Origin of the sequence: Peptoniphilus sp. HCN-40583 (assembly GCF_037892835.1) — a bacterium.
Classification (GTDB): Bacteria; Bacillota; Clostridia; order Tissierellales; family Peptoniphilaceae; genus Aedoeadaptatus; species Aedoeadaptatus rachelemmaiella.
Genome location: NZ_JBBKBU010000023.1, coordinates 1 through 40,669, shown reverse-complemented (window position 1 = coordinate 40,669; position 40,669 = coordinate 1). Strand labels below are relative to the sequence as shown.

Annotated in this window: 41 protein-coding genes and 1 pseudogene; all 42 read left to right on the top strand. The window is 49.8% G+C overall.

Annotated elements, in window-relative coordinates:
• Positions 1–112: 112 nt before the first annotated feature.
• The 42 genes and pseudogenes from mraZ (at position 113) to WKT05_RS07655 (ending at position 40,663) form a co-directional block, all read left to right on the top strand.
• Entirely contained in the window at positions 113–544 is a 432-nt protein-coding gene (gene mraZ, locus WKT05_RS07860) for a division/cell wall cluster transcriptional repressor MraZ (protein WP_340413643.1), read from the top strand.
• Between the two features lie 8 nt (positions 545–552).
• Positions 553–1,485: a 16S rRNA (cytosine(1402)-N(4))-methyltransferase RsmH gene (rsmH, locus tag WKT05_RS07855; protein ID WP_340413642.1), complete on the top strand. Its 933-nt coding sequence runs from the start codon at positions 553–555 to the stop codon at positions 1,483–1,485.
• A gap of 13 nt (positions 1,486–1,498) precedes the next feature.
• Positions 1,499–1,906: a hypothetical protein gene (locus tag WKT05_RS07850; protein ID WP_340413641.1), complete on the top strand. Its 408-nt coding sequence runs from the start codon at positions 1,499–1,501 to the stop codon at positions 1,904–1,906.
• A gap of 100 nt (positions 1,907–2,006) precedes the next feature.
• Positions 2,007–4,220: a penicillin-binding transpeptidase domain-containing protein gene (locus WKT05_RS07845; protein ID WP_340413640.1), complete on the top strand. Its 2,214-nt coding sequence runs from the start codon at positions 2,007–2,009 to the stop codon at positions 4,218–4,220.
• Between the two features lie 14 nt (positions 4,221–4,234).
• Positions 4,235–5,194, top strand: a complete 960-nt coding sequence (mraY, locus tag WKT05_RS07840; RefSeq protein WP_340413639.1) for a phospho-N-acetylmuramoyl-pentapeptide-transferase — start codon at positions 4,235–4,237, stop codon at positions 5,192–5,194.
• A 9-nt stretch (positions 5,195–5,203) separates the two neighbouring features.
• Positions 5,204–6,514, top strand: coding sequence for a UDP-N-acetylmuramoyl-L-alanine--D-glutamate ligase (murD, locus tag WKT05_RS07835; protein WP_340413638.1), 1,311 nt, complete (start codon positions 5,204–5,206; stop codon positions 6,512–6,514).
• Positions 6,515–6,521: 7 nt separating this feature from the next.
• Positions 6,522–7,619 carry an FtsW/RodA/SpoVE family cell cycle protein gene (locus WKT05_RS07830; protein ID WP_340413637.1) on the top strand — a complete coding sequence of 366 codons (1,098 nt, stop codon included), beginning with the start codon at positions 6,522–6,524 and terminating at the stop codon, positions 7,617–7,619.
• Positions 7,616–8,713 carry an undecaprenyldiphospho-muramoylpentapeptide beta-N-acetylglucosaminyltransferase gene (murG, locus tag WKT05_RS07825; RefSeq protein WP_340413636.1) on the top strand — a complete coding sequence of 366 codons (1,098 nt, stop codon included), beginning with the start codon at positions 7,616–7,618 and terminating at the stop codon, positions 8,711–8,713. Before WKT05_RS07830 ends, murG begins: the two co-directional genes overlap by 4 nt.
• A complete protein-coding gene (locus WKT05_RS07820; protein ID WP_340413634.1) occupies positions 8,710–9,645 on the top strand; it encodes a cell division protein FtsQ/DivIB in 936 nt (311 codons plus the stop codon). Before murG ends, WKT05_RS07820 begins: the two co-directional genes overlap by 4 nt.
• 107 nt (positions 9,646–9,752) lie before the next feature.
• A complete protein-coding gene (gene ftsZ / locus WKT05_RS07815) occupies positions 9,753–10,844 on the top strand; it encodes a cell division protein FtsZ (protein ID WP_340413633.1) in 1,092 nt (363 codons plus the stop codon).
• Between the two features lie 54 nt (positions 10,845–10,898).
• Positions 10,899–11,360, top strand: a complete 462-nt coding sequence (nrdR, locus tag WKT05_RS07810; protein WP_340413632.1) for a transcriptional regulator NrdR — start codon at positions 10,899–10,901, stop codon at positions 11,358–11,360.
• A gap of 5 nt (positions 11,361–11,365) precedes the next feature.
• Entirely contained in the window at positions 11,366–12,691 is a 1,326-nt protein-coding gene (locus tag WKT05_RS07805; protein WP_340413631.1) for a replication-associated recombination protein A, read from the top strand.
• A complete protein-coding gene (asnS, locus tag WKT05_RS07800; protein WP_340413645.1) occupies positions 12,672–14,060 on the top strand; it encodes an asparagine--tRNA ligase in 1,389 nt (462 codons plus the stop codon). Before WKT05_RS07805 ends, asnS begins: the two co-directional genes overlap by 20 nt.
• A 13-nt stretch (positions 14,061–14,073) precedes the next feature.
• A complete protein-coding gene (gene leuS, locus WKT05_RS07795) occupies positions 14,074–16,482 on the top strand; it encodes a leucine--tRNA ligase (RefSeq protein WP_340413630.1) in 2,409 nt (802 codons plus the stop codon).
• A 68-nt stretch (positions 16,483–16,550) separates the two neighbouring features.
• Positions 16,551–16,949, top strand: coding sequence for an RrF2 family transcriptional regulator (locus tag WKT05_RS07790; RefSeq protein WP_215507745.1), 399 nt, complete (start codon positions 16,551–16,553; stop codon positions 16,947–16,949).
• A gap of 3 nt (positions 16,950–16,952) precedes the next feature.
• Positions 16,953–18,191: an AI-2E family transporter gene (locus WKT05_RS07785; RefSeq protein WP_340413629.1), complete on the top strand. Its 1,239-nt coding sequence runs from the start codon at positions 16,953–16,955 to the stop codon at positions 18,189–18,191.
• Between the two features lie 148 nt (positions 18,192–18,339).
• Positions 18,340–18,797: pseudogene (tnpA, locus tag WKT05_RS07780) on the top strand (IS200/IS605 family transposase).
• Between the two features lie 204 nt (positions 18,798–19,001).
• The gene (alaS, locus tag WKT05_RS07775) at positions 19,002–21,641 is read left to right on the top strand and encodes an alanine--tRNA ligase (RefSeq protein WP_340413628.1); all 2,640 of its coding nucleotides are present in this window, start codon (positions 19,002–19,004) and stop codon (positions 21,639–21,641) included.
• Positions 21,642–21,689: 48 nt separating this feature from the next.
• A complete protein-coding gene (locus WKT05_RS07770; RefSeq protein ID WP_215507739.1) occupies positions 21,690–21,947 on the top strand; it encodes an IreB family regulatory phosphoprotein in 258 nt (85 codons plus the stop codon).
• A gap of 44 nt (positions 21,948–21,991) precedes the next feature.
• Positions 21,992–22,933 (top strand): aldo/keto reductase, encoded by a 942-nt coding sequence (locus WKT05_RS07765; protein WP_340413627.1) that lies wholly within the window; start codon positions 21,992–21,994, stop codon positions 22,931–22,933.
• Position 22,934: 1 nt separating this feature from the next.
• A complete protein-coding gene (gene ruvX, locus WKT05_RS07760; RefSeq protein WP_340413626.1) occupies positions 22,935–23,351 on the top strand; it encodes a Holliday junction resolvase RuvX in 417 nt (138 codons plus the stop codon).
• A 61-nt stretch (positions 23,352–23,412) separates the two neighbouring features.
• Positions 23,413–23,868 (top strand): Fur family transcriptional regulator, encoded by a 456-nt coding sequence (locus WKT05_RS07755; RefSeq protein WP_215507732.1) that lies wholly within the window; start codon positions 23,413–23,415, stop codon positions 23,866–23,868.
• Positions 23,858–25,528, top strand: coding sequence for a ribonuclease J (locus tag WKT05_RS07750; RefSeq protein ID WP_215507730.1), 1,671 nt, complete (start codon positions 23,858–23,860; stop codon positions 25,526–25,528). Before WKT05_RS07755 ends, WKT05_RS07750 begins: the two co-directional genes overlap by 11 nt.
• A gap of 26 nt (positions 25,529–25,554) precedes the next feature.
• A complete protein-coding gene (locus WKT05_RS07745; protein WP_340413625.1) occupies positions 25,555–26,199 on the top strand; it encodes an O-methyltransferase in 645 nt (214 codons plus the stop codon).
• Complete coding sequence (locus WKT05_RS07740) at positions 26,192–27,415, top strand: peptidase U32 family protein (protein ID WP_340413624.1); 1,224 nt, start codon at positions 26,192–26,194, stop codon at positions 27,413–27,415. The genes WKT05_RS07745 and WKT05_RS07740 overlap by 8 nt, the downstream gene beginning before the upstream one ends.
• Entirely contained in the window at positions 27,412–28,041 is a 630-nt protein-coding gene (udk, locus tag WKT05_RS07735; protein WP_340413623.1) for a uridine kinase, read from the top strand. Before WKT05_RS07740 ends, udk begins: the two co-directional genes overlap by 4 nt.
• A gap of 140 nt (positions 28,042–28,181) precedes the next feature.
• The gene (gene infC, locus WKT05_RS07730) at positions 28,182–28,703 is read left to right on the top strand and encodes a translation initiation factor IF-3 (RefSeq protein WP_340413622.1); all 522 of its coding nucleotides are present in this window, start codon (positions 28,182–28,184) and stop codon (positions 28,701–28,703) included.
• 10 nt (positions 28,704–28,713) lie between these two features.
• Positions 28,714–28,905 (top strand): 50S ribosomal protein L35, encoded by a 192-nt coding sequence (gene rpmI / locus WKT05_RS07725; RefSeq protein ID WP_215507718.1) that lies wholly within the window; start codon positions 28,714–28,716, stop codon positions 28,903–28,905.
• A 15-nt stretch (positions 28,906–28,920) separates the two neighbouring features.
• Positions 28,921–29,271, top strand: a complete 351-nt coding sequence (gene rplT / locus WKT05_RS07720) for a 50S ribosomal protein L20 (protein WP_340413621.1) — start codon at positions 28,921–28,923, stop codon at positions 29,269–29,271.
• Positions 29,272–29,328: 57 nt separating this feature from the next.
• Positions 29,329–30,678, top strand: coding sequence for a TrkH family potassium uptake protein (locus tag WKT05_RS07715; protein ID WP_340413620.1), 1,350 nt, complete (start codon positions 29,329–29,331; stop codon positions 30,676–30,678).
• Between the two features lie 9 nt (positions 30,679–30,687).
• The gene (locus WKT05_RS07710; RefSeq protein ID WP_215507714.1) at positions 30,688–31,338 is read left to right on the top strand and encodes a potassium channel family protein; all 651 of its coding nucleotides are present in this window, start codon (positions 30,688–30,690) and stop codon (positions 31,336–31,338) included.
• A 4-nt stretch (positions 31,339–31,342) separates the two neighbouring features.
• Positions 31,343–32,107, top strand: a complete 765-nt coding sequence (locus WKT05_RS07705; protein WP_340413619.1) for a TrmH family RNA methyltransferase — start codon at positions 31,343–31,345, stop codon at positions 32,105–32,107.
• Positions 32,104–33,420 carry a histidine--tRNA ligase gene (hisS, locus tag WKT05_RS07700; RefSeq protein ID WP_340413618.1) on the top strand — a complete coding sequence of 439 codons (1,317 nt, stop codon included), beginning with the start codon at positions 32,104–32,106 and terminating at the stop codon, positions 33,418–33,420. The genes WKT05_RS07705 and hisS overlap by 4 nt, the downstream gene beginning before the upstream one ends.
• A 246-nt stretch (positions 33,421–33,666) precedes the next feature.
• Entirely contained in the window at positions 33,667–35,571 is a 1,905-nt protein-coding gene (gene thrS, locus WKT05_RS07695) for a threonine--tRNA ligase (RefSeq protein ID WP_340413644.1), read from the top strand.
• A complete protein-coding gene (locus tag WKT05_RS07690; protein ID WP_340413617.1) occupies positions 35,564–36,097 on the top strand; it encodes an SGNH/GDSL hydrolase family protein in 534 nt (177 codons plus the stop codon). Before thrS ends, WKT05_RS07690 begins: the two co-directional genes overlap by 8 nt.
• A gap of 103 nt (positions 36,098–36,200) precedes the next feature.
• Positions 36,201–37,592 carry a hypothetical protein gene (locus tag WKT05_RS07685; protein ID WP_340413616.1) on the top strand — a complete coding sequence of 464 codons (1,392 nt, stop codon included), beginning with the start codon at positions 36,201–36,203 and terminating at the stop codon, positions 37,590–37,592.
• Positions 37,582–38,025 carry a type II secretion system protein gene (locus tag WKT05_RS07680; RefSeq protein WP_340413615.1) on the top strand — a complete coding sequence of 148 codons (444 nt, stop codon included), beginning with the start codon at positions 37,582–37,584 and terminating at the stop codon, positions 38,023–38,025. Before WKT05_RS07685 ends, WKT05_RS07680 begins: the two co-directional genes overlap by 11 nt.
• Positions 38,012–38,329, top strand: a complete 318-nt coding sequence (locus WKT05_RS07675) for a type II secretion system protein (protein WP_340413614.1) — start codon at positions 38,012–38,014, stop codon at positions 38,327–38,329. Before WKT05_RS07680 ends, WKT05_RS07675 begins: the two co-directional genes overlap by 14 nt.
• On the top strand, positions 38,265–38,786 hold the full coding sequence (locus WKT05_RS07670) for a prepilin-type N-terminal cleavage/methylation domain-containing protein (RefSeq protein WP_340413613.1): 522 nt from the start codon (positions 38,265–38,267) through the stop codon (positions 38,784–38,786). Before WKT05_RS07675 ends, WKT05_RS07670 begins: the two co-directional genes overlap by 65 nt.
• Positions 38,779–39,681, top strand: a complete 903-nt coding sequence (locus WKT05_RS07665) for a polymer-forming cytoskeletal protein (RefSeq protein WP_340413612.1) — start codon at positions 38,779–38,781, stop codon at positions 39,679–39,681. The genes WKT05_RS07670 and WKT05_RS07665 overlap by 8 nt, the downstream gene beginning before the upstream one ends.
• A gap of 74 nt (positions 39,682–39,755) precedes the next feature.
• The gene (gene efp / locus WKT05_RS07660; RefSeq protein WP_215507700.1) at positions 39,756–40,313 is read left to right on the top strand and encodes an elongation factor P; all 558 of its coding nucleotides are present in this window, start codon (positions 39,756–39,758) and stop codon (positions 40,311–40,313) included.
• A gap of 14 nt (positions 40,314–40,327) precedes the next feature.
• The gene (locus WKT05_RS07655) at positions 40,328–40,663 is read left to right on the top strand and encodes a CD1247 N-terminal domain-containing protein (protein ID WP_215507699.1); all 336 of its coding nucleotides are present in this window, start codon (positions 40,328–40,330) and stop codon (positions 40,661–40,663) included.
• The last annotated feature ends 6 nt before the right edge of the window (positions 40,664–40,669 follow it).

Here is a 40,669-nt window from a genome sequence, read left to right as displayed (position 1 = left end):
AAACCACCTTTTTAGGTGGTTTTTTTTAATTTGTGCTTGAATACCCAATAAAATGGTGTAAAATATAGATAAGTGGGAGAAAGTGGTAGAAAAGGGTTCAAATGGGGGCGCTATGTTTTTCGGTGAAGTAAAACACACCATGGATGCAAAAGGGCGCTTGGTCTTGCCGGCGAAATTTCGCGAAGGCATTAGTGACGGCTACGTCATGACCAAGGGCTTAGATCAGTGCATCTTTTTATTCCCCATGGACGAGTGGCGCCGCATGGAAGAGAAGCTGAAAACATTGCCTCTCACCAATAAAGACGCCCGCGCCTTCGTTCGCTACTTTTTCTCCGGCGCATGTGACGGCGAGCTGGACAAGCAGGGCCGGGTGCGCATTCCGCAAAATCTGACGGATTATGCGAAATTAGACGGTAGCGCGGTGATTATCGGCGTCGGTACCCGCATGGAAATTTGGTCTGACACCCTTTGGGATGACTACACCGACGACGACGCATTGTCTTACGATCAAATCGCCCAAAAATTATCCGATCTCGGCATTTAGGAGGGAACATGGAATTTCAACACGAGCCCGTCTTAATGAACGAGGTAATCGAGGGGCTAAAGATTCATCCCGACGGCATTTATATCGATGGCACCTTAGGCGGTGCGGGTCACAGCGGCGAAATCTTAAAGCGGCTTAAAGGTGGCCTTTTGATCGGCATCGATCAAGACGACGCGGCCCTTGGGGCTGCGAGAAAGCACCTGGAGAGCATTGGCGGAAATTTTCAGCTGGTAAAGGGAAACTTCGTCGATATGCCGGCCATTTTAAAGGCCTTACATATTGAAAAAGCAGATGGGATTTTGCTGGATATCGGCGTAAGCTCCCATCAATTTGACACGGCGGAGCGGGGATTCAGTTATCGCTTCGACGGGCCCCTGGATATGCGCATGGATACAAGCGCATCCTTAAGGGCTTCAGACATCGTGAATACCTACAGCGAAAAAGACCTGGCGAAAATCATAAAGAGCTACGGGGAAGAGCGTTGGGCCGAGCGCATCGCCCAATTTATCGTAAAAGAGCGAAAAGAGGCGCCCATTACCACCACCTTCCAACTGGTGTCGGTCATAAAAAAGGCTATTCCGAAAAAAGTGCGCCAAGAGGGCGGGCATCCGGCGAAAAAAACATTTCAAGCCCTGCGCATCGCCGTGAATCGGGAACTGGACGTTTTGGAATCTTCCATTCCGGACATGGTGCGTCTTCTAAAGCCCGGCGGAAGGCTGGGAATCATCACCTTCCATTCCCTGGAAGACAGAATCGTGAAAAACAGCTTCCAGTATCTGTATAAAGATTGCATCTGTCCGCCGAGGCAACCCATTTGTACCTGCGGCAAGAAGCGTGAAATAGAAATCATAACCAGAAAGCCCGTGACAGCATCGGATGAAGAATTAAAACGAAATCATCGGGCCCATTCGGCAAAGCTACGTATAGCTGAAAAAATTTAAGGGGAGTGTTATAATGAAACGAGTCGAAAATAAACGTCCCCGCCGGCGGCCCGCCACCGGGCTGAAGCGGAAGTGGGTTTCCCGTTCGGCCCTTATCGGGATGATTCTTTGTATGCTCGGGATAACCGCCTGTTTGCAGCTGAAGGCCCATACGCATATCGCCCTTTTAAATGCGGCCATAGAAACACAGAACAAGGCCTTGGTCGACATGGACAAAACCCATAGGGACATGATTGCCGACTTAGATGAAATAAAAAATTCAGACGAGATGATGAAAAAAGCAAAGTTTCAGCTCGGGATGGTCTATCCCGATAACGATCAGGTAAAATACATCGACGTCAAAGTACGCAACGAAGAAAATGATGTCAACGAAAACGTCTACCTGAATCCGATGATCTCGGTACTGCACATTTTTAAATAAATAGTGGGAGGCTCTTGTGGGGGAGCAGAATAGGAAACAAACGAAAAGAGTGAGGAAGAGAAGTAGGAATCGTCGATTTCTTTTGAACCATCTTCGGAAGATGGACAGAAAAGTGGCGTTTCTATATGCGTTTCTCTTCTTGCTCTTTTTTATTTTGTGGTTGCGCGTAGGCTATTTGCAAATTTTCGATTCCGATAATTTAACGCGCCAAGCCCTGGCATCGACGACAAAAGGCGTGGTAAAGCCTGAGCGGGGCTTGATTTTTGATGCCGACGGAAATAAATTAGCAGCCAACATCAGCAAATCCGACATCTATGTAGATACAAGGGTGTTGGCGAAAGCGAAAGACAGGGAGAAGGAAGTGCAAAAGCTGAAACGCTTCGCCCTGAAGTCCCTGGATATGACCGAGGCGCAATTTGATGCGCGCATGAAAAAAAGCGGCCACGTTCCGTTGAAGCAAAATGTGGAGCGCTCCGTGGCCTTGCGCCTGAAAGACTCCGACATACCCGGCGTCGTGGTGGAAGATTTCGAAGCCCGCACCTATCCCAACAACGACTTGGCCTCTTTGGTCATCGGTTTTGCGGCAAAAGACGGAGACGGCCGCTACGGCATCGAAAAGTATTACGACGATATCTTGCGCCTCGCGCCCACTTTCGGCAAGAAAACAAACAATCAATTGCCCATTCAGGCCGGCGCCAATTTAAAGCTGACCATTTCCGAATCTTTGCAACGAAAAGTGGAAGATTGTTTAGATACCCACCAAGAAAAAAAGCACGCCCATCGCATGACGGCCATCGTGCAGGATACGCAAACCGGCGCCATCCGCGCCATGGCCTCCACCGATGATTACGATTTAAATCACCCCTACAGCCCGACGACGAAAGAGCAAAAGGCTGTGTGGAAGGATTTAAAAAGCGAGCAACAGGCGAAGATTTTATTCGACAATTGGCGGAATTTCTCCGTCAGCGACACCTACGAGCCGGGGAGTACCTTTAAAACCATTACGGCCGCGGCGGCGCTGGAAGAAAACACCACCAATCCGAAAAAGCATTATTACTGCACGGGCTATGTCCGCGACATTCCCGGTGTAACCATTACCTGTACCTCCCTTCCCAATCCCCACGGGGACATTACCATGGACAAGGCTTTTTCCGAATCCTGTAATGTGACCTTTGTAAACATCGCGAGAGAGCTTTCGAAAGAAGGACTGTTTAAATACATTCAAGCCTTCGGCTTCGGCGAAGTGACGGGAATCGACTTGCCGGCGGAACAAAAAGGCATCGTCCCGAAAAGCGTCAATGAAATCAACGAGGCGCGTCTCGCTACCATGAGTTACGGCCATGGCATTGCCGTAACGCCCGTTCAAATGGTAACGGCGATTTCCGCAGTGGCCAACGGCGGCTATCTCTTAAAGCCCTACGTCGTGGATGAAGTTCAAGACGTAAGCGGCAATGTCCTGGTAAAACAAGGACGCACCGTCCGTCGCCAGGTTATCAGCGAATCCACCAGCGAAACCATGCGCACCCTTCTGATGCACGTCGTCGATCACGGCACGGGCACCATGGGTGCGGTGAATCGCTACCACGTGGGCGGAAAGACCGGAACCGCAGGCAAGGTATCGGATACCGGCGGCTACGAAAAGGATAAATACATCAGTTCCTTTGTATCCGTGGCACCCATCGAAGATCCTAAGTACACGGTACTGGTCATTGTGGAAGAACCTGAAGGGGATTACTTCGGCGGCACCGTAGCAGCGCCCATCGCATCAGAAATTATGGCGGCGGCTCTGCAGGAAGGGGACGTGACGCCGACAGGCAGCGATCAATCGAAAAAGGTGAAGAAAGTCATCGTGCCCGATGTAAAGAACATGCTTTTGGAAGATGCCGGAAAGGTATTAACCGATGCGGGACTTAAATTCAACATGGCCTCTGAAAATGTCGGCGACTTCGGCATGGTCATTAAACAGGCACCGGAAGCCGGCACGGAAGTGGACGAAAACACCATTGTGGATTTAAAAATCGATCCCAACGACGGGAAAGAGCGCAGTGTGCCCAATTTCCAAGGGAAGACGAAAAAAGAAGTGGAAAAGATTCTGGAGTCTTCCAAATTGGACTATGTACTGGAAGGGGAAGGCACGGTAGTGAGCCAAGAGCCCCTGGCCGGCGAGCTTTTGCCTAAGGGCGAAAAAATCCATATTCGATTTGAAGCCGATGTCAATGACAAGAAATCCGACAAGCAAAACAATACGAACAACGGGAATACCGTATCGAAAGAAAAGACGAACAGAGCCCGCAGAAAGGGCCATAGCAATTAAAGGAGAAGGCAAGCATGAGTATAGGCACGGGAGTAATCAGCCTGGTGACGGGATGGATTCTCGCCATGATCGGCGGGAAAATTTTCATTCCCCTTTTACAAAGATTACACGCAGGACAAGAAATTCGAGAAGACGGCCCCCAAAGTCACCTGTCCAAGGCGGGTACGCCCACCATCGGCGGGGTGATCTTTCTCACGGCGGCCCTTCTCGGGACCTTTCTTACGAAAAATATGACCTACGAAGTGGTCGTGCTGTTTATCTCCACCCTGGGCTTCGCCCTCGTTGGCTTTATCGACGACTACCTGAAAGTGGTCAATAAAAGGAATTTAGGCTTTACGGCCCTGCAAAAGCTCCTGGCACAAATTTTTATCGCCGTGCTTTTATATTTTCTTATTCTTCGCTCTGACAATTTAACCACCGCCGTCCTCCTTCCGGGGACCATGCGCGCCGTGGATTTCGGTATGTTTTTTATTCCCTTTATTATTTTCGTCGTCGTGGGCACGGTGAACTCCGTGAACTTAACCGACGGCTTAGACGGCCTGTCTTCCACGGTAACGACGATTCTCCTTTTCTTTTTCGCCTTAGTTAGCGCCAAAATGGGACGATATGCCATCGCCTTATTCAGCTTGACTTTAGCCGGCGGCCTCTTGGGATTTTTGTTTTACAACAAATACCCGGCGAAAGTATTTATGGGGGACACGGGCTCCCTGGCCTTGGGCGGCGCCGTGGTCGCCATCGCCATCCTTTTGAACCTGCCCCTGCTCCTTCCCATTTGCGGCGGCATCTACTTTATCGAAACCCTGTCCGTCATTTTACAAGTCATCTCCTTTAAAACGAGGGGAAAGCGAATTTTTCTTATGAGTCCCATTCATCACCATTTCGAGCAGAAGGGGATGAGGGAAGTGCAAATCGTCGCCATGTTTGCGGTGGTGGAGCTGATCCTTTGCATCATAAGTTACTTCTTGATTTTTTAGGAGCGTATCATGGAAAATAAAAACATATTAATTTACGGATTAGGCACCACAGGATTAAGTGCCATCGACGCATTAAAGGCGGACAATACCCTTTACGTCTACGACGACGACAAAAACCGCGTGGATTTAGTCGAAGACGAGGTGCCCTTTTACGACGGCGAAGCGGTTGATTTCGTCGTAAAAAGCCCGGGGATTCCGCTGGACAGCGGCCTGTTGCCTTCTCTTGCGGAAAAAGGCGTGCCGATTATTTCGGACATCGAGGTGGCCTATCACCTGAGTGCTTGCGAAAATTTCATTGCCGTCACGGGAACCAACGGAAAGACAACCACCACGGATCTCTTGTACCATCTTTTAATCGACGGCGGAAAAGTCGCCTATGTAGGCGGTAACATCGGCGTCGGCGTCTTGCCCTTGGCGAAGCGGGCAAAAAAAGACGATTACTTAGTTATCGAATGCTCCAGTTTTCAGCTGGAAACCACCTTGGATTTCCGGCCGAAAGTGGCGATACTAACCAATATTACGGAAGACCACCTGGATCATCACAAATCCGTGGAAGCCTACAGAAAGAGCAAAGAAAAAGTCTTTGCCAATCAACGGGATGAGGATGTACTCATTTTAAATATCGACGATCCTTACTTAGCCATGATCGGCGAAGAAATGGATCAGGCGCTGGTGGTAAGCACCACACCCGTCCAACAAGACGGTGCCTTCAAGGATCAAGAGGCCCTGTATCTGTCCCTGAAAGGGGAGAAGGTCTTTCTCATGAATCGCAGCGACATGCTGCTCGTGGGGGATCACAATGTAAGAAACGCCCTGGAGGCGGCCCTTTGCGCCTACGTTCTCGGCGTAGACGTGGAATCCATTAAAAAGACGCTGATGAACTATCGCGGCGTCAGCCACCGCATGGAATTTGTGGACACCTTTAACGGCGTAGACTACTACAACGACTCCAAGGGAACCAACCCCGATTCCACCGACGTGGCTCTGGCAAGTTTATCGAAGCCCATTCATTTACTGGCCGGCGGCTTTGACAAGGGAAGCGATTTTAAAGCCCTCTTTGAAAAACACGCCGATGCCATCGCCTGCCTCTATGTCTACGGCGCCACCAAGGCCATCATTAAAGAAGAAGCCCTGGAAGCCGGCGTGAAAGAGGTCTTGGAGTTTGAGACCATGAAAGAGGCCACGGAGGCGGCCATGGATCGGGCGGTTTCCGGCGAGGCGGTCTTGCTTTCTCCTGCCTGCGCCTCTTGGGACCAATTCCCCAATTACGAAGTGCGGGGCGATGAATTTAAACAAATTGTAAGGGAGAGATGGGGCTGATAAAACCATGGAACGAATCCGAAAATACGCTGATCCGCGCCTGCTTATTGCCATGGTCTCTCTCTTGGTCATTGGCATCTTTATGGTGGCGTCCAGCTCATTTACCGGCGGCCTCGCCGACCACGGCGACGGTTCCTTTTACCTAAAGCGCCACATCGCCTGTGTCATCGTCGGCACGTTGGCAGCCGGCGCGGGCTATGTAGTGCCCTTAAAGGTATTTCAGCGCCTGGCCTTTCCCATGTGGGTCGTGAGTATGGCCCTTTGCGCCGCCCTCTACACCAAACTCGGCGTAAATTTCAACGGTGCCACCCGCTGGCTCGCCATTCCCCACACCCACATTCAGTTTATGCCGGCGGACATTTTAAAATACGCGTCGATTTTTTACACGGCGAATCTCTGCGTGCTTCACCGGGGAAAGAGGAAGAAAGGCGGCTTTATTCCCATTGTCACCGTGATCGGGCTGTCCGTGGTCATCGTTATGAAAGAAGACTTTTCATCGGCCATGGTCATCGCCATTAGCCTTTTAGGCATGTTTTTTATCTCCGGCATGAATCTCGCCGAATTTATCAGCATTTTTTCTATGGGCCTCGCCTTTATGTACCTATTTGTTTTTCGCGTGGCCTACCGCATGAAGCGACTGACATCCTTCATTCATCCCTTCGACGACATCACCAACACCGACTGGCAACTGGCCCATTCCCTTTACGCCATCGGCACGGGATCGATGACGGGGATCGGCTATTTTCGCTCCCACGAAGTGTTTGATCGCCTGCCGGAGGCCTACAACGACTTTATTTTTGCCGTCATCGGCGAAGAATTCGGCTTTATCGGCACCACGGTAGTCATTGCCCTCTTTGCCTTGTTTATACAGCGCGGGTTTTTAACGGCGTTGAAGCAAAAAAGCCTCTACGAAAAACTCATCGCCACGGGGATCTTTCTCTCCATTGGTTTTCAGGCCTTTTTCAATATGGGCGTGGCCGTGGGGATTTTACCCGTCACCGGCCTTACCTTGCCCTATGTGTCCTTCGGGGGAACGGCACTGATCTTGGTCATGGGCATGAGCGGCATACTGCTTAGATTATCGAGAAAAGGAGAATTACATTGAAAGTCATTTTGTCCGGCGGCGGAACCGGCGGTCATATCTATCCGGCCCTCGCCATTAAAGAAGCCATGGAAAAGAAAGACGACAGCATCGAATTTCTGTACGTGGGAAAAAAAGACAGCATGGAAGAAGAGCTGGCGGCCAAATACAACATTCCCTTTGCGCCGGTACACATCCAGGGTCTTCCCAGAAAGAAAATCAACAAAGAATCCATTATGACCATGATGGAATTGTTCCACGGCCTGCGCGATGCGGGAAAGATTATAAAAGACTTTCGCCCCGATGTGGTCGTAGGCACCGGAGGCTATGTCTGCGCACCCATCGTCTTGAAAGCACAGAACATGGGCATTAAGACGGCGATTCAGGAACAAAACGCCTATCCGGGAAAAACCAATCGCCTGCTCGCCAAGCGGGTGGATTTAATCGCCTACAGCTTTCAAGAAGCGGAAAAATATTTTCCGGAACATACAAAAAAACTTTACACCGGCAATCCCATTCGCGCCTCATTTGAAAAAATCGACGAAGAGACGGGAAGAGAAGCCGTAGGCTACAATTTAGACAAGCCCCTGGTCCTTTCCTTCGGCGGCAGCGGCGGACAGGAATCCACCAATGAAGCCGTACTTGAAATCATGAAAAAACACCCGCACTTAAACTTCCACTTGGTGCATATTACGGGAAAAGAACATTACGACGACTTCACCCATCGCATGAGCGATGTGTACGAAGATTCCTACACCATTTTGGATTACTCCCATCAAATCCCGGAATACTTGGCCGTAGCCGATTTGGTGGTGGCATCCTCATCGGCCATGACTTTGGCGGAAATCAGTGCCATGCACCTGCCCTCCATTTTGATTCCTAAAGCATATACGGCGGGCAATCACCAATACCATAACGCCATGAGCTATAAAGAAAAGGGTGCGGCCGTGGTCATCGAAGAAGACGAGCTCACAGGCCATGTGCTTTTGAGTGCGGTGGAATCCCTTTTAGATGACGAGGAAATGCGGCGTGAAATGGGCGCCAACGCCTACCACATGGTCAACACCAAGGGCACCAATGCCATTGCCGAGGCGATTTTAGGACTTGTGACGCCATGAAGCCTGAAAAACCGAGAAAACGTCCGCGGCGAAAAAAGAAACTGCAGCGAAAATACCGCAATCGGCGCATCGCTTTGGTTCTCGTTTTAGCCATCATCATCGGCGGCCTCTTCGGCTTTTCGAGATTTACGGCTATGAAAGACGTGGAAGTCGCCGGCACGAAAGCCGTGAGCAAAAACACCGTGGTGAAGATCGCCCGAGAATCCATGGGAAAAAGCTACTTCCGATTAAATAAGCAGCAGCTGAAAAATCGCCTGGAACAAATTCCCTATGTTAAAGAGGCTCATATCGGGCTCAGCTTTCCCCATACCCTCGCCATTTCCATCGAAGAAGAAAAGCCCTTCGCCCAGTTATACAGCGGCGAAGGCTACATTCTCGTCAACGACGATTTCCGCGCCCTGGAGACCACCCGCTCCTACGATCCCAATTTGCCGAAGATCACCGGCGTCGTCACCCATGGGGTGCGCATGGGCCAAGTGGCCTTTAAAAGCACGGGCAACGGAAAAAAGATTCACATGATTAAGACCTTGTTTGCCTCCGAGATGAAGAAAGACATTCACACCGTCTCCATTTTGGACAGGGGCATGCGCGTGGCTTTTTCCGACGGAACCATGGTGCATATCTCCAGCTTTGACGATGCGGAATACAAGACGAAACAGCTGGAAGAAATCCGCAAAGAAATGAAGGCGAAAAACGAAGACTACCGCGAGATCTATCTGGATCAGGGGGATCATCCGGTGGCCGTCAAACCCTCGTCTTTAGACGAAGAGGAGGCGCCGGAAAATGAAGGTTCCTTCGAAGAAGAAGGGGAAAAGCAGGCGGATAGAGATAAAAGGGACGAAGACGGCAAAGTGAAAAAAATCGAAAAAGACCCTGATGCCCGCAACGATGAAAAGCGAGAACCGTCGAAAGCCACAGATGCCGCTGAATAAGGTAGATTGAGCCGTGAAGGCATCTTGACTTGTAGGCTATTTGTCTATAAAATAGAATCAATTGATATGATATTAAAGGCCCATTGTGCGCGACTAGGAGGAGTAATATGTTGGATTTTGATATGGATCACGAAGAATTTGCAAAAATTAAAGTAGCCGGTGTCGGCGGTGGCGGTAACAACGCCGTCAACCGCATGATTAATGCAGGGGTGAAAGGCGTCGAGTTTATTGCCGTAAACACCGACCGCCAAGCACTTAAAAATTCCCTGGCTGAAACGAAAATTCAAATCGGCGAAAAGGTAACCAAAGGCTTAGGCGCCGGCGCCAATCCGGAAATCGGCGAACAATCCGCTGAAGAAAGCCTGGATGAAATCAGAGAAGCCCTCGAAGGCGCGGACATGGTCTTTATTACGGCAGGCATGGGCGGCGGTACCGGTACCGGTGCGGCTCCGATTATTGCCGATGTAGCGAAAGAACTTGGTGCCCTTACGGTCGGCGTCGTAACCCGTCCCTTCGCTTTTGAAGGCGCTCGCCGCATGAAACAAGCGGAAAAGGGCATCGATGCATTACAAGGCAAAGTCGATACCTTGGTCATCATTCCCAACGATCGCCTCTTCAGCATTTCCGATAAGAAGACCACCTTCTCCCAAGCCTTCCAAATGGCCGATGAAATTTTGAAACAAGGGATCCAAGGGATTTCCGAATTAATCAGCGTCCCCAATGTCATTAACCTTGACTTCGCCGACGTAAAGACCGTTATGCACGACAAGGGCATCGCCCACATGGGTATCGGTTACGCCTCCGGCGACGAGCGCGCCACGGAAGCGGCAAGAAATGCCGTAGAAAGTCCCCTTTTGGAAACATCCATCGAAGGCGCCAAGTCCGTACTCTTAAACATCACGGCCGGCAACGACCTGGGTATGTTTGAAATGAATGAAGCCGCCGATTTGATCCGCTCCACCGTAGACGAAGAAGCCAACATTATCTTTGGTGCCGGCATCGATGAGTCCCTAAAGGATCAAGTAAAGATCACGGTGATCGCCACGGAATTCGGCGATGATCGCGACGTTCAACCGAAAAAAACAAGCAAGAGCTTTGTCGGATCAGGCGACGATAAAAAAGAAGAAAAAACAGGATCCGCCAAGAAAAATAAGGATGATGAGTTAAATATCCCGGATTTTCTTCGCAGAATGAGATAAGAGATTTTTGACGTATCCTTCAGGATACGTCTTTTCTCGTTTAGGAGGTGAATCATGCGCTGTCCCTATTGTCAACATCAAGAATCGAAGGTCGTGGATTCCCGCCCCACAGAAGAAGGCGCCTCTATTCGGCGCAGACGTCAATGCATGGCCTGTGGCAGACGATTCACGACCTATGAACAGATAGAAGTCGTGCCCATGACCGTGAAGAAAAAAAGCGGCGGCATCGAGGTCTTCGATCGCAATAAAATCTTAAAAGGGCTGATTAAATCTTGTGAGAAACGCCCCGTGCCTTTGGAAGCCATGGAAGCGGCGGTGGATGATATCGAAATGACGCTGGAAGCGAAGATGGTCAAGCAGATTTCATCGGATGAAATCGGCGAAATGATTTTAGAACGGCTGAAAGATTTGGACGAAGTGGCCTATGTCCGTTTTGCCTCTGTGTATCGCCGGTTCCAAGACATCGACAGCTTCATGGCGGAGCTGGAAGCGTTGCGACAAAAGAAAACGGACTGATTGTTATGGATCTGTTTTCATTTCAAGCGGAAAATCATTTAGAAAAAAGCGCGCCCCTGGCCCAGCGCATGCGGCCCGAAACCCTTGAGGATTACGTGGGCCAAGAACACGTCATCGGCCCGGGCAAATACATTCACAGGCTCATGGCATCGGGCTTTATGCCCTCTTTGCTTTTTTACGGGCCGCCGGGCATCGGTAAGACCACCTTGGCCGAGATCATGGCGAAGGATTCCCATCGGGCCTTCGTGCCCTTATCTGCCGTCACAAGCAATGTGAAGGAGCTTCGCAAGGTGCTGGAAGAGGCCGAGGAGAGGCTGGGGGCACAGGGTCGGGAGACGATTTTGTTTTTAGATGAAATCCACCGATTCAACAAGTCCCAACAAGATGTGCTGCTCCCTTACGTGGAAAAGGGAAAGATCATATTAATGGGTGCCACCACGGAAAATCCCTATTTCTACGTGAACGGCGCCTTGCTTTCCAGGTTGCAGGTGGTGCAGCTCTATCCCTTAGACGACAATGCCATCAAAGCACTTTTAATGCGGGCCCTTAATGACGACGAGAAGGGCTACGGAAAAGAAGACGTGGCCTTTGAGGCCGGTGCATTGGAGGGGCTCATCGATTTAAGCCACGGCGACGGAAGATACGCCTTGAATCTTTTAGAGATTGTGGTATTGAGCACGCCGCCGGATGAGGCGGGGCGCATCCACATTACGACACAGGATCTAGCCGATGCGTCTATGACGAATAATCAAGCCTACGACCGAGACGGAAACAATCACTACGATATGATTTCCGCCTTTATTAAATCCATTCGCGGCTCGGATCCCGACGCGGCCATTTACTACATGGCGAAAATGTTGGATCGGGGCGAAGAGCCGGAGTACATCGCCCGGCGCATGATTATTTCCGCTTCGGAAGACATTTCCAATGCGGATCCCCACGCGTTAAATTTAGCTGTGGCCTGCTTCGAGGCCCTACGCATCATCGGCATGCCCGAGGGGCGAATCCCCTTGGCGCAAACGGCGGCCTACTTGGCCTCGGCGCCGAAGAGCAATCGGAGCTACCTGGCCATCGGAGAAGCTATGAGCGATGTAAAAAAAGGCGTGGGCTCTGTGATCCCGCCTTACTTACGGGATCAGCATCAGCCGATGGATCCACACGAAGGCTATCGCTACCCCCACGACTACCCCAAGGGCTATGTACCGCAACGGTACCTGCCCTTGGATATGAACGAAAAAACCTACTATCGACCGACGGAAAGAGGCTACGAAAAAAAGCTCGCCGCCTATTTAAGAGAGATCAAACAGGAGGATACCAGTGGAAATTCGTGAAGTATTAGAGAACTATAAAGATTACTTAGGCCAAGATTTGGTGTTGGAAGGTTGGGTGAAAACCTCCAGAGATTCGAAGAATTTCGGCTTTATTCAACTCTCCGACGGCAGCGGCTTCGACGGCATTCAAGTGGTTTATGAATCAGACATCGAAAACTTTAAGGAAATCGCCAAATACCCTATTTACAGCTCCATTCGCGTGGAAGGGGAATTGGTTGAAAGCCCGGGAGCAAAACAACCCATTGAAATTCACGCGAAAAAAATCACGCCGGAACACTTGGCAGAAAGCGACTATCCTCTGCAAAAGAAACGCCACACCTTTGAATACCTACGGACCAAGGCCCACCTTCGTCCCCGCACCAACACCTTCCAAGCGGTGTTCCGGGTGCGTAGCTTAATCGCTTTTGCCGTGCACGAATTCTTCCAAAAACGCCGTTTCGTCTACGTTCACACCCCGATTATTACGGCCAGCGACGCCGAAGGGGCAGGGGAAATGTTCCAAGTTACAACCTTGGATCTGAACAATCCCCCGAAAGACGACGAAGGCAAAGTGGATTTCAGTGAAGACTTCTTTGGCAAACATACGAATCTTACCGTCAGCGGTCAACTGCAAGGGGAAGCCTTCGCCACCGCCTTCAGAAACATCTACACCTTCGGACCCACCTTCCGCGCTGAAAACTCCAACACCCAACGCCACGCGGCAGAGTTTTGGATGATCGAGCCGGAAATGGCCTTCGCCGATTTAGAAGACAATATGAATGTGGCGGAAGATATGCTTAAGTACATTATTCGCTACGTTTTCGAACACGCGCCTCAAGAAATGGAATTTTTCAATTCCTTTATCGACAAAGGCCTTATCGATCGCCTGAAAAATGTGGTTGAATCGGAATTTGTTCGGATCACCTACACGGAAGCCATCGAGATTTTGGAAAAGAGCGATCACGAATTTAAGTACCCGGTGAGCTGGGGCATCGATCTTCAAACGGAACACGAACGCTACATTACGGAAGAAGTTTACAAAAAGCCCGTCTTCATCGTAGACTACCCGAAAGAAATTAAGGCCTTCTATATGCGCGAAAACGAAGACAAGAAGACCGTCGCCGCCATGGACCTTTTGGTGCCCGGCATCGGCGAAATCATCGGCGGCAGCCAACGGGAAGAGCGAATGGATGTCCTCGTCGAAAAATTAAAGGATTTCGGTCTGGACGAAGAAAGCTACAGCTGGTATATGGACCTTCGTCGCTACGGTAGCGTGGTTCACTCCGGTTACGGATTGGGATTTGAGCGAGCCGTTATGTACATTACCGGCATGAAAAACATTCGCGACGTCATTCCCTTCCCGCGGACCGTCGGCAATGCAGAGTTTTAGAAAGGCGTAAACGATGAAAAATTATGATCCTAAAGTCATCGAGAAGAAATGGCAAGATTTTTGGGACGAACACGAGACGTATAAAACCGTCATTGAACCGGAAAAGAAAAAGTTTTATCCCTTAGTTGAATTCCCCTATCCCTCGGGACAAGGGCTTCACGTCGGCCACCCGCGCCCCTACACGGCCCTGGACATTGTGGCGAGAAAGCGCCGCTACGAAGGCGAAAACGTCATTTTCACCATGGGTTGGGACGCCTTTGGCTTGCCCACGGAAAACTACGCCATTAAGAACAAAATTCATCCCCGCATCGTCACGGAAAACAACATCGCCAATTTCAAAAAGCAATTAAAAAGCCTGGGCTTCAGCTTCGACTGGTCGAGAGAAATCAACACCACCGATCCGAAATACTACCGCTGGACCCAATGGATTTTCCTGCAATTGTTTAAACGCGGCTTGGCTTACAAGGAAGAGATGCCCGTCAACTGGTGTCCATCCTGTAAAGTTGGCCTGGCCAACGAAGAAGTGGTTGGCGGCAAATGCGAGCGTTGCGGCACGGAAGTAAAGCACAAACGCCGCAGCCAATGGATGCTGAAGATTACCGCTTATGCCGATCGCCTCTTGGAAGGATTGAATCACGTCGACTTCATCGAGCCTGTTAAGATTCAACAACGCAACTGGATCGGCAAGAGCGTCGGTGCGGAAATTCACTTTAAAGTGAAGGATACGGACACGGTCTTGAATGTATTTACCACGCGACCCGATACATTGTTCGGCGCCACCTACATGGTGGTTGCACCGGAACATCCCATTGTAAAAGACCACCGCGACATGATTAAAAACATCGACGAAGTGGACGCCTACATTGCGGAAGTGGAAAAGAAATCGGACTTCGAGCGGACGGAGCTGTCTAAAGAAAAAACCGGCGTGGCCCTGGAAGGCCTTTATGGCGTCAATCCGGCCAACGGCAAGGAGATTCCTATTTGGATTTCCGATTACGTCTTAATGACCTACGGCACCGGCGCCATTATGTCCGTACCCGCTCACGACGAGCGCGACTGGGAATTTGCGAAGAAATTCAACCTGCCCATCGTCCCCGTCATTGACGGCGGCAATGTGGAAGAAGCGGCCTATGTGGACGTCCATACGGGCCACATGATCAATTCCGGCTTCCTGGACGGCATGGAAGTGGAAGATGCCATCCACAAGATGATCGAGTGGATTACCGAACAGGGTCTGGGCAATCGCCAAACCAATTATAAATTGCGGGACTGGGTCTTCTCCAGACAACGCTACTGGGGCGAACCGATCCCCCTCATTCACTGCGACGACTGCGGATGGGTGCCGGTGCCTGAAGAAGAGCTGCCTTTGGAACTGCCCGAAGTGGAAAATTACGAGCCCACGGATAACGGCCAATCCCCCTTGTCGGAAGTAGAGGAATGGGTCCACACCACTTGCCCGAAATGCGGCAAGCCCGCCATGCGCGAAACAGACACCATGCCTCAATGGGCCGGCAGCAGCTGGTATTACCTGCGCTACACCGATCCCGATAACGACGAAGCACTGGCGAGCAAAGATGCGCTAGAATACTTCATGCCTGTGGATTGGTACAACGGCGGCATGGAACACACCACCTTGCACTTGCTCTATTCCCGCTTCTGGCATAAATTCCTCTACGATATCGGCGTCGTCAATACCGATGAGCCCTACCAAAAACGGACGAGTCACGGCATGATCTTAGGGGAAGACGGCGGCAAAATGAGTAAGAGCCGCGGCAATGTCATCAATCCCGACGACATCGTCAACACCTACGGTGCCGATACCTTGAGAACCTACGAAATGTTTATCGGCGACTTCGAAAAATCCGTGCCCTGGTCCGACAACGGCGTTAAAGGCTGCCGTCGCTTCCTGGAAAGAGTTTGGAATCTGGCGGAAAATGTTCAACCCGGCGATGCATTTAGAAAAGAGACGGAAGTCTTTATGCATCAAACGATCCAAAAAGTCAGCTACGACTACGAACACTTAAAAGCCAACACGGCCATCGCTCAATTAATGAGCGCCGTGAACCTCTTCCAAAAAGTCGGCGTGAATGCGGCTGAATTTAAAACATTCCTCATTCTCTTAAATCCCGTGGCACCCCACATTACGGAAGAACTTTGGGATATGTGCAAAATGGGCGGCTACCTGTGCGAACAAAGCTGGCCCTCCTTCGATGAAGCAAAAACCCTGGAAGATGTTATCGAAGTGCCCGTTCAATTCAACGGCAAGGTACGCTTTAAGATTACATTGCCCAGAGAGGCAACGAAAGAAGAAGCCATCGAAGCCATGCATAAGGATGAAAACTTCGCTAAACAAACGGAAGGCAAAACCGTCGTCAAAGAAATTTACGTTCCCGGCAAGATCTTGAATGTCGTTGTCAAGTAGTTTGACAGGATAGGGTGAATGGAGTATCTTATTCATAGAAAACAACTAGGAATTAAGGAGGTGAAGACATGAAGTTATCGACGAGGGGTCGTTACGGCCTCATGGCCATGTACCATTTGGCGGAAAACTACGGCAAAGGTCCGCTTTCGGTCAATTACATCGCTGAGGCGGAAGGTCTTAGTGTGGCCTATTTGGAACAATTGTTTTCACGCTTAAAAAAACGTAAATTAGTCGAGAGCATTCGCGGCGCCCAAGGGGGCTATGTATTGGCCTCGCCGCCGGAAGACATTGCCATCGGCGAAGTTATCGCGGCCCTTGAAGGTGAAATGGCATTTTCCTGCTGCACAGGCGATGAAGAAATCAATTGTGAGCGAGGCGTGGCCTGTTCAGCCAAATCCATTTTAGACCGCATACAGGACGAAGTGGACGGCGTTTTAAATTCCATGTCCCTGGCGGATATGAGGTAGCCTATGAATCAGTTTGATTCCTTCTTTAATGTAGTGACCCCGAATTTCCTCGTGGCGGTTCGGGGGCTATTGCTGATTTTGCTCATTGCGCTAAGCGTTTATTATCTCATCAATATCGGCAACCAATACATCGACAAGAGCCGGCGCATCCACGTGGATTTAAAAATCGTCGGGCTCATCCTTCTTGGAATTTTGGCACTGATCGCCATGCGCTACGTGTTTACGAAATTTCCCGTCGTGCGCACGACCCTGGCGGCCTTGGCCATTTCCGTGATACTCGCCTACATTATTAATCCCTTGGTGAATTATCTGGAGACGAAACGGCTTTCCAGGCGCCTCGGCGTTTTAATCGTTTACGTGGGCTTTATACTCATCTTGGTGCTCTTATTTGTCGTGGTCTTACCGAAGACCATTGAAGAGCTGAGGAATTTATTTATCGCCGTGCCCCAGTGGCTCAACGAGTGGAACGCCCGCATTCTCGATGTATCCGATCAAATCGAGAAGATGACGAATTTAGATATGTCGCGGATCATGTCCAGCGGGCAGAAACAGGTGGAAGCCTATGTCAATTCCCTGGAGAACAGCTTCCTGGATCAGATTCGCTCCATGGCAAGTGGCATGTACGCCGCCTTGGGCCGCATGGTCACCTTTGTTTTGGTTTTGATTCTTACCTACTACTTTACGGTGGATAAGAACCGCATCAAGGTCAAAATGTACAAAGCCATTCCCCTGAATTATCGCTCGGACATTTTAAACCTGGCCGGCGAAATCAATTCGGCCATGATGGAATTTTTGAAAGGGAAATTGCTCCTCGCCTTTATCGTCGGTCTCATGACCATGTTGATGCTCTTTATCCTCGGTGTAAACTTCGCCGTGGCCATCGGGCTCATCACCATGATCGCCGACATCATTCCCTACATCGGCCCCTTCCTCGCCTTTGTACCGGCCTTTTTCTTCTCCTTTATGGATTCGTGGACCAAGGCCATTTGGGTGGCGGTGCTCTTCTTCTTTCTGCAATGGGCTGAAAACAATTTGTTTGCACCGAAAATTTTGGGCAAGCGCACCGGTCTTCACCCGGCCATGGTGCTCCTTTGCATCTTTATCGGCGGCGGCACATTCGGCGTCATCGGCATGATTTTATCCGTGCCCATCTTCTCCATATTGGTTATTTTGAAAAACTTCGTCATGATGAAGTTAAGGGAAGACAAGCGGAAAAAAGAAGAATTAAGAAAAGTACAATAAGCGGCGGTTTATCTGCCGCTTATTTTCTTGCATTAGAAAACCCCCGGTTAGATCGGGGGTTCCGTTTAGCTTTAGCGATAATTGCCCGTTATTTCCAGCGTGATATGATGAGAGAGGTCTGCCAACCAATCACAATCAGGAGGAAATAATGACATCACTAAATCACACCCATAGTTTATCACACACAAAATGGAATTGTAAGTATCACGTAGTGTTTGCTCCGAAATATAGGCGAAAAGTATTTTATGAATCGAAGCGCTTAGAAATAGGCGCGATTTTACGGGAGATATGTAGTTGGAAAGGTGTAAACATAATCGAGGCGGAAGTATGCCCGAATCACGTTCATATGTTACTAGAGATCCCACCCAAACTATCTGTATCTTCATTCATGGGCTTTCTAAAAGGGAAGAGTAGCATCATAATCTATGAATGATGGGGAGACATGAAATTTAAATATAGGGAAGGCAGTTTTGGTGCCGAGGCTATTACGTCGATACAGCGGGAAAAAACGCTAAAAAGATTCAAGAGTATATACAAAACCAGTTGAAAGAGGATCAAATAAGTGAGCAACTAACCTTTGACACGACGAACCCCTTTAAGGGGTAGCCGAGTAACGTTAGCACGGGCAGATCACCGACGCCCTTCAGGCGCAGCTAGTAATACAAGCCCTTTGGGCCGACAAAGAAAACCCCTGGCTACGCCGGGGGATGTTTATTTTTCGCCGGCGGCGAATCGGTGCAAGAAAATTGACTTTCGCCCCGTACGACTTTATAATTTTATACAGAGACTATACAAATATCGGGAGGCATTATGAAACCATTGGGATTACACGAGATACGCTCCGCGTTCTTGAACTATTTTGAACATAACGAACACTTGGCTCTGCCCAGTTTTTCCTTAGTACCGCAAGGGGACAAATCCCTGCTTCTTATCGGTGCGGGTATGGCGCCGATGAAGAAATTCTTTACAGGAGAAGCGGAACCTCCCTCCCACCGCGTGTGCACCTCGCAAAAATGCATCCGCACCGGTGACATCGAAAACGTGGGAAAAACAGACCGCCACGCCACGTTTTTTGAAATGCTCGGCAATTTTTCCTTCGGCGATTACTTTAAGCACGAAGCCATTCACTGGGCTTGGGGCTTTTTAACCGGCGTCCTGGAAATTGATCCGAACCTTCTCTGGGCCACGGTCTATTTAGATGACGACGAAGCCTTTGCCATTTGGAACGAAGAAATCGGCCTGCCGAAAGAACGCATCGTGCGCTTAGGCAAGGACGATAACTTCTGGGAACTGGCTGTGGGCCCCTCCGGTCCCTGCTCGGAAATTTATTTCGACCGCGGAGAAGAACACGGTTGCGGCGATCCGGACTGCAAGCCGGGTTGCGATTGTGATCGCTACATCGAAGTGTGGAATCTCGTCTTTACCCAATTCGATAAAGACGAAGAAGGGGAATACCATCCTCTGGCCAATCCCAATATTGATACGGGCATGGGCCTTGAGCGGATCGCATCTGTGCTGCAAGAAGCCAACAATATTTTCGAAATCGACGCCATTCACGCGATTTTGGAAGATATTTGCGCCATGGCCAACTATGAATACGGCACGGACAAGAAAAAAGACGAATCCGTGCGGGTCATTACCGACCACATTCGCGCCATTACCTTTATGATCTCCGACTCCATCGTGCCCTCCAATGAAGGCCGGGGCTATGTGGAACGTCGCCTGACCCGTCGTGCCGCCAAACACGGACGCAATTTAGGCATCGAAGGGGCGTTTTTGTACAAACTTTGCGAAAGCGTCATCGATTCCTGGAAGGTGCAGTACAAAGAATTAGACGACAATCGCGAAGTCATCGCCCGCGTTATTTTGCGGGAGGAAGAGCGCTTCTTAAAGACCCTGGAAACAGGCATGAGCCTTTTAGATGAAGAAATCGCAAAATTAAAAGAAGAAGGCAAGAAGGAGCTTTCCGGCGCCGAAGCCTTTAAACTATACGACACCTATGGCTTCCCGGTAGACCTTACGGAAGAAATTCTCTCAGAAGCGGGCATGAGCCTGGATGAAGCGGGATTTGAAAAGGAAATGGAGGCCCAAAAAGTGCGGGCCAGAGAAGCCAGAGACGATTCCGACGAAATCGGCTGGTCCAGTGCCTCCTCTTTCGAATTGAACGACGTGGACGAAGCCATCGAATTTGTCGGCTACGAAACCACGGAAGTCACCGGCGCGAAGCTTTTGCACATCCTCGCTAAAGGCGAAGAGGTGGAACAATTAGGCGCAGGGGAAAAAGGCCTCTTCTATTTGTCGCCGACGCCATTTTACGGCGAAAGCGGCGGTCAAATCGGCGATACGGGAACCATTACCGGCGACGGATTTAAAATTCGCGTGGAAGATACCCAAAGAACGAAAACCGGCCACATCTACGCCGTGGGCACGGTGGAAGAAGGCATTGCCGCAGCGGGCAAAGTCGATGCCGCAGTGGACAACATACGAAGAGAAAAAATTCGCCGCAACCACTCCGTCACCCACTTGCTTCACAAAGCCTTGAAAGACCGACTGGGCGATCACGTCAATCAAGCCGGCTCCTATGTAGGACCCGACTTTATGCGCTTCGACTTCACCCACTACGAAGCCGTTTCGAAAGAAGATCTTCAAGCCATTGAAGAAGCGGTAAATGAGGAAATTTTCAAATCCCTGCCCGTCAAGACGGAAATTCTTTCCTACGACGAAGCGAAAAACGCAGGGGCTGTCGGCCTTTTTGAAGACAAATACGGCGATGAAGTGCGCGTCGTGTCCATGGGCGACTATTCCAAGGAACTTTGCGGCGGTACCCACGTGGATAACACGTCCCAAATCGGTTTATTTAAAATCCTTTCGGAAAACGGAATTTCCGCCGGGGTACGGCGCATGGAAACCGTCACCGGCCCCGCGGTATATCAATTGCTGAACCACTCCATGGCCATCAACAAAAAAATCGCCGGCCTCTTAAAGGCCACCGACGATGTGGTTATCGACAAATTGGTTCAACACCTGGATAAGGAAAAAGGACTGGAAAAAGAACTTACGAAGCTTCACGCCGACATGGCCAAGAGCAAAATGGCCGAAGAAGTGGGCGAAGTGGAATCCATCTCAGGCGTCAATGTGATCCGTGGTCACTTCACCGACGTGAGCGTGGAAGATTTAAGAAACATGGCTGAAAAACTTCGGGATAAGGAAAGCGCGCTGATCGTACTATCCACTGTATCGGAGGGAAAAGTAAACTTCGTCTGCGCCTCTCCCAAAGCCTTAATCGAAAAAGGCTTTAAAGCCGGCGACATCGTGCGCGAAGTGGCAAAAATTGCCGGCGGCGGCGGTGGCGGTCGTCCGGACATGGCCACGGCCGGTGCCAAAGATGCAAGCAAAGTCGAAGAGGCCATGGCGCGTGTAAAAGATATTGTAAATGCCATAGGAAACTAATGTCCCCTGATGGAATTTATGGTATAATACGCTTATGGAGGAGATTATATGGACAATAATCAGTTTGAGACGCATATATTCGAGAAAACCAATGGCGACAGCGAGAAGATTCGCACGGGAATAACCACTGTATTTCATGCGTTAGAAGACAAGGGATACGATCCCATCGATCAAATTATTGGCTATATATTATCCGGAGATCCCACCTATATAACCAGCCACCTAGACGCGCGCAGTATCATTCAATCCATTGAACGTGACGAACTTCTGTCAGAATTACTGACATTCTATTTAAAGGAAGATTAGAGATGGGCTTGGGCTCATCTCTATTCTATTTTTAGGAGCGATTTATGGCAGTTTTAGGAGAAACAGGGATCGAGGTGTCGCCGCTTTGCTACGGCTCGTTGACCTTTTCGAGGTTTCAGGCGAATTTACCCTTAAAAAAAGGCACGGAATTATTGGTTTATGCCAACGAAAAGGGTATCAACTTTATTGATACGGCAGAAATCTATGATAACTACGCCTACATCAACGGGGCGATAAAAGAACTCGGGCGAGAGGCATGGGTGATTACATCCAAGGCCTATTGTTACGATGAAAAAACGGCCGACGCCAGCGTAAAAAAAGCGCTGGAGGAATTGGGAACGGATTACCTTGATATATTCATGTTACACGAACAGGAGTCCCTCCTGACCCTAAGGGGCCACAAAGGCGCATTAAACCGCCTGGTGGAATTAAAACAGGCGGGCTTTATCCGTGCCATCGGCATTTCCACCCATTTCATCGGCTGCGTCAATGCCACGGCGCTTTTCCCCGAGATCGAAGTGATTCACCCCATTATCAATCGAAGAGGCGTGGGGATTCAAGACGGAACGCCGGAAGAAATGCTCAACGCCATAAGCGAGAGACACAAAAAAGGCATCGGCATCTATTCCATGAAAGCCTTGGGCGGCGGCCACTTAATCGCAGAAAACAGAGCGTCTTTAAAGTGGATTTCGTCCATCGACTGCATTGACTCGACCGCGATCGGCATGCAGTCCAAAGAAGAAATCGACTACAACGCGGATCTTTTTTTGCGTGGCAAGGAAAACGAAAAGGCATTGGAAGATGTTTCGAAAAAGAAACGGAAGTTAATTATCGGCGATTATTGCATTGGCTGCGGCAGTTGTGAAAGTCGCTGCAAACAAGATGCGATACATGTACAAGAAGGCCGCGCCGTGGTAAACGACAAGTGTATTTTATGCGGCTATTGTGCGACGGTATGTCCTGAATTTTGCATTAAAGTGATTTAAAATGAAACGATTATTGGGACTCGATATTGGTAACAAGACCATCGGTGTCAGCGTCTCCGATCCCTTAGGCATTACGGCTCAAGGGGTGACGACGATTATTCGGGCATCGAAGGCGGAAGATGTCGAAGCGCTGAAGGCGCTTATCGACAAGTACGACGTTGAAAAGTTGATCGTCGGATTACCGAAAAACATGAACAATACATTGGGTTTTCAAGCCAAAAGAACCATGAATTACGCCGATTATTTAAAAGAGGCCCTAGACATGGACATTGTTTACGTGGACGAACGACTCACCACATCCGGTGCCGAAGCGGTGCTGGTGCAAGGTGGCGTGCGCAGAGAAAACAGAAAAAAGCACGTGGACAAATTGGCGGCTGTATTGATTTTGCAAACATATTTGGATCAAATGTCCCTTTGATAAAGGGATTTCAGTGTGACTATCGGCGATCGGTGACAGTAAAAAATATAGGTGGTGCCCCATGGAAAATACATTTAAAGAATTCTTGCAAGGAAAAGGCTATAAGTTTACCAGACAGCGTCAAGTCGTAATGGAGGTTTTTGCTGAAAGAGAAGGCGAACACATGACGACGGAAGAAGTGTTTCAATACGCGGGAAAGAAAATGCCGGAAATCGGCATCGCCACGGTTTACCGTGCTGTGAGCTTGTTGGAATCCCTCGGTTTTTTAACCGCACTCACCTTTGAAGACGGCACGACCCGCTACGAACGCCGCATTGAAGATGAAAAGCATAAACATCACCACTTGGTTTGTAATATCTGCCACGAAATTACGGAAGTGAATGTAGACTTACTGGACGATTTAGAAGAAGAAATAGAAAAAACCGTGCATTTTCATATTACCGACCATAATTTAAAATTTTACGGTATCTGTGATAAGTGCAGTCGGAAACAAGAAGGAGAAGCCAATGAAGAATAAACAGAAACTTCGCATCATACCCCTGGGCGGGTTGCGCGAAGTTGGAAAGAACATGACTGTCATCGAATTTAAAGACGAGCTCATCGTCGTCGATTGCGGCATGACCTTTCCTGAAGATGACATGCCGGGCATCGACATCGTCATCCCGGACATTCAGTATTTAATTAAGAATAAACATAAAATCAAAGGGATCGTCATTACCCACGGCCACGAAGACCATATCGGAGCCGTGCCCTATGTATTAAAACAGATTAATGTACCGGTGTACGGAACCAAGCTGACTTTGGCGCTTTTGGAAAACAAACTGAAGGAACATCGCCTCCTGCGCTCGACGAAAATGGTAAACGTCAGCTACAAGCAGCCGGTAAAAATCGGCAAGTTTTTCGAAGTGGAATGGGTACAGGTCAATCACTCCATTCCCGATGCGGCGGCCTTGGCCATTACCACGCCGCTGGGCGTGTTGGTTCATTCCGGGGACTTTAAAGTGGACTTTACGCCGATCTCCGGCGATCCCATCGACTTAAATCGCCTGGCGGAAATCGGCAATCGCGGCGTTCTGGCCTTGTTTAGCGAATCCACCAATGTGCTCAGGGAAGGCTTTTCCATGAGCGAGCGAAAGGTCGGTGCCACCTTCGACCGCCTCTTTGCTTTGATGCGCAACAACCGCATCATTATTGCCACCTTCGCCTCCAATGTGTATCGGATCCAACAGATCATTACGGCGGCGGAGCGCTACAATCGCAAGGTGGTCTTAAGCGGCCGAAGCATGTTAAATGTCATGGGCATTGCGGAAAATCTGGGCTATTTAAAAGTGAAGCCCAATACCATTGTGGATATTAAGGACATGAATAAATACAATCCCCGCCAACTGGTGTTGATCACCACGGGGAGCCAGGGCGAACCCATGAGCGCCATGACCCGAATTTCCACCGGAGAGCACAAGCGCATTCAGCTTACCAAAGACGATGTGATTATTCTTTCCGCCCATCCGATTCCCGGAAACGAAAATGCGGTGAACACGGTCATCAACCGTCTTTTGGACAAAGGGGTCCGCGTTATTTACGAATCCCTGTCGGAAATTCACGTCTCCGGCCACGCTTATCAAGAAGAGCATAAATTGCTCATCAATCTTTTGAAGCCGAAGTTCTTTATTCCGGTACACGGGGAAGTGAAGCACTTGTTAAAACACGCGGAAGTGGCGCAAAAGATGGGCATTCCCAAAAACAATATCTTCATGATGGACAACGGCAATTGCCTGGAGATGACCAAGACCGAAGCCCGTCGCGTGAAAGATGTGGAAGCGGGGCAAGTGTTAATCGACGGTTTGGGCATCGGCGATGTGGGCAATGTCGTGCTTCGGGACAGAAAGCATCTCTCTGAAGACGGCTTAATCATTGCCATTATTGCCATGAACAAAAAAACCGGTCAAATGGTTTCGGGCCCGGACATTATTTCCAGAGGCTTCGTCTACGTTCGCGAATCCACAGATCTAATGAACGACGTACGGGACATGGTGACGAAATCAGTGGAAAATTGCAAGACGCAAAACATCAAGGACTGGTCTTCGATTAAATCGCAAATTCGCGACGATTTAAGAAACTTCATTTTCAAGAAGACGAGAAGAAACCCCATGATTCTGCCCATTATTATGGATGTTTAATAGCCGGTTTAACCGGCTTTTTTCTCATGCACGTAACAGAACCATTTATCGAAGCCTATTTGGCGGAGCTACTTCCGCCGCAGACCGGGTATCTAAAGGAATTACGCGCCTTTGCCGAAGCCGAGGGCGTGCCCATTGTGGATGTGCAGGTAGAAAACTTTTTGAATTTCTTCCTGCCCCTTCTGGGTGCAAAAAAGATACTAGAGCTTGGGACGGCAGTGGGCTATTCCGCCTCCATGATGGCGAAGGCATTGCCCGAGGCAGAAATCACCACGGTGGAGCTGGATCCGGACCGGGCCATTAACGCCCGCACCCATTTTCAAAATCAACAGTTGGAAGACAGGGTCCGCTTAATCGTCGGCGATGCCGAGGAATTTATTCAAACGGATGAAGGCAGCTACGATTTTATATTTATCGATGCGGCGAAAGGGCAGTATGAGATCTACCTGAAAGAAAGTCTGCGCCTCCTTTCAGAAGGCGGCGTCATCCTCATGGACAATGTCCTCTTTCACGGTATGCTCGCGTCGAAAAAATTATTTAAGCGCCGAAAAATTACCATCGTGAAGCGGCTGAAACGCCTCTTGCGTCGCGTTTTAAATGCACACGATTTATCGGCTACGGTGTTGCCTATCGGCGACGGATTGTTGTTAATAAGGAGATTGGATGGATAAGATAGAACTATTGGCACCGGCCGGGGATTTGGAGAAGTTAAAGACCGCCATCGACTATGGCGCCGATGCGGTTTACCTGGGGGGAGAAGCCTTCGGCCTGAGAAAGGCGTCGAAAAATTTTTCCATTGAAAAAATCAAAGAAGGCGTCGCCTATGCCCACGCCCGGGGCAGGAAAGTGCACGTCACCTTAAACATTATTCCTCACGACAAGGACTTCGACGGCTTGGACGAGTACCTTCACGCCTTGGAAGAAGCGAAGGTGGATGCGGTAATCGTCGCCGATCCCGGCATCTTTATGCGGGTGAAGAAGGCGTCTTCAATTCCCGTTCACATGAGCACCCAAGGGAGTTTGACCAATAGCGAGACCGTGCGTTTTTGGCGGGATTTAGGCGCCGAACGTGTGGTGCTCGCCAGAGAGCTCACCTTGGATGAGATTCGCGCCATTGAAAAGGATGTGGACGGGGTGGAAATCGAGACCTTCGTCCACGGCGCCATGTGCATGAGCTACAGCGGCCGCTGCCTCATGAGCAATTACATGACGGGAAGAGACGCCAACCAGGGCGACTGCGCCCAGCCGTGCCGCTATAAGTACCATCTCGTGGAAGAAAATCGCCCGGGGGAATACTTCCCCATTGAATCCACGGAGGAAGGCAGCTTTATTTTAAACTCCAAGGATCTTTGCATGATCGAACACATCGATGAATTAATCGAAGCGGGCATTCGGTCCTTAAAGATCGAAGGGCGGGTGAAAAGCGCCTACTACTTGGCTACGGTAATACGGGCCTATCGCATGGCCATCGACGCCTATTACGCAGATCCGAAAAATTATCGCTACGACCCCCGTTGGCTGGAAGAGATAAAAAAAGTGTCCCATCGAGATTTCACCACGGGCTTTTACTACGGGGAAGCCAAGGGGCCTGAAGGAATCAGCGATTCCGTGACCTACATCAAAGATTACGATTTTGTCGGCGTCGTCTTAGACTACGACCCCGAGACGAAACGGGCCACCATCGAGCAGCGCAACCGAATTTTTGTCGGCGACGAGGTGGAGGTTTTCGGGCCGGGGAAAGACTATTTCACCTGGACCATCGAGGACATGGTTGATCAGGCGGGCACGCCTCTGGAGGTAGCCAACAAGGCGCGGCAGGTATTTACGGCAGCCATTCCCCGCCCGGTGGAAGCGAAGGATATGATTCGAAAGAAGGTAGAGGATTGAAACCCATCTTAATCGGCATTTGCGGCGGATCGGGAAGCGGCAAGAGCACCGTCACCGAACAATTGTTGGAAAACACCGGCGATGCCCGTTGCACCGTGATACGTCAGGACAATTACTACAAAGATCAAAGCCATTTATCGCCCGAAGCGCGGGTGAAGACCAATTACGACCACCCCTTTGCTTTTGACAACGAGCTGTTTATCGACCATTTAAAGGCATTAAAGGCGGGCAAAAGCGTGGAGATGCCGGAGTATGATTTCTCCGTTCACAACAGAAAAAAGGAGACGATTCGCCTGGAGCCCAAGGAGATTGTTCTCATCGAAGGGATTCTGCTCTTCTCCGAACCGCGGGTCTTGGATCTTTTGGACATGAAAATTTTTGTCGATACGGACAGCGACGTGCGCATTCTCCGCCGCATCAAGCGGGACATGAAAGAACGCGCCCGCAGCTTGGATTCGGTCATCGATCAGTACATGGCCACGGTGCGCCCGGCTCATTTGCAATTTGTCGAGCCCTCGAAACGCTACGCCGACATCATCGTGCCGGAAGGGGGCCACAATAAAGTGGCGGTGGATTTGATTCAAACGAAGCTAAATCATATTTTGGCTGAAATAGAAAAAGCTTGACACATCTTGTAAAATTTGATAGACTAGTCGAGCATGAAGAAGAAGTCCGCTTCTCACCTTACGACAATGGTTTTAAGGTTTTGTTCCAATTATTTGGCGGGTCTTTGTGTACCCGCTTTTTTTGTTGCCTATGGAGGTGTTTGGTCATTAAAGAAATTCAAATCAATGGAGAAATTCGCGCGAAAGAAGTGCGCTTAATTGATCCGAAAGGTGAACAGTTAGGTGTTGTATCCATTGAAAAAGCAAGAGCCATTGCTGACGAATTTAAATTGGATCTCGTCAATATTGCGCCGAAGGCGAAGCCGCCGGTCTGTCGCATCCTTGACTACGGAAAGTATCGTTATGATATGATGAAGAAAGAAAAGGAAGCGAAAAAGAAACAAAAGACGATTACGGTAAAAGAACTTCGTTTGACGCCGAAGATCGAGACCCACGATTTAAACACCAAGGCCAATAAAGCCAAGGATTTCTTAAAAGACGGCAACCGCTTAAAAGTCGCCGTACGTTTCCGCGGCAGAGAAATGGGTCATACCGAAATCGGTCGCGAAGTCTTGGATGAATTTACGGAACTTGTCTCGGAATACGGGGAAGTAGACAAAAAACCGAAGATGGAAGGCAGAAACATGGTCATGTTTTTCCGCTCGAAATCGGAGAATAAGTAGGAGGAATACAATGGGTAAAATGAAAACGCACAGAGGTTCCGCCAAGCGTTTCACTAGAACGGGAACCGGCAAATTAAGAAGATTCAAAGCCTACAAAGGTCACTTAACAGGCAAGAAGACAGCAAAGAGAACGCGGAATCTGCGTAAAGGTTCGTTGGTTTCCACGGCCGATGTTCGTCGCATCGACAACATGATTCCGTAATCGGGGAGGTAAGACATGGCTAGAGTAAAAAGAGGCGTCAACGCAAAGCGTCGTCATAAAAAGGTATTAAAACAAGCGAAGGGCTACTTCGGAGCGAAATCGAAATTATTCCGCGTAGCAAATCAAGCGGTAATGCGCTCCATGAGCTATTCCTTTGCCGGCAGAAAGCAAAGAAAGAGAGATTTCCGTAAACTTTGGATTACGAGAATCAACGCTGCCGCACGTTTGAATGGCATGAGCTACAGCCGCTTTATCAGTGGATTAAAAAAAGCCAATGTAGACATTAACCGCAAGGTTCTTTCCGAACTGGCTATTCACGACCCGGATGCATTTGCACAACTCGTTCAAGTAGCTAAGGGAGAATAAGTGCTACACCCCATGGGGATACTCCCTGTGGGGTGTATTTTATTTTAGGAGTAGAGCGTGAAATTACGGAATCGTCTTCAGAAAAAAATTTCCCATAACCCGTCTTTTGTCTTGGCCATTTCCTTTTTGGTTTTAATTTCAATCGGCACATTGCTTTTAATGCTCCCGCAAGCCTCGGCGGATCACACATCGGCGGGATTTGTCGATGCCTTGTTCACCGCCACCTCGGCTTCTTGCGTCACCGGACTCATCGTGCGCAACACCGCCGCCGGCTGGACGATCTTTGGGAAATGCATTATCCTCGGATTAATTCAAATCGGCGGTTTAGGCACCATGACCATGCTGATGTGGATTTCAATTTTTACCGGTCAGCGCATTTCATTAACGGGGCGGCTGTTTATAAGAGAGCAGCTCAATGCCGACAGCTTAACGGGTTTGGTGCGTTTGTTAATATTTGCCACCCTCTTGACCTTGGCCATCGAAGGAGTGGGGGCGTTGGTGCTCTCTTTTCATCTTGTGCCACTTTACGGCATGAAAAAAGGCATCGCTTTTTCGGTTTTTCACTCGGTGAGCGCCTTTTGTAACGCCGGTTTCGACCTGTTCGGTGATTCCCTCGTGCCCTATCAAGGGGATTTCTTGATCACCCTCACCATCGCCGCCTTGATTATTTTAGGGGGATTGGGCTTTGTCGTGTACGCGGATCTTTGGCGCTACCGAAGGCGCCGCCGCTTGAGTCCTCATACGAAATTGGTCATCGTCACTACGATCGCCTTATTAATTGCCGGGACGATGATGGTCTCGGTATTCGAGTGGAACAATCCCCTCACCTTGGCATCCATGCCCTTACACGAAAAGCTCTTGGCTTCATTTTTTCAGTCCACGACATTTCGTACGGCGGGATTTAATTCCTTAGACATGGGCGCCACCACCGACCCCACCGCCTTCGGCAGTTGCCTCTTAATGTTTATCGGCGGTTCCCCGGGCTCCACGGCCGGCGGATTAAAGACCACCACCTTCGCCGTCGTCTTGGCGGCCACATGGGCCAGTCTTCGCGGCAGCGACGATACGGAAATGTTTCATCGCCGCGTGGGAAAAGACATTGTACGAAAGGCCTACTCCCTCTTCGTCATCGGGGTGGCTTTGGTCTTTACCGTCGCCTCCGCCGTCGTCATGTTTGAGGCGGGAAATGTAAAGTTTTTGGACGCCTTATTCGAAACTTTTTCCGCCTTCGGCACCGTCGGCGTCACCCGTGGCATTACCATGATGCTGAAGAATTCGTCTAAATTAATTCTCGCTTTTACCATGTATTTGGGACGAATCGGTCCGACCACCTTTGCCATGGGGTTGTTTCACAAAGAACACAAGCGCAAATTCCGCTATGCGGAAGGAAAATTTATCGTGGGATAGGAGAGAGGTATGGTTAAAAGTTTTATTATCTTTGGCCTCGGTCGATTAGGTTCCACCGTGGCAAAGACCTTATATCATATGCACAACGACGTTTTGGCGGTGGACATGAATCCCGAGCGGGTGAAGTACGTGTCGGAGGATGTGACCACGGCCATTCAGGCCGATTTAATGGATGAAGATGTCTTCGACGATTTGGGCCTGAGCAATTTCGATTGCGCCGTCATCGCCATCGGCAGCAGCTTGGATTCCGCCATTATGGCCACCATCGCCTGTGTGGAAGCGGGGGTTCCTTTAATCGTCGCCAAGGCGCCGACGAAGCGTTACGGCCATATTTTAAAACGCTTGGGGGCCCACACGATAATCTATCCGGAAATCGACATGGGTATACGTCTCGCCAAGCAACTGACGGACAACGGCATTACCGATTACTTTGAACTTTCCGACGACTACGGCATTATTGAATACGAAGTGTCGGAGAAATGGATAGGAAAGAGCATTCGCGATCTCCAACTCCGCCGAGACTTTCACGTCAATGTCATCGCCATTCGTCGGAGCAAAGACCTGATCGTCCGCCGTGTCGCCGAAGAAGAATTGCAGCGCAATGACATCATTATTTTCTTCGGCAGCGACGACGATTTAAAGCAGCTTCAACACGAGTAATGCGATGAAGACCATTGATTCAAAAGATAATCGCCGCCTAAAGTCGTGGAAAAAGTTGAAGGACAAAAAGTACCGCAATGCATCCAATGCCCTCTTAGTGGAAGGCGCCGTGGTCATTGAAGAGGTACTGGCCGAAGGTTTTGTTAAGGAGCTTATCGTGGATAAAGACAAGCTCAATGAGCACCGCGATCTTATCGAGGGCGCAGCGGTGGAAACCACCGTGCTGGATCACCGCTTGTTTAAGGAGCTGGCATCCACGGAGAGCAACCAGGGCATCATCGCCCTTTGCCGCAGTTTTTTAGTGGAGGCGAAAAGCTTGCCGAAAGCGGGCCGCTTCCTCTATACAGACGGCATCCAAGATCCGGGAAACTTAGGCGGCATGATTCGATCCGCCGAAGCCTTCCACTTCGACGGGGTGCTTATCGGGCCCGGAACAGTGGATCCCACCAACGACAAGTGCATTCGCGCTTCCATGGCCTCGGCATTTCGCTTGCCCGTGGCCTATGTGTCAGACGAAGAGCTATTGGTCTATAAGGAGCATTGCCGCTTTGTGGCCCTGGATATTCGCGGCGAGGGCATGACCATTGACGGGGAAAACAAAGATATCGTCTTGCTCGTGGGCAACGAGGCCCATGGTTTGCGGGAAGACATATTGAATGAAGTGGATCTGCGCTTGCGGATTCCCATGAAAGAAACCATCGATTCATTAAACGCCAACGTGGCCGCATCCATCGCCATGTTTGTAATAGAAGGAGGAGGAGGACAATGACACAGATCGTACAACCGTCCACATTGCCGGGCTTTATGGAACTTCTGCCCAAAGACCAATTGGTTTTTAATCGAATGAAGGACATCATTCGAAAAAATTACGAAGAAAAGGGATTTTTGCCCATCGACACGCCGGTTTTGGAAAAAGAGGAAGTCCTCTTAGCCAAAGGCGGCGGCGAAACGGAAAAGCAAGTCTATGCCTTTAAAAAAGGCTCCACAGACATCGCCATGCGCTTCGACCTTACCGTGCCCCTGGCGCGCTATGTGGCCCAACACTACAGCGATTTAAGCTTCCCCTTCCGCCGCTACCACATCGGCAAAGTTTATCGCGGCGAGCGGGCACAAAAGGGCCGCTTCCGTGAATTTTACCAATGCGATATCGACATCATCGGAAACGGCTCCCTGTCTTTGTTCAACGACGGCGAAATCCCTTCGATTATCGCAAAGACCTTCCAAGACTTGGGCTTTGAGGCATTCACCATCCACATGAACAACCGCCGCATCTTAAACGGCTTTTACCGAGCCCTGGGCGTCAGCGACTCCCAAGAAGTGCTTCGCATCGTGGACAAGGTGGATAAAATCGGCGTGGAATCGGTGAAAGAAGAGCTTTCAAAAATCGGACTGGCCGACGATGCCGTTGAAAAAATCGCCGAATTCATCAATATTTCCGGCACCACCGACGAAGTGTTCGCGGCCCTCGACGCCATGGCCATCGACGACGAGGAATTTAAAACCGGCGTCAGCGAATTAAAAGAAGTCTTTTCCATCGCACGCACATTAGGCGTGTCGGATAAGCACATGATTCCCGACATGAAAATCGCTCGCGGCCTGGATTACTACACAGGTACCGTCTACGAAACCATTTTAGACAACTACCCTGCCATCGGCTCTGTCTGCAGCGGCGGCCGTTACGACAATTTGGCGGGCCACTACACCAAGCAAAAACTGCCCGGCGTCGGCATTTCCATTGGCCTGTCTCGCCTCTATTACCAATTAAACGAAGCGGGGCTCTTAAAAAGCTACGACGATGCAGCTTCAGCCTGCTTGATTATTCCCTTCGACGAGACGAAAGAAGAAGGCTTGCGCCTGTTAAAGACCTTGAGAGATGAAGGCATCCGGTGCATCTTCTACGGCGAATCGGGAAAAATCGGCAAGAAATTTAAATACGCCGATCACCTGAATGTGGCCTATGCCATCGTCCTCGGTCAGGCGGAAGTAGAAAGCAACATGCCCAAGCTCCGCAACATGAAAACAGGGGAAGAAGTGGACATGAGCCCGGAAGAAATAATCAAATTTTTAAAGCGTGAGGTATAATGCAGAAACACAGTTGCAAAAGCAACAGGGATCTGCTATACTTCTTACCATGAATGAAGGGACGAGTACACAAAGCCTTAGCGAAAGAGGATGGTGAAAGCTCTTAATTTTGTGGAAAACCAACCCGGACGTCTGCCTTAATCGGCAGCGCTTAACAGGCGTTACATGTTTTGAGAAGTAATGAAGGTGGAACCACGGTACCGATCGTCCTTTTGGGACGGTCGGTTTTTTTAATTGAGGTGAATGATGTTTAAAGTAAGTTATCCGGACGGAAGTTCAAGAGAATACGAATCGAAGAAATCGGTCAAAGAATTAATTGCCGATATTTCCCAAGGCTTGGAACGAGCCAGCGTCGGCTGTGTTTATAATGGCGTTATTTTAGGAAAACACGATTTTGTCGACGAAGACGGCGCCATTAAAGTCGTTAAATTCGAAGACGAAGAAGGCAAACAAATCTTCTGGCACTCCACGGCCCACTTAATGGCCTGTGCCATCAAGCGGTTGTGGCCCAACACGAAATTTGCCATCGGCCCTTCCATTGAAAACGGCTTCTACTACGACATCGACTTAGATGAACAATTGAGCACCGACGATTTGGAAAAAATCGAAAAGGAAATGAAGGCCATCGTAAAAGAAGGCCCGGTCTTTGAAAGAAAAGTCCTTCCCAAAGCCGAAGCGGAAGAACTCTTCAAAGATGAACCCTACAAAATCGAGCTCATCGAAGATCTGCCTGCCGATGAAGAAATTGCCATTTATACTTTAGGCGATTATGTGGATTTGTGCCGCGGACCCCATTTGGAAAATGTAAAAGACATTAAGGCCGTGAAGCTCACGTCCATCGCTGGCGCTTACTGGCGTGGCGACGAAAAGAACAAGATGCTGCAGAGAATCTACGGCATTTCCTTCCCGAAACAAAAAGAATTAGACGAATACATGGAACGCTTAGAAGAAGCCAAGCGCCGCGACCACAGAAAGATCGGCCGCGAACTGGATCTGTTCAGCTTCCGCGAAGAAGGCCCCGGCTTCCCCTTCTTCCATCCCAAGGGAATGTTGGTTCGAAACGAATTGGAACGCTTCTGGCGCGACCTGCAAATTGAAAGAGGCTACGGCGAAATTAAGACGCCTATGATCTTAAACGAAGACTTGTGGCACCGCTCCGGTCACTGGGATCACTACCGCGACAATATGTACTTCACCAAAATCGACGGCGAAGACTACGCCATTAAGCCCATGAACTGCCCGGGATCCATTTTGGTTTACGAACAATCCATGCACTCCTACAGAGACTTCCCCATTAAGCTCATGGAATTCGGCCAAGTTCACCGCCACGAACTTTCCGGCGCCCTGCACGGCCTGTTCAGAGTCCGTACCTTTACCCAAGACGACGCCCACGTCTTTATGCTTCCTTCGCAAATCCAAGAAGAAGTCATTAAGCTTATCGACTTAGCCGATGAACTTTACAATACCTTCGGATTCGACTACACCGTCGAACTCTCTACCCGTCCCGAAGACAGCATGGGTACCGATGAACAATGGGATATGGCCATTGACGCCTTGAGAAAAGCCCTGGACAGCAAGGAAATGGACTACGAAATCAACGAAGGCGACGGCGCATTCTACGGTCCGAAGATCGACTTCCACCTGCGCGATGCCATCGGTCGTACCTGGCAATGCGGAACCATTCAATTGGATTTCCAAATGCCCCAAAGCTTTGAATTAACCTATATCGACGAAAACGGTGAAAAACAACAACCGGTTATGAGTCACCGCGCCCTCATGGGCTCCATGGAACGCTTCTTCGGTATTTTGGTCGAACACTTTGCCGGTAAATTCCCCCTGTGGCTCGCACCGGTCCAAGTTAAAGTGCTTCCCATCAGTGAAAAATTCGAAGATTACGCCCTGAAGGTGACCAAAGAATTTTCCGATGCAGGTATTCGCGTCGAATACGACGAACGCAATGAAAAGATCGGCAAGAAGATTCGCGACGCACAAATGGAACGAGTCAACTACATGGTCATCGTCGGTGAAAAAGAAGCGGAAAGCGGCAAGATCTCTGTTCGCGACCGCGACGGCAATGAACGCAGCGATGTAGAATTCGCCGATTTCCTCAGCGAATTGAAAGAAGAAATCGAAAGCAAGAAAATTGACTAAAATCTTTGCCTTCGGCGACTCCTATGTGGCGGGCTACGGCGTCGATTTCGATCAATGCTGGGTCAGTCGGCTGGCGAAGATGCTGGATAAGCCCATTGCCAACTTAGGCATGAACGGCGCCTGGATCACAGAGCTTTCTCAAATGCCTCCCGTGCTCCATGAAGGCGATGTGCTGTTGGTTTTAGGCGGCGCTAACGATCTCCTCGGAGAAGGAACCGTCCCGCAGGTCATAGGGGCTTACGAAAAACTCGAGGCCTACGCCCGCGGGCGAAACGCCAAAGCGGTGATTATCCTGCCTCCGACCCCTGAAATCGTAGACGACGATCTCTTTGTGGGAATGAACATGATCGTGTCACTCCAAGAGAAGATGAAAGAGCTGAATCAAAAGGCCCAAGGCCTTCACTTGGATTCGGTTATTCCGAAGGATCCGGCCCTTTACATCGACGGCATTCATCTCATGCCCGAGGGCCACGAAATGATCGCCCGCGCCGTATATGATTACGGAAAAGCCAATGCTGTTTTTTAAAAGGAGAGCTTGCATCTAGTGCAGGCTCTTTTTATTGTTTTTCACGGAAATTCCATCGACAGGCACGAGGCCCTTTGATACAATAATCGGAAGAGGTGATGGTGTGAATTTTGACTTTTTTTCTTCTCGCAAAGGGGACATTCCCGAGCGAAACAGCGAGATGAAGCCATACATTAAAAATGTAATCAATCGAATAAAAGAAGGAAACTTTTCTAAAAAAGAACAGGCGGCTTTAGCGGCGGTGCTGATTTTGGCGGCATCGGGTACCGGCTACGGCGCCTTTGTTCACGCGCCCATGGCGCAACAGGAAGCCCTGAAAGCGGCACTCAATTCCATGCCTTCTGTGGCGCACGCCCAAGAAGGCGACGGTGCAGCCTTTGCCAACGAAAAAACCACATTAAAAGAAACGGATGTGGAACAGGCCGTGGCCAACGACGTGGCCTCGGATCCCAATGTGGAGATTACCAGCGAAGAAGTGGTGCCCGACGGCGAAAATGCCGGACTCATGAATTTGGTGGTCGAACACAGCGGATCCACCGATGCCTTGAGTCAGTATTTAGAAACCCTGCAAGGCGTCTCCTATAAATTAAACATCGATTCCATTAGCTACAATAAAGATCCGTCCAATGTGGAATCGACGACCATTCGCCTGTCCATTCCCTACGACATTGTGGACAATTCCTTGGCATCGAAGACATTCAATACCCCGGCACCGGAAGCGACGGCCCCTGCGGCACCGGACACGACGGCGACGCCGGGAAGCGGCAGCACCTTTACGCCGCCGCCGAGCACATCGAGCTCGAGCCACAGCGCATCGTCGAGCTCATCCACTTGGCGGCCCGTCTATCCCTCCACATCGAGAACCACCACGACGCCTGCTGCCACAAAGCCCGCAACCTCGACGCCGGCACCGAATCCCGTGCCTCAACCGAAGCCCGCGGCGCAGGCAAAACCGCAAGTGAAGCCTCAATCGGATACGCCGCCGAAGACGAAAGATACCGTCAACTTGGCACCGGCCGTTACCCGGTATTCCGTCTTCGATTGTCTCTTGTCGGCCACCACGGATGACGGCCTGCCCGTCGTGCTGGAACCGCAAACGGGAAAAGACGTAGACAAGCTCTATCAAGCCTCGCAAATGAAATTTGATACGCCGAAACGAGAAGGCGCACAGCCCATTGCCCGCGTAATCGCCATGGATACGGGAGGATTCTATCTGCCGAAAAACGGCTATGAATTCAGCATCGATGTGGCGGCAGGGGCAAAGACAGAAGGCAATTTCAGCCTGATCCTGGCCGATCTCGAAGGCAACAGCAAGGAAGTATTACCCCTTCGAAAAGAAGATATGGGCGACGGATTCTTCCGAATTTTCTTCCCCTTAAACGGCATGGACGGCACGATTCGCGCCACGCAAATCCGCTACAGCTTTGTCGATCCGGGATCGGTGAATGAATCGATGGCCATTCGAAACGTTCAAATACTCTCCCATGAAAACTAAATGTAAAGCCATGACCCTTGTGGAGCTGATTTGCGTCATCGCCATTGTGGCGGTTCTCATCACCATCGGGGTCATGGGCATGAAAGGCGTTCGGCGATTTAAAGCTGAACGCCAAATTCATACCATGGCGGGGGAATTGAGCGATCTGAGAAAGCGCGCCATGATGACGCGCAAACAGATGCGCATGAACATTCGCGACGACAGCTACGCGATAATATGCGACGAAAAGGAAAAAGTCATCTCCTACGAAAAAGACCTGGAGCTTGTTGATATGAATACGGCACAAAAGCACCGAGATTTCGCCTTTAGCCCCTCGGGCAGGCCTTCCAACAGCGGAACCGCCACATTTCGCGTCGGGAAAAATACCTTTCATCTCATCGTGGCCCCGGTGAGCGGACGCATACGAATGGAACGAGTCAATGAAGAAAACTAGCTTTACCTTATTAGAAGTCATGGTGGCCGCAGCCATCATCGGGCTGATTACCATTATGCTCAGCGCCTTTTTAGGAGGCAGCTTCAAACAATTAAACGAACAGGACACGAAACGAGACAGGATGAATCGTAGCGTCAATACCATGGAATCCTACATGGCTTACGCCGATGAAGCTGAAGCGGGAATCCGCGTGCGCATTACGGACTACGACAAAGCCACGGAGAGAGTGGAGGTGCTTGATGAAAAGACGGGGCAGAGCCTTTTGGTATCCCTCCGACCGAAAAAAAGCCTTTACACTCCTTGAGCTCTTGCTGGCATTGGCCATCGGCGCCGTCCTTATTGCTCTGTTGGGTCAAATCCTATTCAGCGGGCTTCGCGGCGCGGCCGGCTTCACCGAGCGTGTGAATCGCGACAACGACGTGACCTTTGCTTTAAACAGCATGGTGGATGAGCTGCAAGGCGCCGATGCCGTCTACCGCGTGCAAGAGAACGCCGTTCAATTCTACGTTCGTGAAAAAGGGGAAGAGGGTCATAAAGTCGTGACTTACATGTTTGAGGGCGATATACTGTCGCGATACGCCTATCACAGCCACATAAAATACGAAAAAAAGCGATTGGGCCTGACAGATGGCATTCGAACCCTTCTCTTGAAGCATGTGGATCAAATGACCTTCGAGAAAAAGGGTGACCTCTTAGAGATCCGCCTGCGTGCGGGGAAAGAAACGAAGCGAACCGTCGCCTTGCGAGGGGCCTATGACTAGGCGCCGCGGGTCCATCGCCTTAATGGCGATATTTATCTTTGCCATCATCAGCCTCCTGTCTTTGGTGATTTTTTCGCGCATCGAAGACAATCTATTGTTGATTCGCACGGAAAAAGATGAAAAGCAAGCTTCCTACTACGCCGAGTCCTTGGCCTATTTGGCCAATGAAGGGATCAACAAAGAGCTGATCGCTCGCGTCGTACAGGACGGAACCACGGAGCAATTGCCCGCAGTGTCCATGGACGATGTGGAAGACAAAAAGCCGTTGCTGCTGCCCGTCATGGAAAAGGGAACCTACACCGCACTCAAACTTGAAACGGCCTGCACCTACAAAGGCATCAGCGGAAAAGCGACCCTTAAATTCAACGGGGTGAACCCTCTTTTCAATCAACAAGACGGCGTGCTCAGCGTAGAAGAGATGAAAGACGCCGACGTCTACGACAACTGGCAGTCCCTGCTTGAAGAAAATTTTATAAAACCATCGAAAGACGGAACGCGCCTGCTCCATACCGAAGGCCCGCTCCATTTGAAACAAAAAGACGGCCGCATCCTTCAAGTCGCGCCGGACGGGACAGAAAGCCCCTTTCTCGACAACATGAGGAATCTGCGGTGGGAGATGGCAGGGACCCTTGAAACAGAAAGCCCTCTGGAGATGGTCGGCGTCCTATGGTTAAAAAAAGGCGCCTCCGTGAAAGGCAACATCCATCTAAGCGGCGTGTTAATCCGAGAGCCCGGTTCGGCGGTAGAGGGACAAATCATCGTAGACGGCCTTCTCATAGGGGAGAAGAACGGGCCGATAAAAGCAAACTTTCAGCCCCGGCCCGCGGAATTACACTTCTGTTTTTTCGACGATTTCATTAAACCGAGCGGCTACCGTTTAAAAAAGCTTTACTAAGGCGGCAGCTCACATCTTGTGGGTTATTTTTCAATTTGATATAATAAATAGGCAGTACAATTAAGGAGGAAATTATGATCTCAGCTGGTGATTTTAGAAAAGGTGTAACTTTTGTTAAAGACGGAGACGTCTACCAAGTCGTGGATTTTCAACACGTTAAACCGGGAAAAGGTGCGGCCTTCGTTCGTGCTAAAATTCGTTCGGTTTTAAACGGCGGTGCGAAGGAAACCACCTTCAACCCCTCGGAAAAGTTTGAAAGTGCCGTTATCGAAACGAAGCAAATGCAATACTTGTATTCCGACGGCGAACTTTACTACTTTATGGACACCGAATCTTACGAACAAATGCCCATCGAAAAGGAATTCGTGGAAAACGCATTAAACTTCATGCGTGAAAACGACATGGCGACGATTCAAATCTATCAAAACAAGCCTTTCAACGTCACCCCGGAAAACTTTGTCGAGTTAGAAGTAACGGAAACCGAGCCCGGCGTAAAGGGCGACACCACTTCCGGCGCGACAAAACCCGCTACCGTTGAGACAGGTTTCACCCTACTTGTGCCCTTGTTTGTCGATCGGGGAGATATTATTCGCATAGACACACGTTCCGGCGAATACATGTCCAGAGTGTAGCCAAGGAGGCAACCATGAAAAACATTTTGCAACGCATCGCTTACGTTCAAGGTTTAGCAGATGGATTGGGACTGGAAGAATCGTCGAAAGAAGGCCAAATTTTACTGGAACTCGTCGACGTGGTCGCGGAATTGGCAGAAGTCGTCGATGAAAAATTCGAAGACATGGAAAGCTATGTCGATGTCGTAGAAGAAGACTTAGCTGAATTGGAAGACTATGTTTACGAAGACGACGATTTTGACGATTACGACGATTTCGATTTGGACGATTACGACTTCTTCGATACCTATCCGGAAACATCCGAGGAAGCATTCGAAGACATTGAAGTATCCGAAGACGAAGCTGAATAAAAATGA

Bases quoted from the DNA above. Each gene is read 5' to 3' on its own strand.
- mraZ (WP_340413643.1), top strand. From the start codon at position 113: ATGTTTTTCGGTGAAGTAAAACACACCATGGATGCAAAAGGGCGCTTG.
- rsmH (WP_340413642.1), top strand. From the start codon at position 553: ATGGAATTTCAACACGAGCCCGTCTTAATGAACGAGGTAATCGAGGGG.
- WKT05_RS07850 (WP_340413641.1), top strand. From the start codon at position 1,499: ATGAAACGAGTCGAAAATAAACGTCCCCGCCGGCGGCCCGCCACCGGG.
- WKT05_RS07845 (WP_340413640.1), top strand. From the start codon at position 2,007: ATGGACAGAAAAGTGGCGTTTCTATATGCGTTTCTCTTCTTGCTCTTT.
- mraY (WP_340413639.1), top strand. From the start codon at position 4,235: ATGAGTATAGGCACGGGAGTAATCAGCCTGGTGACGGGATGGATTCTC.
- murD (WP_340413638.1), top strand. From the start codon at position 5,204: ATGGAAAATAAAAACATATTAATTTACGGATTAGGCACCACAGGATTA.
- WKT05_RS07830 (WP_340413637.1), top strand. From the start codon at position 6,522: ATGGAACGAATCCGAAAATACGCTGATCCGCGCCTGCTTATTGCCATG.
- WKT05_RS07820 (WP_340413634.1), top strand. From the start codon at position 8,710: ATGAAGCCTGAAAAACCGAGAAAACGTCCGCGGCGAAAAAAGAAACTG.
- ftsZ (WP_340413633.1), top strand. From the start codon at position 9,753: ATGTTGGATTTTGATATGGATCACGAAGAATTTGCAAAAATTAAAGTA.
- nrdR (WP_340413632.1), top strand. From the start codon at position 10,899: ATGCGCTGTCCCTATTGTCAACATCAAGAATCGAAGGTCGTGGATTCC.
- WKT05_RS07805 (WP_340413631.1), top strand. From the start codon at position 11,366: ATGGATCTGTTTTCATTTCAAGCGGAAAATCATTTAGAAAAAAGCGCG.
- leuS (WP_340413630.1), top strand. From the start codon at position 14,074: ATGAAAAATTATGATCCTAAAGTCATCGAGAAGAAATGGCAAGATTTT.
- WKT05_RS07790 (WP_215507745.1), top strand. From the start codon at position 16,551: ATGAAGTTATCGACGAGGGGTCGTTACGGCCTCATGGCCATGTACCAT.
- WKT05_RS07785 (WP_340413629.1), top strand. From the start codon at position 16,953: ATGAATCAGTTTGATTCCTTCTTTAATGTAGTGACCCCGAATTTCCTC.
- alaS (WP_340413628.1), top strand. From the start codon at position 19,002: ATGAAACCATTGGGATTACACGAGATACGCTCCGCGTTCTTGAACTAT.
- WKT05_RS07770 (WP_215507739.1), top strand. From the start codon at position 21,690: ATGGACAATAATCAGTTTGAGACGCATATATTCGAGAAAACCAATGGC.
- WKT05_RS07765 (WP_340413627.1), top strand. From the start codon at position 21,992: ATGGCAGTTTTAGGAGAAACAGGGATCGAGGTGTCGCCGCTTTGCTAC.
- ruvX (WP_340413626.1), top strand. From the start codon at position 22,935: ATGAAACGATTATTGGGACTCGATATTGGTAACAAGACCATCGGTGTC.
- WKT05_RS07755 (WP_215507732.1), top strand. From the start codon at position 23,413: ATGGAAAATACATTTAAAGAATTCTTGCAAGGAAAAGGCTATAAGTTT.
- WKT05_RS07750 (WP_215507730.1), top strand. From the start codon at position 23,858: ATGAAGAATAAACAGAAACTTCGCATCATACCCCTGGGCGGGTTGCGC.
- WKT05_RS07745 (WP_340413625.1), top strand. From the start codon at position 25,555: ATGCACGTAACAGAACCATTTATCGAAGCCTATTTGGCGGAGCTACTT.
- WKT05_RS07740 (WP_340413624.1), top strand. From the start codon at position 26,192: ATGGATAAGATAGAACTATTGGCACCGGCCGGGGATTTGGAGAAGTTA.
- rpmI (WP_215507718.1), top strand. From the start codon at position 28,714: ATGGGTAAAATGAAAACGCACAGAGGTTCCGCCAAGCGTTTCACTAGA.
- rplT (WP_340413621.1), top strand. From the start codon at position 28,921: ATGGCTAGAGTAAAAAGAGGCGTCAACGCAAAGCGTCGTCATAAAAAG.
- WKT05_RS07710 (WP_215507714.1), top strand. From the start codon at position 30,688: ATGGTTAAAAGTTTTATTATCTTTGGCCTCGGTCGATTAGGTTCCACC.
- WKT05_RS07705 (WP_340413619.1), top strand. From the start codon at position 31,343: ATGAAGACCATTGATTCAAAAGATAATCGCCGCCTAAAGTCGTGGAAA.
- hisS (WP_340413618.1), top strand. From the start codon at position 32,104: ATGACACAGATCGTACAACCGTCCACATTGCCGGGCTTTATGGAACTT.
- thrS (WP_340413644.1), top strand. From the start codon at position 33,667: ATGTTTAAAGTAAGTTATCCGGACGGAAGTTCAAGAGAATACGAATCG.
- WKT05_RS07680 (WP_340413615.1), top strand. From the start codon at position 37,582: ATGAAAACTAAATGTAAAGCCATGACCCTTGTGGAGCTGATTTGCGTC.
- WKT05_RS07675 (WP_340413614.1), top strand. From the start codon at position 38,012: ATGAAGAAAACTAGCTTTACCTTATTAGAAGTCATGGTGGCCGCAGCC.
- WKT05_RS07670 (WP_340413613.1), top strand. From the start codon at position 38,265: ATGAAAAGACGGGGCAGAGCCTTTTGGTATCCCTCCGACCGAAAAAAA.
- WKT05_RS07665 (WP_340413612.1), top strand. From the start codon at position 38,779: ATGACTAGGCGCCGCGGGTCCATCGCCTTAATGGCGATATTTATCTTT.
- efp (WP_215507700.1), top strand. From the start codon at position 39,756: ATGATCTCAGCTGGTGATTTTAGAAAAGGTGTAACTTTTGTTAAAGAC.
- WKT05_RS07655 (WP_215507699.1), top strand. From the start codon at position 40,328: ATGAAAAACATTTTGCAACGCATCGCTTACGTTCAAGGTTTAGCAGAT.